This window comes from Paenibacillus oceani, assembly GCF_014705615.1.
GTDB lineage: Bacteria > Bacillota > Bacilli > Paenibacillales > NBRC-103111 > Paenibacillus_AB > Paenibacillus_AB oceani.
In genome coordinates this window covers 1-57,671 of record NZ_JACXJA010000035.1, presented here as the reverse complement: position 1 = coordinate 57,671, position 57,671 = coordinate 1, and the positions used below count along the sequence as shown (strand labels likewise).

Sequence of the window (57,671 nt, the reverse complement as noted above, 5' to 3'; positions counted from 1 at the left end):
AAGGATAAGGCGAAGGCAAAAATCAAATTTATGCATATGTATGATAAAAATTCGGCACAGCCGAGCCATCAGGCCGACTTGATTGAGCAGTTCAAGAAGGATCATCCCGATGTAACGTTCGACGAAGAAGTTCAGTCCCATGACAGCTACGAAACGAAAATTAAAACATTGGCAGCGGCGAATGAGCTGCCGGATGTGTTCCTCGTCAAGCCGTCCATGGTATCGACTTTCGTAGAGAACGGACTGCTTCGGCCGCTTAACGATCAATTGGATAAAAATGCGGCATGGAAAGACGGCTTTACCGAGGGCGTTCTGGATCCTTACACGATTGACGGAAAAACGTACGGCATCCAAATGACCGGCGGACCTACTCATGTCATCTATTACAACAAGGACTTGGTGGCCAAAGCCGGATTCCCGGAATTTCCAAAAACATGGAGCGACTTCGAAACGCTGATCAAAGAATTGAAAAATCAGAACATTACCCCGATCGCCCTCGGCAATAAAGCGAAATGGGTCGTGAACTCCTCCTACATGAGCACGCTGGGGACTCGCTATACCGGAACGCAATGGTTTAACGACCTGGTTGAAGGTAAAGGCGCGAAGTTTACGGATCCCGAATTTGTACAAGCATTGACCGCATTGAAAGGTCTGGTGGATATAGGGGCGTTCAATAAGGATATGAACAGCATCGATAACAATCAGCAACGTACGTTGTATTACAACGGCAGTGCGGCTATGTTCATCGAAGGCAACTGGGCGGCCAACGCGGTCGAAACGGGCGGACCGAAAGAGATTGTCGAGAAGACGGAGCTTGCGGTTTTCCCGGCGATCGAAGGAGCCAAAGGCGAGCAAAACACCGTATCCGGCGGAGGCGGATGGGCTTACGCGGTCAATGCGAAGATAGATCCGGCTAAATTGGACGATATTCAACAGCTGATTCAAAGCCTGACCGATTCCAAGGCCGCGAAGCTGATCCTGAAATACGGAGATATCCCATCCAGTAAGGTGGATAACATCGAAAGCATCGAAATGCCGTCGCTGAGCAAAAAGCTCGTGAAGCTCGTCGAAACAACCAAATTTTCGCCGATTTATGATACTCGCTTGTCTCCGGGTTTGACCGAATCGATGAATACGAAGATGCAGGAGCTGATGATCGGTAAATATACGCCGCAGCAGGCAGCGGAAGCAATGCAGAAAGAGTATGAAAGCGAAATGAAGCAATGATTCGAATCTGTAATTCAGCGTTCTGCCGGGTGTTATGCCCGGCAGAATATGATGTTTCAAGCTTGAAGGAGGGAGCCTGATGAATGGTTCGACAGCCATCCGCCCGAAACGGACTACGTTCCTCATTTATTTGCTGCCGAGTGTAATCCTTTTTGCCTTCATGGTGCTTGTTCCTGTCGTTTTGGCTGTACGGTACAGCTTCTTCAAATGGTCGGGCGGCCCCAAGATGGATTTTATCGGGCTGGATAATTACCGGAACCTGCTGGTGGACAGCAATTTCTGGCATGCGTTTTTGAACAATCTGCTGATCGTCGCATTCAGTGTGGTCGGTCAGATTGGCATCGCGTTTATCATCAGTATTTTCCTCATGTCGAAGCTGGCGAAGTGGAAAGGATTCCACCGTACGGTTATTTTCATTCCCGTCGTGTTGTCCTCCGTCGTCATCGGATTTTTATGGGGAATGATCTATAACCAGGATGCAGGAATGCTGAACTGGCTGCTGCGGAACATCGGATTGGAGTCGTGGATCAAGCCGTGGCTGGACGATCCGGATATCGTCATGTACTCCGTAACCGTACCGATCGTGTGGCAGTATATCGGCTTTTACTTGATCATCTTTTTGGCGGCGATGCAGAGCATCAACAGCGAAGTGTACGAGATGGCCGAGCTGGACGGGGCGACGGGGTTCAAAAAAATGCTGCACATAACGCTTCCCCTGTTGAATCCGACGATCAAAATCGCGGTTATGCTCTGTATTGCCGGGAATATGAAAGCGTTCGACAGCATATTCGTCATGACGGGCGGCGGACCGGGCAGCAGCTCGACCGTTATGGCCCAGTATGCATACGATACGTCGTTTAAAGCGTACAAGCTTGGTTACGGAAGCGCGATTTCTGTAGGGATTATGATTTTGAGCGTCGCTTTGATCATGATCAGCCGTCTGATTGGAGGGAAAAACCGTGACTAAAACCATCGGCAAGATCGCGATTAACATCTTTTTGATCGCCATTTCGCTGTCGTGTATTTTCCCTTTGATATGGATGATCTACTCCTCGTTGAAGACGTCGCAAGAATTCAACATGAACATCATGTCTTTGCCTACCAGCCCGCAATTTCAAAACTATATCGATGCCTTTCGGATCGGCAAGATGGGCACTTATTTTTGGAACAGCGCGTTTGTTAGTGTGTTTACTGTAATTTTTACGATATTATTCGGTTTTTTTACCGCTTATATATTGGCACGATTCAAGTTCCCGTTTCGCAATACGATTTATTTCATGTTTTTGACGGGCATGCTGATTCCGATCCATGGCTTGCTGATTCCGATTTTCGTCGAATTTAAGGCGCTCGGCTTGCTGGATAAGCGGATCACGCTTATTTTTCCGTACGTAGCCTTTAATTTGTCGATGGCCGTGTTCCTGTTCGAAAACTTCATCAAGTCAGTGCCGCTCGATATCGAAGAGGCCGCTTGCATCGACGGAAGCAGCTCGACTAGCACCGTATTGCGCATCGTGATGCCGTTATGTATGCCGGTTATTTCGACCTCGGTCATCTTGTTTTTCCTGGGCGCCTGGAACGAGTTTCCGTTCGCACTCGTCCTGCTCAAAAGCCCGGCTCTGCATACGCTGCCGATCGGGCTGACCAATTTCAACGGGCAGTATACAGCAAACTATACGCAGATGATGGCCGCTATGGTGATCGTGATCATGCCGGTGCTGCTCGTTTATCTGGCATTCTCCAAAAAAGTAATGCAAGGGATGACGGCCGGAGCCGTCAAAGGATAAGGAGGAGGACTCGGGATGGAACAATTCAGGCTGCCGAAAATCGATTTGGGTTCGTTTGCCGTTCCGCCAAGCGTGAAGCGGGTGCTGCAGACAGCGGAGAGCAAGCTGGCGCATCGGCCGAAGCTGCTGGCGCTGTTCAACAATTGTTTTCCCAATACGCTCGAAACGACCACGAAGCGGATGGAGGACGGCACGACCTTTGTCATTACCGGTGATATTCCGGCCATGTGGCTGCGCGATTCGGTGGAGCAGGTGCGCCATTATGTACCGCTGGCCAAAGAAGATGCGGAATTGCGGAGCATCATCGGCGGCTTGATCCGGCGCCAGATGTTTTATATTTTGAAGGACCCGTACGCCAATGCGTTTAATGAAGGGCCGAACGACTGGCATTGGGATGCGAATGACGAAACGGACATGTCGCCTTGGGTATGGGAGCGGAAATTCGAGCTCGATTCGATCTGTTTTTCGATGCAGCTTTCTTATCTGTATTGGCAGGAAACCGGGCATACCGATATCTTCGACGAGAATTTCAGCAAAGCGATGCGTACGGCGGTCGATCTCTGGAAGGTAGAGCAGCTTCATGGCGAGCTTTCATCCTATACGTTCATGCGCCGGGATTGTCCGGCGATCGATACGCTTCGCAACGAAGGCAAGGGCATGCCGGTCAACTATACCGGGATGATCTGGTCCGGATTCCGCGCCAGCGACGATGCCTGCGACTTTCATTACAACATTCCTTCGAATATGTTCGTCGTCGCCGTATTGCGGCAAATGCAGAAGATTGCCCGCTATGTGTTCCGCGACGTTCGTTTTGCCGAGGAGATGGAGAAGCTCGAGGAAGAAATCGAACACGGCATCCGGCTGTACGGGATTTATCATCATGCGAAGTATGGGCCGATTTATGCTTTCGAAACGGACGGCTTCGGCAATTATTGCCTGATGGACGATGCGGGCACGCCGTCGCTGATGTCGATTCCGTATATCGGCTATGCTTCCGCAGATGATCCGATTTATCGCAACACGCGGTCGTTCATTCTTAGCAAGGACAATCCTTATTATTTCGAAGGCCAAGCGGCCAAAGGCATCGGCAGCCCACATACGCCTCCGGACTATGTGTGGCATTTGGCGCTGTCGATGCAGGGGCTGACCGCTACCGGCGAAGAAGAAATGATGGAGATGATCGATCTGCTGGAAGTGACGGATGCGGATACCGGCTTTATGCACGAAGGGTTTCACGCCGATGATCCGGCGACCTTTACGCGACCTTGGTTTGCCTGGTCCAACAGCATGTTCGCGATGCTGGTGTATCGAGCGATGGAACGCGGATTGTTCGAGCGGGACGGGAAGTAGATGGTCTGTATCTTGCGGGAAAAAAGAGCGATCCTTGTTGCGAATGCTGCGGAACGGCTCCTGTCGTTCATAGTCCTGCTCACGAGCAGGTTATTCGTTGGAGGAGCAGAAGGATTAGATGGCATTCCTGCCGCTGTGCAGGAATTTATTCAAGAGGCTAGAAAAACGTTTTGCAGTAAGGAAATGGATTCCAGTTATTTCGCGCACACTTCTTAAGAAGTGTGCGTATTTTTGTGCTTAGAGGAGGGAGAGTGAATAATATATATAAATTTCGCAACTTTCCAAGCCCTGGTAGTGTTAATCAAATGGGGGTGGAGGTAGTATTATTTTACTACCTATAGGGTTGATCTTCACATTGATCCCGATTACCCGGTGAGGCTGGAACTTTGCAATTGGCGAACAAGCACTTCGGGGGTGGGCATGGCGATGCGTTCAATCAAAGTTATGTTGTTAGGAATTTCTTTTATGTTAGCCGGTTTATATACCAGGGCGAACCAGGGATTAATCTGTATGGTTTCGAATTCTTCATCGTTTTATCAGGTTTAGTATTAATTGTATCGGGTTTTTTGGCGAAGAAGTAGCAAATTTGTTGTTGTTTTGGATTACTCCACTACATATCAAAAAGGGAAGGAACCACTGTAGGATGAAAAATCCAGTACGGTGGTTCTATATTTCTTTTGTTTCCTATGCGATCATTAAGTATGGGGGCGATGAAAGGATGTTCCAGGATTTCAAGCAAGCTGGCGACCGTCCGGTCGTCATCCAAGTAAAAGAATATATGAAACGTCTAATTATAAAAGGGGCGCTTCAAGCGGACCAGAAGCTGCCCTCCACGCGAGAATTAAGCGTCCTGCTCAAGGTGAGCCGCAATACGGTCATCGCTGCCTATGAAGGTCTGGAGGATGACGGTTTTACTTATGCGATTCCCGGCAAAGGCAGCTACGTGGCCATGGTGGGCCATCCGGATGCGGAGCAGGGAGGAGCCGACAGCTCCGCCGCCTGGCACCTCGACTGGAAGGCCAAAATGAACGAGTATGCGCAATCGGCTGTAGAGCTAGATCTGATGAAGCAGGGTATCCGCGCAGGCAAAGGAACGATCTCATTCACAAGCATCGCTCCGGATGAGCGGCTGTTCGATCTGGGAGATGTGCGTCGTGCTTTTATGGATCGGATGGCTATCGAGGGACAGGTACTGCTCAACTACGGCTATGCGAAGGGCTACAAGCCGCTGATTGATTACCTGATGCGTTATATGGAGAATAAGGGCGTCGATCCAAGCGGCAAAGAGATGCTGATCACGAGCGGGTTTACCGAAGGCTTCGACCTGGTGCTGTCGGCACTGCGTCCTTTAACGCGCCGCGGATCGGCCCTTTGCGAAAATCCGACCCATCATACGGCGATCAAAAATTTGAAGCTGCACCGATTTGAGATTACCGGCATTCCGATGGAACGTGACGGGATTAACGTGGAACAGCTGGAGGCGGTATTGCAGAAGTCAAACCGCTTCGATCTGGCCTATTTGACTCCTTCGTATCACAACCCGACAGGCATCGTCATGTCGCCGGCGAAGCGCAGCGCCGTTATCCAATTAATGAGGCACTATCAGATTCCCGTGATCGAGGATGGATTCAACGAGGAGCTGCGCTACTCGGGAGCGCATGTATCGCCTTTAATCGCGACTGCAGGACGTGGGAACGGAGTCATTTATATCGGTAGCTTCTCCAAGGTGCTGTTCCCCGGCCTGCGAGTGGGCTGGGTGCTTGGAGACCGGGCGCTAATCGACCATCTGGAGAGCATGAAACGGGCGCGCACCATCCATACGTCGACGATCGATCAATCGATCCTGTATCAATATTTGATCAATGGAAATTTCGATAAATATGTAAAAAAAGCACGTTTGGAATACAAACGCAAATATGAACTGACGAAGGCATGCTGTGAAGCCCATCTCCCGGAGGCTCAGCTATCCGGTGACGGGGGCTTGCATTTGTTTCTTACCTTCCCGTCAGTCGTAGATACGCAACGGCTGCTGGAAGCTTGCACGGACCAGGGTGTTATATTTACTCCGGGAGACAAGTTTTTTGTGCAAGAAGGCGAAGGGACGAATACGTTGCGGCTTGGCTTTTCACGTGTGACGGATGAGAATATCGAGCGGGGGATTCAAATCATCAGCGAGCAGGTGCGGAGCGTGTTTCAGGCCGGACCATTAGGAATGGGGGAAGATGAAATATGATTAGTAGAGAGAGGACAGGTTCGTTTTTATCCTCGCGTGTACGGGATATTCGGCCGTCGGGAATACGCGCTTTTTTTGATCTGAATACAGCAGGCGGAGATACGATCTCCCTTGGAGTCGGCGAGCCGGATTTCGTTACACCGGTGAAGGTGCGCGAAGCTTGCATCCAGGCACTGCGGGAAGGGCAGACGAAATACACCTCCAACGCCGGCTTGATGGAGTTGCGGGAAGAGATTTCGGCTTATTTGGCCGGCAGCTTCGCGATGTCTTACGACCCGACACAGGAAATCATCGTGACGATGGGGAGCAGTGAAGCCGTCGACCTGGCCCTGCGGACCGTAATCGATCCGGGCGATGAGGTGCTGATTCCGGCGCCAAGCTATATTGCCTATGAACCGATTACCCATCTGCAAGGCGGCTCCATCGTGGAAGTGGCAGCAACGGCAGAGGAACAGTTCAAGCTGACCCCGCAAGCGCTGCAAGCGGCGATTACACCCCGTTCCAAGGTGCTCATGATCAATTATCCGTGTAATCCGACCGGAACGGTGATGACGGAGCAGGATTGGCTGCCACTAGTCAAGCTCATTATCCAACATAACTTGGTTGTCATTTCGGACGAAGTATATGCCGAGCTGACTTATGGAAGAAAACATGTCAGTATCGCATCCATGCCGGGTATGAAGGAGCGCACGATCGTCATCAGCGGCTTCTCCAAAGCGTTCGCGATGACAGGCTGGCGGGTAGGCTATGCTTGCGGCCCGCGGGAGTTGATCGTCGGCATGCTGAAAATTCACCAGTATACGGCCATGTGCGCTCCTACTCTGGCACAGATCGCCGCGCTGGAATCGCTGCGCCATGGAATGGCGGCCAAGGATGAGATGATGGCGAGCTATAATAAACGACGCAAGCTGTTTGTAGAGGGCCTGAATGCAATCGGGCTGCGCTGTCACGAGCCTGAAGGAGCTTTTTATGCATTCCCTTCCATAACTTCTACCGGCATGACATCCGAGCAGTTCGCTCTTCGGCTGCTGGAGGAAGCGAACGTGGCGGTCGTGCCGGGACATGTATTCGGAACGGGAGGAGAAGGCTTTGTTCGCTGCTCCTATGCAACCTCGCTAGTCGATTTGGAGAAAGCGCTGGAGCGGATCGGGAAATTTATGCGGGTGATGATGCCGGTTGGCTGAAAGGGATACCGATACTCCGAAAATAAAAAGCACCTGAGAAGGTGCTTTTTCTATGCCACTATTTGCTTTTACGGGACCGATGCTTCGGTAATTTGGGCCATCGATGCGGCTGGACGTGCCGGATCATCGCCAGAAATAACTCGCCCCACTGCTGCTCGCTCAAGCAACAGACCGGCTGACTTCGGTCGATCTTCAGCGTTCTCGTCAATCGTGCCAACTGTGGAGGAGTGAACACACCGGCCATCGATTCGTCAAACGGTAACTTCAGATAGCGGAGACTGTATACGGCGAAGGCGAGAAACCTTTCCTGGTAGTGAGGAGGAACGACAGGCTCCATTTTTCTGCTAATGATTACAACGGCGGAATCCACGCGAGGCGGCGGGGAAAAGTGGCTGGGGGATACCGACCGTATAAGCCGGATCTCGTACCACATTCTCCAGGCGAGAGTACGCGGATCTATAATGGGAGTAGCTGTGAACCGTTTGGCCGCCCCTTTTTCGATAAGAAGCACAGCCCGCTTCAGTTTCACCGTCTTAGGCTCGCCGAGCAGCTTGGCCAGGATCGGAGTGGTGATCGAATAGGGGATATTGGCGACTACGCAAAACGGCTCTTTAGGGAGCGACATTTGCAAAAAATCGATTTGTTTGATCCGGATATTGGAATAATACTGAAGCTTGCTTGCCAGCTTGCGCGCATACTCCGGATCATTTTCGATGGCTAGTACGTGTGACGCTTTGGCAGCCAGCGGCAAGGTGATCGCTCCTTGTCCCGCACCAATCTCCAGGACGGTATCGTTTGGAGTCATGTTCGCGAGATCGATCATTTGTTGGATAAGAGGTTTATTGATCAGCAAATGCTGAGCGGAAAAATTGGACACAAAAAACACCCCGTTCATTCGTATTGGTGAATGAAAAAGGCACAGTTCAAATAAGCCCGATCCGTTACTTCAAAAAGTAAGGAAAGGGTTTACTCGGGCTGTACCTTTTATTTCCATATACGAATGAATGCGATGCAAAACACGTGCCAAAACCTCCTTGGATTCAATCGAGGACCTACCAGTCACACTGCAATTATATCAGTCGCCACAATTCAAGGCTAACCAATCTTGATTAAAATTAATCTTTCCACAGAAGCGGACGCGGCCGGGAGCGGGTTTCTACAAATCATGCATCATGAATCCTCATTATCAGTAGAGTTGTAAATCATACAGAAGACATTCCATTAACCTCTGTCTAAGTATTCGGATTAAACTTGGACGGAGGTTTTGTTATGCTGTGCTGTTATTAACGTATCTAGTCCGATTCGATCCAGCAGAAGTAGTCCGGAAGAATCATATTCATAGGACGAAGTCCATCCTCAATGTCATAATATGGTACAATGAGCTCGTTAAATTTTCGTTGTGTGATTTGAATATCTACCACCCGCTTATTTGGAATGAATGGAGGAGAGTGAAGATGCCCTATATCAATCTGCAAATCACAAAGGGTGCTACCCGTGAGCAAAAAGCTCAAATCGTAAAGGAATTTACGGAGACCCTTGTCACGGTGCTCGGCAAAAAGCCTGAGCATACCCATATCGTTATCCAAGAAATTGATGAGGAGAACTGGGGGTTTGCTAGTGTTCTGACCGACGAATATCGGAAGAGTCAAGGTTAGCTGAATTAAAGTAATCGGTGCGAGAATCATGAATTGCAGATGGATCTAGGAGGAATCGTGTTGCAGCAGATCTTTAACGACTTGATCAAACAGGACGTAAAGCCGTTCCTTTCCAAGCACGGCTTCGCCAAAAAAAGCTTGAATTTCTATAAGGCATCAGAAAGTCTTGTTTATATGTTTAATTTTCAAAAATCAGGCGGCAACTCGGCGAGCCATGTGATGTTTTATGTGAACTGCGGCATATTCTCGGACGAACTGGCGCGGATTCAATCGAAACAGTTTGTAACGGCGCCCCATGAAGCGGAGTGTCATTTCAGAGCAAGGCTTGGGGAACTAACGGAATCCGTTCCGGACCGATTTGCCGTCACTCCCGATACGAATATGAAGGAATTAACGAATACGCTGCTGGATGGATTGGAAGAAGCTATTCAGTTTTATGATACGATGACCAGTGCCAGATCGATTGTCGATTATTATACTTCAGGTCCCTATTTACATCTGGGCGAAGAGAGCTTTCATTTATTATTGCAATGCAAGGATAGTGCCGCGGCTTACCAGTATTTGAGAGCTTTGCAGGAAAAGCACGGAGCGGAAAATCGATGGACGATCTTCGAAACGAAATACGAGGCGATCTTTAATCAATACGGAGTGGAATTTCATAGGTTATAAGTTTTGAAGCCGCTGGGGGAGCCGGTCGCGGTCAGGGAACGGGGAACAAAGCTGTCAAGTAAAACGACTTGAGAAATTCGACTCTCGCTTCGAGAACGGATGCGGCCAGTTCGGATCGCGGATTCGTACCCACGGCGTACAAAAGAAAAGCGCCTGCCGCTGTTATCCTGCGGGACGCTTTTCTTTGTTTCTATGCCTATATTATACCATAGAATGGGTGGGGAAAACAGACTGTACTTTTGTCAACGTATCGGGTAGATTAGACGGTATTCCAAGGAATACCAATACCTGTGATGGAGGGATGAGTTTGGAAAAGACCGTGCTGAGCAACGGGTTGACCGTCATTACCGACCATAACGAGAAGGCTGTATCTACATTAATATGTTACTGGGTGAAGGCCGGCGGGCACTATGAGAGCGGTTATCCGTACGGAATCGCCCACTTTCTGGAGCATATGCTGTTCAAAGGAACGACGACGCGCACGAAGGAACGAATGAATGAGCTGGTAGAGGAATGCGGCGGACGCCGGAGCGCCGCTACTAGCAACGACCGTACGAAGTATTTTATCTATACGCCATACGATGAGTGGAAGCAGGGCGTGGAGTTGCTGACCGATATGGTGTTTCACTCTACTTTTCCCGAAGACGAGATCGGCAAGGAGAAAAACGTAGTTATTGAAGAAATCAAGCGCGCGGAAGATTATCCCCGGGAATATGGCAGAAGAGAATTGCTGCGGATGCTTAGCGGCATGCATCCGGAGCGGGCCAGCCGATTAGGGACGGAAGCTACCGTATCCTCGATTACCCGCAGCGACTTGCTGCGTTTTCACAATCAATTTTATCAGCCTGGCAATATTGTACTTGTGGTTACGGGCCATATTGATCATGCCGCGTTAGTGCAAGTATTGGAATCGCTGTCGATTCCAAAGCCTTCTGAGCCGATTCGGCCAGTTGTCTTGGAGAAGCTTAGACTCTGTCCGCTTGACGGCCGTACAATTTACATCGCAAAGGATATTAGACAGACGCAGCTGCATTGGGGAATGTACGGACCGGATATCGAATCCAGAGACAAATACGCAGGTTTTATCGCCTTGCATGTGCTGGGCGGAGGCAGCGCTTCGAGATTGCGTAAGCGAATCCGGGGTGATCGAGGACTGGCCTACGATGTAGGCGCAAGTTTAAGTCCATGGATCAGCGAAGGATTTATTACCGGATATGTCGGTACGGACCCGCAACGTACCGCTGAGGCGCGCAATATCATTATGGAGGAATTGAACCGCCTGAAAGTGGAGCCGTTGCAGGATGACGAGTTGTTCCGGGCCAAAAAATCGATCACAGGACGTTACCTGATCGCGGAGGACTACCCGGAAGCCGTCAACTCGCGGCTGGCGATCAAGCATCTGTATCAGGAAGAAGTAGATCCGGACAGCTTTGTCACCCGGATTCGCGGGGTTCAGGCAGACGACGTGCTGCACTTTGCCAAAACCTACTTGAATACAGATAAAATGCTTTTTGTTCAAATTAACCGCGAGGATCAGGCAGCCCCGGCAGCAGACGCCGACAAAGAGGGGCGCTCGGCTTAAGAGGTTACTTTCCACGGGATGCCGGTTTGAGAGCCTGACTGACTGTTTTTTTGTCGAGATACGATAATATACAAGGTGCAGAACCGCGATAATCAAGAACCTCTCGAACTGGGGGTTCTTTTTGTTTTAGAGAGGAAGGAACCGGATAAGAGCGATTCATAGCTTCTATTTTGTCCAAAATCCGCCTGGACGGGTTTGGGGCTGTAAAAATCAGCGAATGAGGTGCAGTCCGACCAAATTGTTGAAATTAAGGGTGCAAACCGCTTTTATCCGTTTCTATCATCCCGATATGCCAAAAATAGAGTGCCGGAGACCCTTATTTTGTGATTTAGCGCGCGCAGAGAAAGATTGACAGCCGCGATCAGGAGAATATATACTCGAATTAACGTATTAAGAAACAATGTAACGTAATAAGAGACATTAGTCCATCTCATACTTTCATCAAAGAATCGTTCCCCAAACCAGTAACGCAAAGTGGCGGGCAGCATTGGCTTTGCGCTGTCTCCAGGAAGGATGGAGCAGTAATGATCCGATTTACGAAAGAAGGTGTGCCTCTTGGCTGAACGAATGGGGAGCCGCATATTGGGGATTGCCGTTCACGAAAATGCGATCTCGCGTCCCGGCTATGCTCTGCTTAACGCCGTTACCGTCTACGCCGGCAATCCGTCCCGTCCCGGGTACGGGAACTTGCTGCAATTCGTCAATCTATTCGGCAAATCTGACAGCGGCGAGGGCGTCCTGTACCGGGCATCCCGGGACAACGGCAAGACGTGGCGGGAGATAGATGTGTTCGACTTGCCTTATCGGGTAGGTCACGGCCGCGATATGATGCGTAAAATAGCCGGAGACTGCATGTATGACGAGGATAGCAGGGCGTTGATCCGGATCGTCACGGAGATGCTGTGGCAGAACGGGGAGATTCACTCGTTATTCAGAAAAAGACGGATGTACTACTGCTTGTCCTTCGACAACGGAGCTACCTGGACGGATGCCATCTATATGCACCAGAACGAAGAGGGCTACGACCGCGACCGGATGTTTCCCGGCATTACCTACGGTGTGAACATGGTGACCTCCTTATTCAAAATGCACAAAATTCGCGGCGACGGCCCCAACAAGGGCAAGCTGGCTGTTAGCATACAAGTGCAAATCGCCGGGGCTGACGGGGACATTTACAATCCGACGGGAATGGGCTTTTTCAAATCCGGCTGTTTACTCGGCAGTTGGAACGAGGAGAAGCTGCAATACGATTGGGAAGCGTGCGACATGTATGCGGAGGTGACCCCCGAGGAGTCCACCCGGGGCGTATACGAACCCGTCATTCAAGAGCTGGACGACGGGACGTTAATCATGGTGCTGCGCGGCAGCAATATGAAGCGGCCCGACATACCTGGGACGAAATTCATCAGCGTCTCCCGCGATCAGGGGCGGACATGGAACCGGCCGGTACGTCTGACTTATGAAGACGGGCAGCCGATGTATTCCTCCTCCTCCAGTCCCGATCTCGTACAGGACAAGCAAGGCCGGATCTATTTCGTCGGCATTATTACGGACGGCAATCCGAACGGCAATATGCCGCGTTATCCGCTATGCATCGCGGAGCTTAACAAGGACACGCTGAGCATCGTCAGGGACAGCGTCACGGTTATCGATTCGAGGCGCCCTTGGCATACCGCCCAGCGGGAGGTTGAAGCAGCTCGGTACGATGTCGACTATTCCAACCATCATGCGTATCTCGATGCCGCCGAATCCAGCATCGTCGTGCACGCGCCGTACCGTGCCGATCTGCACAGCATCGAAAGCGTGATCAACCGGTACGAGCTACAATTGCCGGACTGACGGATTCGTGCAAAAGGACCTCAGTTTCCACTATACCGTGGAATATGAGGTCTTTTCATTTGAAAACGAGGACGTCCCTAATTCATTTCCATTGCTAAGTCCATTCATGTTATGCGGCGATAGGCGTTTATTTCGCTCCGCTTTGCGCCTCGGCTACCCGCTTGTCGGCCCTCTCGGACGCTTCTCTAAGCGCCGAGTTCGCATCTTTGCCGGCCAAATAATCATTGAGCGCATTCGACATCTCCGAGGCGGCGATTCCATAAAACCGGTGTGTGTTTTGAATGGCGGCCGTTTTCGGGAACAGCAGCGCTTTGACATTTTTGTTGGCGAAGTTGGGAATGTTTTTGCCGAACGATCCGATCAGCTTCTCCGCGTTGTTTAATGCCGGCAGCAGTCCCAGATGCTCCGCCGCCTTACAAGCATATCTCCTTCCGTGAGGCGTCAGAGCGCACTTCTCCATTTCTGGAACAACTGGGTTATCGTCTCGAGGCGCTGCTGCGCGTTCATGTGCCCGAGTCTGTGATGCATCTGGAATCCGTGCAGCGGCGAAAACGGTTTTGGCTGGAACAATTGCCGCTGCACGGCAGGCTTGCGCTGCAGGCTTATGTGACGCTCGCGATCTCGGAAATCGTTGCACAGCAGCCGGTTGCGGCGCCCGGCAGCGAATCGGCTTCGGGCACATACAGCTCGGCGGCGGAAGTCGATACGGCCCATGCGATCGAGCGTATGCTCGATGAGCAGGTGTACACTGATGTGACGATTACAGAGCTGGCCGAACGGCAGGGCTTAAGCCGCACGCAGTTTACGAAGATTTTCACGAAGGTGTATGGCATCTCTCCCCGGCAATATATCAGCAGACAGAAGATGAATACCGATGTTGACGAATACGGACGAGTCGATCGGCGAAATTGCCGGTCGTCTCGGATTTGCGAGTCTCAATCATTTCTCCCGTCAGTTTCGCCGCTGGTCCGGTCAGCCGCCCAGCTACTACCGGCCCAAATACAAGCTGGACAAGCCGGAACTTGATTGAACCTGGGAAAGGGCTCCGAATTCCGGGCAGACGCGACACGGTTTGTCCGGAGCTTCCTCCGCAAGAGAGGCAGCTTGCATAAACGGGTTGCTCTGGTTCTCATAGAAGAGTTTAACTCTTAGATAATAGGATGGATTGTTGCCTGGGGACTCCTTCGGAACGGGCTGCTCTATATGACGGGGGAACCGTTGGCGGTTAGCCGAATATTGTTTATCGTCGCTAGGAGGGAGGGAGTTCGACTGAAAAGGTTGCCTCCAAAGCCGGTTAGACGTTCCGGGGATTTTCTTGTTTACATTTAAAGAATACGTATAATATAATAAGCCCATAGGTGTTAATTTTATTCTGTTATAACGCCAATTAGTATGAAAGAAATCGTATTCTTAATTAACTATATAGAAATCGATTTCCATGCTATGGTGGCGTTAACGGGATCAGTAAAGGAGGTGAAGCGCGAAAGGACCAGCCGAATTAACAAGGATGCCGCGAATAGGCGGCCGATTTTTCCAATTAAGATGTAAGCGATTACAATTGGCTGATTCTGAAAGATGAAGAGAATTCGGTCACCATACGCAGTCCGGAGCTACATACTGATCGGGCCATACGCATCAGAGTCGGCGAAGCTGGAAAGGAGTTGACAAAATGAAGCTTTACACGGGAGCGAAGTAGCCGGCCATAACCGGTCACTGGACAAATTCAAGGCGAATTCGGCCTAATCCGCGGGAGGCGAAATGGATGAATCGGGAAATCGGAGAGACGGAGCAAGAAAAGAGGGAGAACGCAAAGACAGAGGCGGCACGGACCGGGCTCAGCCGGAGGCAAGCGTTGGCGTCAATCGGGTTGACGGGTGCGGCGGCGGTAGCGGGATTCGTGCTGCCTGGTCAGCTGTCCGGAACTGCATACGGTCAAGGGAACCCCGGTAATTCGGTGCAGCATTCCGTATACGGAGGGCCGCCGGACAAACACAAGCTGAAGGAACTGCTGGATGTATCTTATGTCGTTCCGACTACGATGGCGGAACTGCGAGCCGATGCTTCGCCTCATACGGATTTCGTTTACTTGGTGACGGACCCGGGGCAAGAAGGTCACTTCATCTACGATCCGCTGGACACGACGTCTTCGGATAACACAGGCACGCTGCTCGTTACGGTCGGAGGAATGAGATTTAAACGAATTATGGAAACCGATTACTACAACGTGCGATGGTTCGGAGCGAAAGGGGATAGTGTAACGGACGACAGCTCCGCGATCCAACTGGCCGATAATGAGGCGGCGGCAGCATCCAAACGATTGTATTTCCCCGAAGGCACGTACAAAGCTTACGGCCTGCTTATAACGACTTCCTGGTTTGCCTATGGCAAGGCCGTCGTGGAGAACGTTACACCGACCGCCAACAAATACAATTTTGTAAGGATGGTCGGCAGAACCGGACTTTCCTTGGAAGGCATGATATTTGACGGAGGAGTCAGCGCCGATCCGCCCGTTTGGAATAGCTCGAATTACAATTCATTCACCGGCGGTCTTGCCTGCTACCTGTACAACTCTACCGATATCCGGCTCGTCAACTGTACGTTTCGCAACAGTGTCATGTCGCCGCTGAGGATCGAGAGATGCAGCCGGGTTATCGTCGAGAACTGCTTGATGAAGCGCGGGCGGGGCAATTACGGCGACGCCGTCTACCTTTCGGGAAGCGATGATGTCCGGTTCGACCGGTGCACGGCGCATGATTACACGCGGATCGGATTCGTCTGCGAGCAAGGGAGCTGGAACGTTTCTTTCTCCCAATGCCATGCTTATGACGGCCATGACCAGTCCAGACTGTACGGCGGCGCGGAATTTAACGCGGGCTTCTGGTCGGAAAACTCGGAAAACGTCACCTACTCCCAGTGCGTAGCCGAGAACAACACTCATTGCGGATTTACAGTCGCTCCCGGCGTGAACAGACCGTACCATACGTCGACGGCGCCGTATTTGCTGGATTCGTGCGTCGCAATCGGCAACGGCCTGTACGGGATTATCGCAAGTGACAGCAAGGGGGACCGTTTCTCGGTAGCCTGCACCGGCTGCTTCGTATTCGGTTCGCGGATCGGAATGGCGATTAACGCTTATCATGCAAACGATACGGTCACGCTCAATCAATGTTATTTCCGGGTAGATGTAACCGCTTCCGGACAAAATGCGGTAGGCGTGTTGTGTGCAGGCAACGACAAGAAGGCGACGATCCGGATCAGCGATTGTTTGTATGATCATTCCGCGGCCGATCCCGCACTTCTGGCGTCGAAAACAGCCACCTCCGGCGATATTGTCTTATCCAACAATACGAAGCTGCAATTGTTCGTGAACGATTGCTCCTGCGTCGACGCCGATATCGCCCTAATTGTGAAAGCGCTTCAAGGAACGCCGACGCTCGAGATCCGGAATTGCTTGCTCCACGTGATCGTGCTCAAAGATTTTCAAGAGGCGAGCTTCGACAATTGCCGTTTTACCGGAAACGAACAATCGATCGGACAACTGACCACTGCCGGCAACCTGAATATGACCCGCTGCTCGGTAACCGGGGGGATGGAAGTAAGCACAACCGGGCGCATCCGTTTCGACTCGGTACAGGCGGTTCTGAGCGGATTGCAGAAAATCGGGATCGTCCGTAACGCGGACAATCGGGATATGATGACCGAATTCGTAAACTGCCGCTTCGAGAAAGATATCGCCGTATCCGACTACGCCATCCGCATCGAGGAGAACGGGACGACCAAACCGGCTACCTTATTCCGCGGCTGTATGTTCTACAATGCCGCCGATACGGCAACGGCGAGCCATACGTTCATTTGGAGCGTTCAGCCGGGATCGAATACGCTGTTCTCCGAATGTTATTCGGACGACACTGTGGCTAACCTTCTGAAGACCGCTGCTGTGCTGAGCGCGCCCGCAGGCAATACGTTACTCGACCTGCACTGAAGCAAAGACGTCTGGCGGCTGGACCGTCAGGCGTCTTTTTTCGGTTTCAGACAAGCGGCGTTTCCCCAAACCATCGAATCTGGTTTATATAATAGATCCATATAGCAATTAATCGGCCAATTTTGTATACTATATGCATACCAGAATCGGTGAGAATATTTTACAAAAACCAATCAAGCATATAGGAGCAAGACAGATGGCCAAACCTGACCGCAACACGTTTCAGAATCGATTGAACGACCTGATGCAATCCATCCGCCAGAACATCCTGAAGGGAGTTTACAAGCCCGGCGATTTTTTACCTGCGGAAACGGCATTAGCGGATCAATTCCAGCTAAGTAAAAACTCCGTGCGCCTCGTACTGGAGAAGCTGGTGGAGGACGGGCTCATTCACAAAATCCCCCGAGTCGGCACGCAAGTGGCGTCACGTCCACAACAAGCGACCGTCCGTTTCGGCGTATATCCTTCCCTGTACGAGGAAGCGAATATCGGACAGCTGATTGAACGGTTCCAGGAGCAGCATCCGCATATCCGTGTCGAGCCGCTGAAGCTGCCTTATTTCCAGGCGGAAAGCGTCAATCAGCTGCTGCAATCCGGAATCGTCGACGTCATTACGCTGAACCATACCGATTACCTGCATTTCCGCGAGAACAACAACCTGCATGCGCTCGAGTTGTACCCCAAGCCGCAAGAGACTTACCCGTTTTTGAACGAATTATTTGCGACCGGGGACGATCAGGTAGCGGTCAGGCCGTTTATTTTCTCACCCGTCATTCTCTGCTACAATAAAGAGCATTTTCGCCAGTGCCGCCTGTTCGAGCCGGACAGCAGCTGGGATTGGAACGATTTGCGCGAGGCGCTGGTCAAGGTTTCCTCGGCAAACCGGTTCGGCCTGTTTTTCCATTTGTCCTCCTACACCCGATGGCCGATTTTGTTTCTGCAGAACGGGGCGGAATTTCTTCGCGACGGAAACGGAAGGCTGTCGATCGGCGATCCGGAGATGATGGGCTTGCTGCGGTTCATCCGCGAGCTTATGCATGAGGACGGTTTGTTCCCGCTTGTGATGTCCTTCGGGGAGCATGATGCCGAGAAGCTGTTCAAGCAGCAGAAAGCTTCGGTGATCCTGACGACCTATTACCGGTTGAATCAATTGATCGGCGCCGATTTCCCGTTCGATATCGCTCAGCTTCCGAAGTCGCGCACCCGCGATACGTTGCTGCTCGCGACCGGCATCGCCGTAGGGGCGATGTCTGCGCGGAAGGAGGAGGCCCGCTGCTTCGCGGATTATTTGTTGTCCGAGCAAAGCCAGTCGTTCATCCGCCGCCAGTCGTTCAGTCTGCCTGCGAATAAATGGATAACGGAGTCGGAACAGCCCGAATTGCCGAACAAGCCGGCCCGTCTGGAGCTGCACAGGGAATTGATTCCCCATTATGCGTCGCTGGATCGGCTGAAGCTGTCATTCGACGAAATTCAAGTATTGGGCGGATGCCTGGGGCAATATTTCTCGCGATTGGTCGACGAGGAAGGGCTGATCCGGTTGTTTAATAAACAGCTGACTGTGTAAGAACCGCGTAAACGCGTAAATCTCATTGGACGAACAATACAAAGAAGCCCGGGTGAACGGTTACGTTTGCCTGGGTTATTTGTGGTTTCGTAGCCAACTGGACGGACAAACGTAATAAGGGTCTCTGGCAGCCTCTATTTTCGGTATATTCGGAGGACAAAGGCTAATAGAGGCGGTTTGTACCCTTTATTTCAGCCAACGGATAAGGGGTGTACCTGTTTCGCAGAAAATAGCAGCTCCAAACCGCTCTTATTTCCTCATCCAAGCGGGTATTGGGCAAAATAACGGGTACAAACCGCTCCTATTCGGATTTTTCCTGGCTATACGCAAGGCAGAAGGGCGAACGCGACCGCGAAAAACGACTTGCCCCTAGCGACCCAAGCGGGTTTTGCAAACCTAGCGACTTTTGCAAACCTAGCGACATTTGCAACTCTGGCGAACCTGGCTGCTCTGCTACCCTGGCAACCTTGGTGATTCTTGCCTCTTTCCCCCTTGCTCCTCAAGCGCCCCTTACAGACTCGACAAGACGCCAACCCCAACAGCCCCAACAGCACAATGCCAAGCGCTATGGCGAGCCGGAAGATCCGCCTAAGGGAAGCCCGGCCAAGGAGAATTACCGGTTAAGGGAATCCTCGCACGTCGCTTCTGCAACAGGGTTTTATTCCCATTTACCAGACTACAAAAAACCAATTGACCGTTTTAAAATAATTATGCTATTATTCACTCAGATTTAAAATACTACATATGCACCACAATACGCATTTAAAAATTTATATTGCACTCGTAGGACAAGGAGGAGAGACCGATGAAAACAGCCGTATTTTCGGCAGAACCGCTTCATTATAAACCGGCCGGGGAAATGAAAGCGTTCCCGCTCGAGAAGCTGGACAGCGAGCCGCTGGAGTCATACGGAGCCGTTCTGCTGATCGGCACGACAAAGCTTGAGGAGGAAACGGTTCTTTCGCACGAGAACGTCACCCGGCTGTGGAACTATGTGGAGTCTGGAGGAAAGCTATATGCGGAAGCGGTCAGCGCGTTCGATTTTCCCACCTCGCGCCTGTTTGGGTGGAAACTGGACTTCCCCAAAACCCGCAGGACGCTGGAGAAGCTGCGTCTGACCGAACCCAGGAACGGGCTGCCTGCAGGCTCGCTGCTGGAATGGGAAGGAAGCATGGCCGCCGGGTTCCCGATCTATACCGAGAGCTGGCTCGAATTCGGACCTTGCCTTTGACGGGTTCGCAGCTCGCGGCCATCGGGCGCGAACGCGCCTCGCGGGAGCTTCCGCCGAGCATGAATCCGCATTTCGAGAGTATCGCCCATGCCGCGTTTATTCAGGCTTACCTCTTTACGGGAGAGCGGGACTATCTGGACACTGCACTGAGGGGGGGGCGAGCTGATGAACAGTTGGGAAGCCTGGAAGGCGACCGACGAGAGCGGCTGGACGAATGCGGTCGCTTCGGCCGGACTGCTCCTGGGCCTGTTGAACGAAAGCTTGTTCGAGTAGTTGAACGGATCATACGATAATGAAGGAGTGCATTCCATGCTACCAAAAGCTATGCGAAAATTCCGCAAGGCCGCGGCCGGGCTGCTGATTGCTTCCGTCGCCGTCACAGCGACAGTGCCGCTGCTCCCGGCTGTGCCGGCGCAAGCCGCCACCGATGTTGTGCCGAGATCGTTCTCGCCGCCCGAGGATATCGGGACGATGGTGACAACGCCTGCCGTCGTGGACAGCTCTTACGGCTTCGAGGACGGGAAGCCGGTCATGTACACCACCGTAACGGGAAATCCGAACGTGGCGGACAACCCGGCCTATTTCAATGTGGTCGATCTGAGCAACTACGGCCTGATCCGTTCGCTTCCTCTGGCCGGTGGAGGGCAATCCTGGGGTCATGTCGTCGATGCGCAAGGTCAAGTCTACATCACCTCCGCCAAATATTTGTTCCGGTATTCGCCAGTTACGAAAACGGTCACGAATCTCGGGTCCCCCGCTGGATCGTCCACCTTGTACGGTCTGACGGTGGACGAGCAGGGAGTCGTATACGGCGGAACGTATCCGACAGGGGCGGTCTTCAAATACGATCCCCGGACGAACCAGCTATCGGACTACGGCAAGATGACGCCGGCCACGGAATATGTTCGCGCTATCGAATATTACAACGGGTTTCTGTATGCAGGCACCGGTGCGATCGGCGAGCTGTACAAGATGAATCCCGCCGACGGCAGCAAAACTCGTATCCCGTTCCCGGCCAACGGCGGCTTTACCCCGGGAAATGAGCCGACGGTGTATGCGATGAGCGTCGTTCGCGATTTTCTGTTCATCCATATGAGCTCCACTCCGAACAAGTTGCTCATTTACGATCTGACGGCGGAGGAGTGGCTGCCGGATGTGGCCGATAATTACCGCGGCATGTACGTCTCGCCGGAGTTGGACGGAAAAACGTATTATGTCGCAGACGGGAAATTTCACTCGTTCGACCTCGATACGCGCGTGTCCGCGCCGACCGGTGCGGTATTCGGCTCTTACTTTCGCAGAGGCGCCTGGGTGGACGTTCAAGGCGATCCGGAGCTTCCGGGAAAGTCGCTCGTGACCGTGTTGTTCAACGGAGCGGTAGCGCTGGCGAACTTTACGACGAACGTCGTCAAGTCCTGGATGCCGGTCGTCCCCGGCACGGCGGTCTCGATTCAGTCGCTGGAATTCGGTCCGGACGGACTGCTGTACAGTACGGGATATCAGGGCAGCTACGGGGCGCGTTATAATATCGTCACCGGAGAGAAAGAACTGTTCAGCATGGGCCAGGCCGAAGGGATGATCGCCTACGGCGACAAAATGATTTTTGGCGAATATCCGTCCGCCCATATGCATGAGCTGGATACGACGAAGCCGCTCGAACGCGGCGTCAATCCGCGTCAAATTCACGAGATCGGCTTCGAGCAGGACCGGCCGTTTGTTTTGACGACGGGGGACAATAAGCTGTTCGCAGGAACGATTCCGAAGCTCGGCAAGCTCGGCGGAGCCATCTCCGTCTATGACGGAACGGCTTGGGAGACGTTCCGCAACGTTGTAGACAATCAGAGCATTATGGGGCTGGCTTATCGCAACGGCAAACTGTACGGCTCCACGACGGTGTGGGGCGGACTCGGGATCGAGCCTGCCGCGCAAGAAGCGAAAATGTTCGTCTGGGACGTCGAGGCCAAGCAGAAGGTAGCCGAGTTTGTGCCCGAGATCCGGCAAGTCGGGGGGACGAAGCCCAAAGCGATCGGCGGCTTGGCGTTCGGTCCGGACGGTCTCCTTTGGGGCGCGGCGTACGGCACCATTTTCGCCATGAATCCCGATACGTACGAGATCGTCAAGCAAAAGGAAATTACGTCTACGGACTGGGTATTCGACCATTCCTGGGTGCCGGTAAAGCTGCGCTGGGATGCGGAGGGCATCTTGTATACGACACTCGGCAGCCAAATCGTAGCCGTTGACCCTTCCACCATGGCATTTGCGAAAATTCCCGGCACGAAAACGAATCTGATGGTGCTCAGTCCGGACGGCAACCTTTATTATAATGAAGCGTCCGTGCTGAAAAAAATTACAGTATCGAAGGAACGGCCGCCGGTGTATACAGATGTCGAGGTGCCTATCGTCAATGGCGGCTTCGAGCAGACGAATGCCGACGGAACGATTCCCGGCTGGGATCGATTCGGCTATCGGACCGGCGAAGCGGAATATTACGTCACGCAAGAGCAGGCAAACGGAGGACAAAACAGCCTGAAAATTGCCGATACGTCCGCGGCGGCCGAGACGGGCGTGATCTCGATTCCGTTTCCGGTAACTCCGGGTCTGGAGTACACGGGAAAAGCGGATATTTATTTGAGCAGCGGCCGAACGATCTTCTCGATGAAATATTACGATGCGGCAGGCAAGGAAATAAAAGTTACGCCGGCGCCGGCCAACTACTTCTCATCCCCAAGCCAGCGCTGGGCGAAGGCGGATTTCAGCTCGATCGCGCCGGAAGGCGCCGTGACCGGCAAGCTGGTGCTGTTTTGCTCGCTGGCCTGGGTAGGCACGTCTTATTTCGATAACGTGCAGCTGTTCAAAAAAGTCGCAACGGAAGCGCCGCCCCAAGGGCCGTCTGCCCAGGAGCTGGATGTTGCAAATCCCGGCTTCGAGCAACCGCTTGCCGCCGATGGTTCCATTCCGGGCTGGTCTGTCCGGAAACCCGAAACGCTTAACGGCAAGCAGGCCGCTGTCGAGATATCCGCCGAGCGGGCGAAGAGCGGCTTGAGCAGCCTGCGGTTATTCGATAACGAGACGGCGCTTGAGGTCGCGGTTGATTCCGCGCTTATTCCGGTGATCGGGGGGCGTACCTACACGGCGAGCCTGGATGTGTACAGGACGAGCAATCCTCCGGGCCGCAGCTCCAATCGTCCGATCCTTCAAGTGCGCTACCATGATGCTTCGGGCAAGGAGCTGGCTGTCGTTCCGGGAGTCGCGATGAGCAAGGAAATTACGTCTGCGATGAATCAGTGGGACACGGTAACGCTGGAGACACCGGCGCCCGCCGGAGCGAAATTCATCCGGCTGATACTGATCGGCGCGAGCTCGTATGTGGCTTCCGTATACGCGGATAACGCCAGCGTAACGACGGTCGTATTGCCCGAAGAGCGCACATCGTTGGCGGTAAGCCGCGATCCTGTGTCGCACGTTGTGCAAGGCGCCGCGATTTCGTTCGAAGTGACGGCGACGAACGGTTCGACGATTCTCGTGAAGGAAGGGGATGCGATCGTTGCTCAGGCGGCCGGGGCAGGAGAAGCGAACCCCGTTACGGTGACGATACCGGCACCCGTTCCAGGTACTCATCTTTATAAAACTTACAGCGTGGTGGACGGAATCGGCAAAAGCGGCACCGTCGACTTGCCGGCGGTTACCATACATCCGTTGACGGCCCTTGCTTTCGATACCTTGCATCTGGATATGAAGCCGGGCGGCAAGCAGTCCGTTCGAGTCCGCGGAACGTACGGTCCGCTAGCCTATGACGTTTCTCCGCTGGCCCAATTCAATGCCGCGCCGGCCGGAATCGTCTCGATTTCCGGTACGGAACTGACGGCTCATGCTGCCGGAAGCGCAGTCGTACAAGCGGTGTACGGTGGGAGTATCGCCCACATGACTGTCACGGTAAGCGAAGAGGAGCCGCAGACGCCCGTTCTGAATTCGATTGAGCTCGAACTGGCCAAGACGCACATCGAGGTCGGCGAAACGGTGATGACATTCGTGTACGGTCAGTTTGACAGCGGTCATCGCTTCCTTGTAACCGATGGAGTGACGTTATCTTCCGATCCCGGCGGGATTGTGTCCGTTGACGGGTGGAACGTTACAGGCATGCAGGCCGGTTCGACGGTTGTGACGGCGGTGTACGGGGGCAAAAGCGCTGCTGTGCCGGTCACGGTAGCTTCGATAACGCCGGAGCCGGGCGAGCCCGAAACGGACGACACCAGTCCAGGCCCGGGCGCTCCGTCAGAACCGGTACCTCAACCTTCGCCTGTGAGCGAAGGGCGGCAGCAGGTTAAGGAAAGCGAATTGCAGCCAAAGGATGGTAAAACAAGTTTGACTCTGCAGGCGGACAACAAAGAATTGATTCTTCCGGCCCACGCGCTTGAGCTATTGAAAGATTCCGAATTGGAAGTATCCAAAAATAACGTGGTGGTCCGGATTCCCGCCAAGCTGCTGGAGGAACTCTCCAAAGCGCTGGGCGTCACGGCCGACAGCGGCGCGCAGATCGCCTTGACGATCGACGTCTTGAGCGAAAGTGAGATCGGCGGAGCCTTGTCGGCAGGAGCCGGAGCTTCGGACCACGTCACGATTCGTCCGGCCGGCGAAGCGGTTCGTCTGGAACTGTCGGCTGTTCGCCCGGACGGTTCGAAATCCGCTTATACCCGCTTCAACCAGCCCATACAGCTTTCGTTGAAATTCGACGACAGCCGGGATGCGGAGCTGCTCGGCATTTACTATATCGATGACGGGACGGTACACTACGCGGGCGGCCAACGTAACGGAGATAAGCTGGATGTGGAGCTTACGCACTTCAGTATGTATGCGGTGCTGGAGTACAATCGTACGTATGCGGACGTTCCGGTTACACATTGGGCGTATCCGGCGATCCGTTCGTTAAGCGCCAGGCAGGTCGTACAAGGGGTAACCGAACAAAACTTCGCCCCGGGCGATACCGTCACCCGAGCCCAATTTGTTGCGATGCTCGTAAGGACATTCGGTCTAACGAACAGGGCGGATACGGCGATGAACCGATTCCGCGACGTCCGTAAAGACGACTGGCACTATCCGGTCATCAGCGCGGCGGTCGCAGAAGGAATCGTGGACGGGGTGGATCTGGACCGCTTCGATCCGGACAGCCCGATTACCCGTGAACAGATGGCGTTGATGCTGACCAGAGCTTGGACGAAGAAGTACGGTTCTGTCGAAGGCGAGCATGATCTGGCGATGTTCCGCGATGCTTCGGCGATCAGCGAATGGGCACTCGAAGCGATTCGGGTATCCGTCGTCCGCGGCTGGATGCAAGGCAGATCCGCCGGGGAGCTTGAGCCCGCTGCAACGGCTACACGTGCAGAGAGTGCCCAGTTGTTGGTTAACGTTCTGGGAGATAAGTAAGACTGTAAGCTTCGCAATCGCGTTATCTCGATTGCGGAGCTTTTTTTCCGTGTTGGTGGGCAAAACCAAGGAATAATCGGATTCTCCCGTACCCATGCATCTCATCTGCATCCGGTAAAACTTCAATATAATAAAAAAATCACAACGAAAGTTTCGGGTTATCCGTTTTCCAATGCCCAATGAATGGTACAATGCGAATATAAAAAGACATGAATCTAATCGGAAGGATGTTATCATGAGCGAATCCAATCAGGAGTTTATCGTAATCTCAGGTGCGAGGGAGAACAATCTCAAAAGCGTATCCTTGCGCATTCCGAAACGGAAGATTACGATCTTCACCGGAGTATCCGGCTCCGGCAAGTCATCGATCGTCTTCGATACGATCGCCGCGGAATCCACGCGATTGCTGAATGAGAACTTCAGCATGTTCGTGCGCAATTTTCTGCCCCGTGTTCCTCAGCCGGACACGGACGGAATCGAGAACTTGAGCATGGCAGTTATCGTGGATCAGAAGCGGCTGGGCGGCGGTTCCCATTCCACGATGGGCACGATTACCGATATTTCGCCCATTCTGCGCCTTCTCTTCTCGCGGGTGGGTCAACCCCATATCGGACAAGCTCACATGTTCTCGTTTAACGATCCGCAAGGCATGTGTCCCGAATGCAACGGGATCGGCCGGAAGCTGGGCGTCGATATGAAGAAGGCGCTGGATATGTCGAAGTCGTTGAACGAAGGAGCGATTATGCTGCCGGACTACTCGGTGAACAGCTGGGAGTGGAACATGATCGTGCAGGCAGGCCCCTTCGATCCCGATAAGAAGCTAAGCGATTATCCGGAAGAGGATCTGGAGCAGCTGTTATTCGGCAAGGCCAAAAAAGTGCAGGTGGATTTCGCCGGCAAAGCGATGAATATTACCGTAGAAGGCGTCATCGAGAAGTTCACCAACAAGTACATCAAGCAGGATGTAAAGGCGAAGTCCGAGCGCACACAGCGGGCTGTGGCGCCGTACATCTCCGAAGGACCCTGCTCCAGCTGCCGCGGCGCAAGACTCAGTCAGGCTGCGCTCAGCTGCAGAATTCATGAACATAACATTGCGGAGCTGTCCTCCATGGAAGTCGGACAGCTTATTCGCGTCATTCGGGAGATAGACGATGCGGTCGCCGCGCCGATGGTCAAATCGCTGACAGAGCGGCTCCAGCATCTGGTCGATATCGGGCTTGACTATTTGACGCTGGACCGGGAGACGGATACGTTGTCCGGCGGCGAGTCGCAGCGCGTCAAGATGGTGAAGCACCTGAGCGGCAGTCTGGTGGATGTCACTTACATTTTCGACGAGCCCAGTGTCGGCTTGCATCCCCGCGATGTGCACCGGTTGAATGAATTGCTCCAGAAGCTGCGCGACAAGGGCAACACGGTGATCGTCGTCGAGCATGATCCCGACGTGATCAAAATTGCGGATCATATCGTCGACGTCGGGCCTCACGCGGGCAGCAGGGGCGGTACCATCATGTACGAAGGAAGCTTCCAGGGCTTGCTGGAGTCGGGAACATTAACCGGGACCCATATGAAGCGGCCGCTCCAGCTGAAGCAGGCGTGCAGGCAGCCGTCCGGCAAACTGTCCATACAGGATGCGACGCTTCACAATCTGCGGGACGTAAGCGTAGATATTCCAACCGGAGTGCTGACCTTAGTTACGGGCGTTGCCGGATCGGGCAAGAGTACGCTGATTAACGATATTTTTCTCAGCCAGCATCCGGATGCGATCGTCATCGACCAATCGGCGGTAGGCGTGTCCACACGCTCGAATCCCGCGACCTACACGGGCATTATGGATGACGTGCGCAAGGCGTTCGCTTCTGCAAATAAGGTGAATCAAGGCTTGTTCAGCTTCAACTCCAAAGGGGCTTGCGAGAACTGTCAGGGTCTGGGCGTGGTATATACGGATCTGGCTTTCCTCGAAAGCGTGAAGCTGCCCTGCGAAGTATGCGGAGGCAAACGGTTCAAGGAAGAGGTGCTTGAGTACAAGCTGAACGGCAAATCCATTGCGGATGTGCTGCAGATGACTGTGGAGCAGGCGCTGGACTTTTTCGAGCTGAAGGAGGTTGTCCGCAAGCTCCAGGCGATCAGTGACGTGGGACTAAACTATATTACGCTCGGCCAGCCGCTCAGCACGCTTTCGGGCGGAGAATGCCAGCGTATCAAGCTGGCAAGCGAGCTGCATAAGAAGGGCAGCATCTACGTGATGGACGAGCCGACGACCGGTCTGCATATGTCGGATATCGGGCAGCTTCTCGGGATTATGAACCGCCTGGTGGATGCCGGCAATACGGTGATCGTCATCGAGCACAATCTCGATGTGATCAGCCATGCGGACTGGATCATCGATATGGGACCGGACGGAGGCAGCAAGGGCGGTCAGGTCGTCTTCGAGGGCACCCCTTCGCAGATCCTCCATGCGGAGCAGTCGATCACGGGAAAATACTTGAGAGCCTGATGGATGCTTAAGAAGCGCAATCGGGCGTATACTTGATTCAACGGTCTGTCATCTCTGCATGAGATGGCAGGCTTTTTGCACATTTGCGGCAGGGGTCATTACTTCATTCCTAAGTCGGAAAAATCCAAACATATCTCCAAGATGACCAAATCATTTTGATCCACGATTCGTTACAATACATGTAACAAATCGAATAGTCAGTAATGTCTTGCACCGAAACGGTGCGGAGCGTCTGGTGGGGAAGGGAGTGAGGTCTGCAATCAGGCTGATTTTGAAAGCGTTTTATCAACATTGTTTGACGATTTGGAGATGCATTTCATTAGTTCTTATTCAGGGGGTAACGACATGTTCAAAAAGATGCTCGTTTCGATTTCAATCGGAATGCTGACAGTCAGTCTGGCTGCTTGCAGCGGGAACAAGCAGGATGAGGCAGGGAATGGGCAAGGACAAAGCCCGGAGCCGGCCCCACGCGCGGTGGAAACGGAAAAGAAACCAGAGCCTGTCACATTAAGCGTATTTGCTGGACCAGGTTCGTTCAGTGTTGATGAATTCAAGTCGTATTTTGTTCCTGCAATCGAGAAAAAATTTCCGCACATCACCTTGGAGTATGTGACAGGAAATCCAGCCCAGATGCTTGCCGCCGGAAGCTTCCCGGACATTGGGATGGGTGGCATAGGAGGATTGATCGGCTGGAAAGAGCTGGCTCTCCCGCTGGATCTGAACGAACCTGCGAAAAAACGTCAGGCGGACCTGAATGTGTACCACAAAGAAGGTCTAAATGCGATTCGAACATACAGCGACCGCGGCGAGCTGTTTGCCTTGCCGATGTGGATTAACGTGTATGCAACACTGTACAACAAAGACATTTTCGATAAGTTCGGAGCAGCGTACTTGACGGATGGGATGACATGGGAACAAATGAAGGAGATCGCAGTCAAATTGACGCGGAATGTCGATGGAGAGCAGTACAGAGGCCTCTCGATCGGCGGCATCGACCTGCTCGGTGAACAGAAGCGACTGAAAATTGTCGATGAAAAGACGAATAAAGCGGTGTTTCATACGGATGAATGGAACAAAATCTTTCAGCTTGGTAAAGACATCGTCTCGATTCCAGGCAATGGCGTAGCGAATCCGACACAGATCTGGAGAGATTCGCCTGCCTTTTTTGATACCGGGAAATTGGCAATCGTCCCCTACTTCGGGTCGATGGTTACGAAGGCAGCCACATTGACGCAGGAAAATAAAATGACCTTTCAATGGGATATCGTCTCGTATCCCGTTCACAAGGACTATCCGGGAATGGGGCCGCAATTTGATGCACAAGTGTATTTTGTATCCAGAACGAGCAAACATCAGGAGCAAGCATTTGATGTCATTTATCATATGACCAGTAATCCTGAGGTACAGACGAGAATTGCCAATATCGCCAAAGCAAGACCTTCCATTCAGCTGGCCACTCCTGTGGAGCAACTTTATGGCACACAGTTCCCTGTGCTCAAAGACAAAAACGTCAAAGGGATCTTCAAAACGATTCCGACCGAACGAAATACTACGACTCCTTACAATGCGTTGTCGAGCGCAGCGCTTCTGCGAGGCTTCGCAGCGTACGTGACAGGAACGGAGGATGTCAATACCGTGCTGCGAAAAGCGCAAGATGAGGCGAATGCGGAAATTGAAGTAAAGAAATCGCAAAAGAAAGAATGACACACGCAGCTGGACCATTCGGATCGTTCCGATTCTCCTATTAGATAAATCGCGTAATGCAGAAAGGATGTAAGGCATGGCATTGCAGCATGATGTATTGACCCCTCTTTATCCGGTACCGGATTGGTGGCAGTCCAGCGTGGAGGAGGTGGACCAGTTGTTATCCAAAGACGTAGCTCTGGGGGAAGTGAGAACAATCTCGGTTTCTCCGGGCGGTCGCTCTGTTCGCGCCGTATGTTACGGGGATGCAGAACCAAAATTACGAGGTTTGGCCAACTTCAATTCCGCGATGGGCGCAGGGGATCCTGACGCATATTTCAAGCGCCGTGAACGCAAGCGTCCTGTTCTATTCGTTGTGGCAGGCGTACATGGGCATGAGGTGGAAGGGGTTGCAAGCGCATTGTCCCTCATTCAGCTGATGGAAACAGGTAAGGATGCGAGAGGAAAAGAACAACAGGCACTCAGGAAAAAGATGCAGCAGTGCCGGGTCATCATCATTCCGCTTGCCAACCCGGACGGGCGCATTCGTGTACCGTATCGCGGATGGGTAGGACTGACGTCAGAGGAAATGACATTGCGGGGTCAAGGCTGCCGCAAAAATGGAGAGCTGTATCGGTGGAGAGGCAGCAAATCCGTACATCCGATGGTCGGTAATGTTGGATTGTTAGGGGCTTATTTTGACGATAACGGTGTTAATATGATGCATGACGATTGGGCGAATCCGATGAGCGAAACAACGAAGGCACTGCTGCAGCTTGTAGCGAACGAAGGGCCGGATTGCGTACTCAATTTACACAGCTATGCGCATTATCCTGCACTGCTGCAATCCGCATACGTCCCGCAAGCGTACCAGCAGCGCGTCTATGACGTCGCTCAAATGCTGTACGCCCGATTGCATCAAGCGGGTTTCCGGCACGCGTCTTTGTCCAGCAATGCACTGCGTGTCGGAGTGGAGGAAGACGTTCATTTGGGGATGAACTTGCAAAGCATGTTCTTTCATGTTGGCGCGGCCTTCGGCTTGTTGTTTGAAAGCCCGCATGGAGTAGGGGAACTGGCGGAACAGTTTGATTATGATGATATATTGGAAGTCCATCTTCATTTATTTGAAGCAGCAGTGGATGATGTGCTGCTGCGCCACAATTAGAGAAGGGAAGGCAGCGCTGAAACCGCCAGGTGAACAGTCTTGGCGGTTCTTTTTGTTTAGGAAACACGAATCTGGTATATTTTTCTTGATGCAGCCTCCATAGAGGGAGCGCTATCAATTACTTGGAAAAAGGAGAAATGAGATGGCTTCTTTTGCAATGATGGTTGACTCGATGCCAAGATCGGCCTTTCACTCCATGGCGCCTAACATACACTGGGCGAAACGAATCCATTCCGCGATCTATCAAATCGACAAGAGAAGAATCTATGACTTCGAATTGCTGTATGTACTGAAAGGGGAAATACAGGCGCGAGTAGGGGAGCATGCCTTCCTTGTCCCTGCAGGAAAATTGCTTTATCTCCCAGCCAACGTGTATCATTCCATTCATTTCCATACCGACTTGTCCTTCATCGGGATTCATTTCGACTACTTTGGCGAGATGACCTTGACTGACGGTGATGAAATTGTAGTCAATGAGGCTGCTTGCAACGACAACCTGTTTTGCACAGAGCCTTCTCTTCCGTTCGGACCGCTGTTTCGTCAGCATCTCCTCAATGCCCCTGCCGAAACAGCCAGCATGATGGACAGAATTGTAGACGAATTTACAGCCAAAAAAGCAGGTTATGGTCTCGTTTGTAGAGGACTGCTTCTGCAAATTCTCGTGATGCTGCTGCGCGATCAGGATGAAGCCGAGAGACAAGTGCATCCGGTCTATGGAAAGACGATTGTCCAGCTTGCGGACCGGATGGAAGCGAACTGTGCGGCAGACTGGTCGAGTCACGCAATTTCGAACGAGTTGAAACTGAGCCCAGACTATGCCGCCAAAGTATTTAAGGAAACGATCGGAGTGCCGCCGGGGAGATACATCCAACAAATTCGTCACCAGGCAGCCAAAAAAATGCTCCGGGAAACAGACGCGACCATTGAAACGATTGGCAAACAAGTCGGTTACGACGACCTGCATTATTTCAATCGCATTTTCCATAAGCTAGAAGGAATTCCCCCGGGGAATTATCGCAAAATGATGGCGATTGTTTGATTGCCGCTGATGGACCAACAGAGCGGAAAATTCCAAATCATGGACCAGGTTCTCCAAATCCTTTTAGTCCCCGATCGATTACAATGACGGTATCGGCTCTGATAAAGAATTGGATTCGAAAGGGTGATTGGCAATGGAGGAGAAGATACGTTTCGTGCAGCAAGGCATGAAAGCGGTTACCAGAAGGCGGTTTCTGTATGGATTGACTGGGTTGGGAGCTGTTATGGCTGCTAAGCCGGTGATGTCGTTTGTGGGTCAAGGAAATACAGTAACTGGTGCGACATACGGCGGGGAAGTCGAGCACCATTCCCATGATCATGCGATTTGTCACCGGTACGCCTCAATCGCTGCGATGAAACAGGATATGCACCTGTCTGCGGGGATGCTGGTTTGCACAGTCGGTTACTATGAGGCGGGTGACGGCGGTTGTGCTGAATATATCATTCAAGCAAGCTCTTTGCCCGATGATGGGGGGAGCGTTATCCATTTGCAGAACGGCTTGCAGGCAATCCTGATCGCGTGTGAACAGATCAATTGCAAACAGTTCGGCGCTGTCGGCGATGGCGCTGCAGACGATACGGCCGCGCTGCAAGCTGCGATTGATGTCGCAATCGTCCGATCTAAACCGCTGCGGGCAATTCAGGGAGAGACGTACAAGATCAGCAGTCCACTCGTCATTAACGGCTCGCTGGATGCGGATTTTGTTGGGGTTGTCATTGATGCGACAGAGCTTCCAGCTGCGACGTCTCTCAATCAGATTCGAGCCATTTATGTGACAGGGTCCATCGGGGCGAGCACGTCCGTTACGACTAATATTCCGAGTGGATCAAGTCAAGTTGCGCTCACCTCTACAGCCGGATTAAGCGCGGGGGATCTCCTATTACTCTCATCGGATCAGCCGATGATGGATGGTTACGGAAGGGTCGGCTCCAAGCGGGGGGAACTACAGCGTATTTTCGCTGTGGACAGTGCGACGCAGCTGACATTGGCGGGTCAAACGTCCTTTTCATACGCGGCCGCTTCCAATACGATCGTTCGCCGCATCGTCCCGGTAGTCCAGCCGAGGCTGCGCAACTTGAACATCATATGCGGCGGAGTGAGGTCTGGTCATAGTGGTATTCGAATCGACTATGCGGTTCAGTTTGAGCTGGACAATGTCAGTATCGATGGAGGGGAAGATTCGGGGATCCAGACGTTTTATTGTGACGGCGGTACGATTCGCAATGGCACGGTCCGCAACTCTACGTCTCCGGCAGCAATACCGAATGTGACGACAGGCTATGGGGTTGTGCTGTACAATGCGACGCGTTATGTCATCATTGACGGTGTCACCTTCCGCAATTGTCGGCGCGGAGTCACAGGGGGCAACTTGTACCCGGCAATCCACTGCACGATCAAACATTGCCGCGTCGAAGGCGGGAAAAACGGTCTGGGCAATCATGAACCGTGTTTCTGGTGGCTCATTCACGACAATACGGTCACCAATGTGGATGAAGTCGGCTTCTTGATACGAGGGCAGTACACCAAGGTTTACCGCAATCAAGTGTTCGGCGCTCGGGGACACGGCATCCGGATCCGCACTTACTACCCAAATCCGCAGGGAGTGGAAGGGACCGAATTGATCGATAATGTAGTAACCAACGTGGGGTATTATGGCATTTATTTGGATGGTGATGCCACAGATGGACGAGTAGGTCATGTGCAAATTCGCGGCGGCCGGTTGCACAACTGCGGCGCAGGAAGCATATACGGTCGACGCTGTTCAGACGTGCTCATTGACGGAGTGGAATGCAAGGGGCAGACGACGTTGTTCGCGACTGATGGCAACGGCATTTACTTCAACGGTTCGGCAGCGGAGGGGGATCGCTGCAAGGGCATCACGATCAGCAATGTGTATGTTCCTGCACCACTGAGGAATGGTTTGCAATTTCGATACTGCGACAATATCGAAATTGCAAACAGCAGGGTCACAGATGCTGCAAGCTACGGCATCAACGTGCTGCACGCCACTCAAATTGGGATCACCGGCGGTTTTTATGAGGCAAATGGCAACAATTATTGCTGTGGCATCTATGTGAAAAACAGCAGCGGCATCCGGGTAAGCGGCGTTTCATTAGCAGGGGCGCTGTCGAATACAGGAAGCCATGCGATCGTCTGCACAGCGGCCTCCCCAGAAACAAGCACCGACCATGAAATTACCGGATGCCGGATGAGCAATTTCAACAAAGCAGTCTATATATTCGATACAGGAGCAAACCACAGCGTAGTAACCGGAAATAACGCCCGGGCTTGCAGCAGTGGAACAAAATTCGATATCGCCAGCAGCAGCCAGGTCATGGCGAATAATTTAATCTGAGTTGCTAGCGCTTTGTAGACTGATCGCGAAATGTGATGAATGCGGTGCATCTTTGTTCCTGTTCACTCGTTCTGTACTCTTTTCTGGGATGGATTCGCATTGAAGTAACAGAGAACGAGAGTTTAATGAAACACAAAGGCAGCCGGACAGAACACGTTCGGCTGCCTTTGCTCAACAGTAGGGTATTTAGAAGCTTTTTTGTAAGAAATCATAACCTTGCTCGAGAGCTTCGATCGGCGGACGATGCCCGCTAGCGTGATTGATAAAGAGATACTGCGACGGATTGGAATAACCCGCCCGTATAATACCGTCCAGCGCATCTTCATTGTCGTACAGCCCTGCGATCAGAACAAACGGCTTCATCCCGCCTAGGCGCATAAGCTCTGCATGATCCATATCCGCGGCTTTCAGTGCATCAAGCTTGTCTCCCCAATACCACGGTTCATTCCAATTCGAGCGATCCCATTCAAGCCCGAAATCACTGCATAGCATGGCTTTGATCCGGTGGTCCAGACACCCTGTATATAAAGCCATCTTCCCGCCAAGCGAATGCCCCGCTATCCCGATCCGATCGTGATCGACCCGAGAGTCCGCGCACAGAAGGTCCACCAGAAGCTGGGTATCCGCTATCAGCTTGCCGATGCCTGTCCACTCCGGGTGGTCCTGAAGCAGACTGTCGGCGGCGTGCCGCCAACGGGAGAAATCCCGGCGTTCCAGTTCGAACTCCCGGTAGGTCAGGTGATAAGCATCCGCGGAGACAACCGCATATCCGCGGCGTACCAGTTGCAGAGCCATCGCAATGTCAGGCTCGTCGGTTGGCTCGAGCGTGTCGAGATCGTACCCGGCCATACGGTCGGGATAGTAAAACGGAACGACTACCGCCGGCAATTTGCCGTTGATCGTTTTCGGCAGCATCAATAGTGTCCGTTGCACGGTACCCGGACCGTTTGCCTGCTCATACAGCTCACCAACAAACTCGGCCGTCTCTATTTTGCGAATAAGACGCAGACGACGTTCGTAGTCATAATGATCCGGCTTGCCGATCATATCGAGCCACTTTTGAGCAAGGTTTATTAATTCAGTCATCTCGGTTCTCCTTGTATTGGAATCTATTGTATCGATCTGATCCTCTCGAAACTGAATTCTCCATAAGAACCGAATTCCCTCTTTTCTGTAAAAGGAGTTGCAGCTGTCGATGATTAGGGAGGCGAGTATAGGCCGCTCTAAGGTAGGAATCGTAGGCGATGCGAACGAACCGATTACAACTTTATGTTAATGTCATTAATATTAAATGAGATTAATCAAATAAATCTATGATTTGCAAAACTGCAGAAACGCCCGGTTCGGCAAGATCTATGGGAATAACCCGTCCGGGACATGATTATCATCAATGGGGCTAACACAGATGGCCAGACGAGAACATCCCCATTGCGCCGGACCGCAATACCGTATCCATATGCGAAGGGAAGTAAATGACGTTTCAAGCTGTAGAGTCAATCGGAGTCGGTCATTTATGTAACTATAGATCGGAAGGTTGGATATCGAGCCGAACTGGTGCGAGCAAGTTTCCGATGTCAGAGGTCAAGTCGACTATAGTGCTTTTTACAAATTGAACAGGTGGTTTGAATCTCCGCGCGAGAAAACAACCCCCATTTTCCTAGATACGTTTATTCAATTGGCGGAACAGGAGTTGATAGACGTAATCGAACAGGATAAGTCGATCGATCAGGCTTTGAACGATTTACAGGAAAGCGCCAAAGATGCTATGTGACCGTATTAAAGAAGCAGGTTCCGAATCATGACGATTGCGGTTCCTGCTTCGACTATTAATGTGTGTGTGGAAGGAAAGCCAGACCCGTGTGACGAGGATCAAGATCCCCTCACTTCGAAGTACTGAACGTCCGGAGGCAGCTAGGGAGCCGCGACTAGCGGGAAACGATGTGTTCGGTTTTTCAATATTTCTTGACGGCTATTTGAAGTTCCATATATAATGTACATAATACGAGATCGCGTCTCGCAATAAGAGAAACTAAAACGTGGGCTTTGACTTTGAATAGCAAAGTCTACATTTTTTAGTGTTAATTCGAGACGTTTTCTCGTATTAAGAGAAATTCACAAGGAGGATTTAACAAACAATTCAGAGAAAATAGTTGAGAGCAAGACGAAAATGGAAGCGGAAAGCTAGTGGGGGATGAGAGCAGAAGTTATTTAGCTTTTGAATGGAAGCGTTGTCATCGAATCGCGGCAATATAGCAAATGAAGTCAAGCCACTCAAGCAAGCTTCAGGGAGGTATACACTGTGAAGGGACTTACGGTGCGGGAACATATCGTTTTGTACAAAGATGCTCAATATAACACGTTCCCAAGTGCAATCCAAAAAAACGAGGGCGGTTACTTGGTCGGTTTTCGCCAAGCGCCGGATCGGCGGTCGGTGTATGGACGTTACGATCATATTGACCCGTCGTCCAAGGCCGTCACGATTTCTTCGGCGGATGGGTGCAACTGGAGTGCGGAAGCAGAGGTGTTATTCGATCATTTCTTTTATGGGGTGCAGGACCCTTGTTTGAATGTGTTGCAAGACGGCACCATTGTGGGCACTTTTTTTATGTGGAAAGTGTTCGAGAGCGGAGACTTGCCCGAACAGCCCCGCGATCGTGCCGTGTATGATCAATGGCGGGCGCGTAAAGCAGGGGCGTACACGATTCGTTCGAACGATGGCGGCAAGACGTGGGATCAGCCTGTCTCGATTTCGATCCCGGCCGTTGCGATACGGGGAACGGGCGTTCAGTCGAAGGACGGAAGTTTGCTCATTCCGATGTACCGGCTTGGTTCGGACGGGTTTGAGGTAGTGATCGCACGGACAGCAGATTGCGGTCATACTTGGACAATTCAAGGCACGATCCGCCCCATCGATGGCTGCGATTTTCAGGAACCGCTGCTGTATCGCGCGCCGTCAGGCAAGCTGGTCGTCTTGATGCGGACGCGTCAGCAAGGAAGCCGGCCGGAAGTGAACCGCTGTCCGCTGTATACGTCGGAGTCGACCGATGACGGGGTTACCTGGAGCCGTCCGTCGGCACAGCCGTTTTATTCGCCAAGTCCGTTTCACGGTTTGTTATTGAAGGACGGACGTCTGCTGTTGACGTACGGTCACCGGTATGAGCAGTATGGAATCCGCGCCGCTCTTCTCGACCCTGAGTGCGAGCGCTGGGACGCATCGGAGGAGATCGTGCTGCGGGAAGATGCGAGCGGGAGAGACATCGGCTACACAAGCTCCGTTCAACTGGATGACCATACCGTGCTGGTGACGTATTACTATTACGATACGGATGGATACCGGTATATTGCCGGAACGTTGTGCGAGTTGCACGGGTAGTTTCGCATTTCAAAACACAAAACCAAGGGGGATTAACGGCATGTATCCATTAAAGGCAACCGGAAAAACGGGTATCGCCTCAACGGCTTGTATAGCGGCAAGCCTGCTGTTCGCGGCGGGATGCACGGGCGGTGGTGACAAAGGAAATGAACAAGCTGGAGGCAAGACGGAAACGCCGCCGGCCGTCACACAGCCGGAACCGGTACAACTGACGATGCTGGGTAGCGTGACCAAGGAAAAGTTTATGGAAGAGGACGGCCCGGCGCTGAAGAAAAAGTTTCCGCATATCACGATCGACTACTACTTGCTGGGTACGAAAGACGACACCGGCGGGGGACAAGTGACCTTGGAAAGCGCGCTTGCCACCCGAATGCAGGTGGATCTGATGGCCGTCGGGCTGTCGAACATCGGCAAGCAATTGGTCGATACGAAACTGGCCTACGACATTAGCGAGCTGATCAAAAAGCACGGCTATAATCTCAATATCTTATACCAGCAATCCATTACCGCGCAAAAATCCGTCACAGGGGGAGCGCTGTACGGACTACCGGTCAATCGGAGCGCACACAAAATTTACTACAACAAAGATTTGTTCGACAAGTTCGGAGAAAAGTATCCGAAAGACGGATTAACGTGGGACGAGACGTATGAGATCGCGAAAAAGATGACGAGAAATGAAGGCGGCGTGCAATATTTGGGCGCGGTGATCGATTACCGTCATATGATGCTGGTTAATCAGCTGAGCATCGGCATGGTCGATCCGGTCAGCCATCAATCATTATTCGTCAAGGAGCCGAAATGGCAGCGGTTCGTTTCCAACCTGGTGCGTTTTCAGCAAATTCCGGGCAACGAGGCGAACGTCGCAACAGCCTTTACGAAGGAAGGTCGGGCCGCCATGTATATCGCTTCGACGGATTTGAACGGAACGTGGACCGGAATTAATTGGGACATCGCCAAAGCGCCTACGTTCGCCGATCTGCCGGGGGTAGGCAGCTCCATCCATGGAACGATTACGGCCGTCACCAGCACGAGCAAACATAAAGACGAAGCTTTTCAGGTGGTAGCCTATCTGGCTTCTGAGGAAAACATGCTGAATATGGCGCGGCGAGGCACGTTGTCGGTACTGAACGATCCGAAGGCGAAATCCGAATTCGGTAAGAACATTCCATGGCTGAACGGGAAAACGATTCATGCCGAGGCGATGTTCCCGGACAAACTGGCGGAGCCGTATACGCCGACACCGTACGATGCGGTCGCGCAGGCGGCGCTTGTGAAGGAGATGACGAATCTGGCAACGGGCAAAACGGCCGATGTGAACACCGCTTTACGGGTTGCGGCAGAAGAAGCGGACAAAGCAATCGCAGCACAGAAAGGAAAATGAACAGCAGGACGGTAAACGTATCCATCAAACGACGGAGAGGACGAGGTTCATTTGAATGACTACCCCCATCCATCCAGAACAAGTCGGATTACTTTGTTGCTTCTTGTTGTATCGACTACCCTGCTGCTGCTAGTGTTAAGCTCGCTGCGTATAGAAGCCCAGCAATCGCAGGCGTCGCCATTGGCGCAGCATATCAATCAGCTGGAAGCTTCCGGGGACATGGCGGCAGGAGTCTCGGCAGAAATGCGCTACCGCGAGCAAATCATCCAAATCCTCATCGCACAAAACAACAGCGAGCAGGCGGTCGCGTACTTGAACGATATGCGCAGTTTTATTCATGCACCGGCACTTGAGCAGATCGGACTGATTACCTCCGCCGCGATTGTCTCCATGGATGAGGCGATCGACACGCTGATTCTCGAACTGCAGGGGGGCAATCCGTCGCCGAATCAAGAGACGGAGACTCTGCCCATCGTCGTAAACGGCGAAGCCAAAGCCGTCGTCGTTGTCGCCGACCAGGCGGAGGAACAGACAAGGCGAAGTGCGAACCAACTTGTCGACTATGTGCACAAGTCTACAGGCGTGCTCCTCTCGGTTTATGGGGCAAGCGAACTGGGTTGCGGTACGGGGACGATGACGCGGATTGAGGTGGGGCTGGACGCTTTCGCACCCGATTCCCATGTCGACGCTGCCCTGGACGGTGTGAAGGAGGACGGTTTCCTGATCCATATGCACGGTTCGGCGATTCGTATTGCCGGCCCGTCCGTATGGGGGACTCATAATGGCGTCCTGGAATTTCTGGAACGGTATGTCGGCGTCAGATGGCTGTTCCCCGGTCCGGATGGGGAGGACGTGCCGCAGCACGCGAGTTTGTCGATAGAGAGGGAAGATGTGAGGCAGGAGCCAGCGTTTGCGTTTCGCATGATGAGTCCGTACGGCGGGTCCCCGGCGGTGCAAAGCGCCAGACAGCCTTATTTCGAATGGGCGCAGAACAACCGGCTGCAGGGCAACTACAACAAGTGGAAGGGCATGGTCTTCATGCACAACCTCTTCTCGCTGTTCCCGGTTGAGGAGTACGGGACGACCCACCCGGAGTATTACCCCGGCCATAAGGCGCCGGACCGGCCGATGCACGGCTGGCAGCCCTGCTTCACCGAGCCCGGTACCGTTACTACTGCGGTGGATCGCATCCTGGCCTACTTTGCGGCGAATCCGAACCAGACGTTTTTTTCGCTTGGGGTTAACGATTCCGTAGACTACTGCGAGACGAATCCGACCCATCCCGCTTATCCGGGACAATTGAATTCGATCGGGCTCGTTAATATGTCGGACATTTATTATGCATGGGTCAACGAGGTGGCCGAGCAGGTTTTGCAAGTATATCCGGACAAATGGTTCGGGGTGCTTGCTTATAAAAACGTGATGGACCCGCCATCGTTTCCGCTTCACGAGAGGGTCGTGCCCGTGCTGACGAAAGACCGGATGGCCTGGGCGGACGAGAACGTCCGCGATGACGGGGAGGCGCAGAATGTCCAGTGGTCGGCCGCCGCCAGCCAGCTTGCCTGGTACGACTACTTGTACGGCATCTACTATACGCTTCCGCGCGTCTATCCGCACCTGATGGCCGAACAGTACGAGTATGCGAAGGAACACGAAGTGATCGCCCATTATACGGAAATATACGATCAGTTGGGGGATGGGCCGAAAGCATGGCTTGCTGCGAAGCTGCAGTGGGACCCGGATCAGGACGTCGATGCGTTATTGATGGAATGGTATGAACGGATGGTGGGTCCTGCCGCCGCCCCGGATATCCAGGCGTATTTTGATGTGTGGGAGAAGTTCTGGACGGACCGGGTGTTGGGGTCCCCTTGGTTCGAGGACCGGAAGAACAGCACCTATTTGTCCATCAGCGACGCCTCGTATCTGAATCTGGTGACGGAATCCGATCTGACGACGAGCAGGCAGCTTCTTGCGTCTGCCGTAGCCAAGGCCGGAACGGTGCAGCAGCACAAACGGGCGCTTCTGTTGGAGCAGTCGTTCGATTATTACGAAGCATCGGCGCGCAGCTATCCGAAGTTGTATGAAAGGCCGCAGCAGGAGCAGGATGCCCTGGATCTGCTGACGGAAGTGACCGGAACGCTTGAATCTCGTCTCGCCTATGCGGCGGAGCGGCATGACCATCTGGAGGCGTACAACGATGAGATCGCGCTTGCATTCCCTCCGTCCTCGCTTCCGCTGGTGGACTGGACGGGATGGAACGCGTCGGCGTTTTGGTATCTGGCGGCTTATATGAAAGAAGAGGAACCGCTGGGCGGAGCGGTCACCCAGCAGGTACAGCTTCTGGCGAATACGTCGCAATCCGCGCCTGTACGCGACTTTGCCCGCCTGCTGCTGCGGACCGGTTCCAGCATGCTGTCCTTATCGGCAAACGCTTCGTTCGAGGAAGGCGGAGCGCAAGCGGCGGCGTGGCAGAGCTGGATACCGACATTCGGCACGATCCAGCGTACCGAGCAGGTGTCGCACCGGGGGACGGCGAGCTTGAAGGTGGAAGGGATGGTTCGCGGCGGACCTTACCAAACGTTCGCAGTGAAGCCCGGACTGACTGCCGCTCAGGTGTATTATTATACGCCGCCTCAATCCGGAACGGCCGGCACGATTCAGCTCAATCTCCATTTGAAAGATGCGCAAGGGAAAACGCTCAAGTCGATCGTGACGAGTGTAACTCCGCTTGCGCGTACAGCCGGGGAGTGGTCGTCCGTCCGCATACTGGAGAATGTCCCTGCTGCCGTCCAAGGGAGCGAGGTCAAGCAGATTCAGGTCGTTATAACCCTGGATGGCATGGAGCAGGACGCGCTCGTTTACCTCGACGATGCGGAGGTTTTCCAGTATGAGGAAGAATGGGTGACAGCCCAAACGTTATGGCCGCTGGTTGAGGAGATCCGGACGAATGAGCCGAACGGGGGACCGCTTACGCAGCAGGTGAGCGCACTCGCCCAGCAAACCGGGCCGTCCGATCAGCGGGAATTCGCGCGATTGCTGCTTGCGATTACGAGCGGCTCCGCTGCGTCGATTACGCAAAACGATTCCTTTGAAATGGGGACGACGGCCGCTCCTCCATGGGGGAATTGGCTTCCTTCAACCGGGACGATCGCTCGAAGCGGCGATGAAGCGCGAACCGGGCAGTACAGCTTGGCTGCCAACGGGCTGCAGCTCGGCGGACCGTACCAGTACGTCGTGCCCCAGGCGGGACCTTTCGCGGCCCAAGCCTATGTCAAGCTGCCTCCCGGTCAAACGAGTTCGGGTACGATGCGTTTATATATCAACCTGACCGATGCGCAGAAAAAAATTATCGGGACGTATACGTCGTACTCTTATCCGGTGGATACAAGCGGGCAGTGGAAGGCGATCCGCTATGCGGGGTGGATTCCGGATGACGTCAATCAAGTGGATGTAAGTTACGTACAGGTCCACCTGCGTTTAAGCGGGATCGAAGCAGGAACAACGCTATATATCGACGATGCGGTGTTGTATCAATAACGTGCCCGGCAGAAAGGGAAAGGTTCGATGCGGCTGCTTCTTCCGGGAAGTAGTCGCTTTACATGCAAGGACCGACGGCAGAACGGTTGACAACAAAGAGGCCGATCCTATATGATTCTTATATAGAATCTGGAGAAACGTTCTCGCATTATGAGACCTAAGGGGAGGCGCAGCTATGAAGAAAGAAAATACGCCGTATTATATCGTGCAATCCGTCGATCGGGCCTTCTCGGTATTCGAGCTGTTCATCCGTGAGCGCAGACCGCTTGGCATTACAGACGTCGCCGAGCATCTGAAGCTGCATAAAAGCGTCGTACACCGGCTGCTCGCCACGGCGGAAGCGCACCAGCTGCTCGAACAGAACCCGGAGACAGGCAAGTACCAGGTCGGGCCGAAATGCTTCGAACTCGGTTCGGTTTACGCCAACAATGCGCTCATTACCGAAGGGAAACGTTTCTTGCCGGAATTGGCCGAGAAATTAGGGGAAAAGGCGCATCTGGGAATATTGCACGAGGGTACCGTACTGTACTTGCTAAACCAGGAATCGCCGAAATCGACGCGAGTGAACGCCCCTGTCGGCGTACGCAATCCGGTGAGCGCGACAGCGCTCGGCAAAGTGCTGATGGCTTGGCTGGACGAAGCGCAAGCTCTGGACATCCTGAACAAGCACGGTCTGTCGGTTCATACGCCCAAGTCGATCCGGACGGTCGAAGCGTATATGGAAGAACTCAAGCAGGTGCAGTCTCGCGGATATGCGATCGACGATGAAGAACTGTCGATAGCATTTCGCTGCGTCGCGTTTCCGATCCGGGACCATACGAGCCAGGTTGTAGCGGCGATCAGCGTGGGCGGGCGTTCGTTCGGGAACGGCAGTCTGGAGCCGGTCGCCGAAGTTGTCCGCGACTATGCCGTACTAATATCCGAGCGGCTTGGCTACGTTCCGAGAGGTGTAGTGGAGTAAGATAAGGGATACCGGCTTTCTGCAAAGAAAGCCCATTCTTTTGTTCATTAAACGAGATTATGTCTCGCAATAAGAGAAATGTTGCAAAGCAAAAATGGGAAAAGGATGAACACCGTGGCGAATATAATGGAAGCATTCTCTTTATTGGGCAAGGTGGCAGTCGTAACGGGCGGGGCCGGCAAGTACGGCCGGCAAATCGTGAAGGCGCTAGCGGAGGCGGGAGCGAGCACCTGGCTGACGTCCAGCCGCCAAGACCAGCTTGAGCTGCTGGAGCGGGAGTTTCATGAGACCGGACATGCGGTGAAAGCGGTCTATATGGATTTGAGCGACGAGTCTTCGATCCACGCTGCGAAAGACCGGATCGTTCAGGAAGAAGGACAAGTTGACGTGCTCGTCAATAACGCCGTCGCCCGCCCGATGAAAAACGGCTGGGAGGAAGAGTCGTTCAAATTCGCTGAGAGCATGAAGGTCAATGCAACGGGGCTTTTTATCGCTACCCGCGCATTCGGCAACAGGATGGCCGAACGGCAATCCGGGTCGATCATCAATATTGGCTCGATGTACGGGATGGTCGGGCCGGACACGACGCTTTATGAAGGACTCGGCACAAAGGTCAATCCGGATTATTTCTTTCATAAGGCGGGCATGATCAATTTCACCCGATACGTTGCGAGCCATTACGGACCCGAGGGGGTTCGCTGCAACTGCGTTAGTCCGGGCGGGTACTGGACGAAGATGACTCCGGACATCTTTACCGAACGATACAAGAAACGGACACTGCTCGGCCGGATGGCGGGCGATACGGATCTGATGGGCGCCATCGTATTTCTCGCCTCGGAAGCGTCGAGTTATATAACGGGTGCGAACCTGCCAGTCGATGGAGGATATACGGCGAAATAACGATAAGGCCGGACCGGAAGGCGGCACATCACGGAAGAGGTGAAAGACATTGCGGTACGATTATTTGATCGCAGGAGCCGGAATCATCGGGCTGTCGATCGCCAGGGAACTGATCCGCCGGGAGCCCCAGGCGCGCATTGCGATCATCGAGAAGGAGTCGGACGTTGCCAAGCATGCCAGCGGACGCAACAGCGGTGTTCTGCATGCCGGATTTTATTATACGGCGGACAGCCTGAAAGCAAGATTTACGCGCGACGGCAATCGTGCGATGAAGAAATACTGCGAGCAGAACGGGTTGTTCATCAATCCGTGCGGCAAACTGGTCGTAGCCTCGGACGAGTCGGAGCTGCAGGGGCTCGAGGAGCTGAAGCGGCGGGCGGCACGCAACGGCGTTCGACTGGAATGGCTGAGCGAGGAGGAAGCGGCCCGGATTGAACCGAACGTCAGGACCTACAGGAAGGCGTTGTACTCGCCGGATACCGCCTCGGTAGATCCGGTGGAAGTGTGCCAGTGTCTGAAGAGAGAGCTTGTGTCTAGCGGCGTAGATTTCTTTTTCAATACCAAGTATACCGGCAGGTCGCACCAGACGATCCGGACCAACAAGCCGGTATTCACATGCGGCTATTTCATTAACGCTGCCGGTCTGTTTGCCGATCGGATTGCCCGCGATTTCGGCTTCGGACTGCAGTATACGATCATTCCGTTCAAAGGCATCTATATGAAATATGCGAAAAACAAGTCCGACGTAACAACGAACATATACCCGGTTCCGAACTTGAACAATCCTTTTCTCGGCGTCCACTTTACCAAGACGGTTGACGGGAGCATCAAAATCGGACCGACCGCGATTCCCGCCTTCTGGCGTGAAAATTACAAAGGGTTTCATCGGTTTAACCTGGGGGAGTTTATTCAAATTCTGTATTACGAAGCGAAGCTGTTTCTGACCAATTCGTTTCATTTCCGCCAGCTTGCTTTCGAAGAAATGAAGAAATATGACAAAGCGAACTTCATCGGCTTGTCGCTCCGAATGGTCAAAGCAATGGACCGGAACGGATTCGGCGATTTTTTGCAGCCGGGTATTCGCGCACAGTTGCTGAACAAAAAGACGCTGGAACTCGTGCAGGATTTTGTGGTAGAGGGGGACGCCGGTTCCATTCACGTGCTGAATGCCGTGTCGCCGGCTTTTACTTGCTCGTTCCCGTTCGCAGAATATGTGGCGGAGCTTATCGGAGAAAAACGGTCGGCCGTGAAATCGTCCCTTGCCTCGAAACCGGAGGAGGACCTTGTATGTCAGGTTACTTGAAAATCGGATGGGCGGAAGCCGATATTACACCTGAGCGGCCTGCGCTTCTGTCGGGCATGTTCCACGCCCGGTTATCCGAAGGCGTGCTCGATCCGCTGAGCGCAACGGCCTGCGTGCTGGAATCGGCCGAAGCGAAGTCGGTTATCGTCAGCTGCGATCTGCTGGCTATATCGGAGGAACTGCGTGATCGGGTTCGCGACAAGCTTGGAAGTGCAGTCGGCGACGAGCTGGACCCGGCGGTTGTTCTGATTCACGCTACCCATACGCATACCGGTCCGGAAACGAGATTTCCGTCCCCCCTGGCCGCTCATACGGCGCTCGGAGTCGGCGTTGAACTTGACTATTTGCCGGTGGAGACGTACGTGGAATTTGCGGCCGCGCGGATCGCGGAGGCGATAGCCGAAGCCTGGCAGAAGCGGAAGCAGGCGGGTATCGCTTACGGGATCGGCGATGCGGTGCTCGGACGAAACCGCCGTTGGGTCAATCAGGAGGGCGTCAGCGCCAAGTACGGGCTCGTACCGCCGGCATCCGAAGGTTTTAGCCATGTGGAAGGATATGAGGACCACAGTCTCCAAGTGCTGGCGACGTATGAACCGAACGGGGAATTGGCCGGACTGATCGTTAATGTGCCATGTCCCTCGCAGCTTAGCGAAAGCGAGTTCTCGGTCAGCGCGGATTATTGGTGCGAAACGAGGCGGGAGCTGCGCCATCGTTTCGGAGAACACTTATATATTCTCGCCCAATGCAGCGCCGCCGGCGAGTTGTGCCCGTTTCCGCTGTTCGAAAGCGCGGCCTATGAGCGGATGCGGATGCTGAAAGGACAAACGGCAAGACAAGAGATCGCTATGCGTATCGCGGATGAAGTATGCGCGCTGCTGCCGCCAATAAGTCAAGTCATCGATTATGCGCCCATTCTGCGTCACCGGGTTGTGAAGCTCGATCTCCCCGTGAACCCTCTGACCGCAGCGGATGCCGCAAGCGCCGGACAAGAAGCAGAGCATCTGCGGGCCGTGTATGAAAAGGAGCTAGGTCAGCTGGAACAAGACCCAATGCGGAGACAGAAACGATGGTACGTTGCGGCAAGCGCAGCTTATCGTCAGATGCATTGGAATCAAAATGTGGTGAATCGCCTCGAGCATCAGAAGCGGAACCGATCGCTGCCTGTCGAAATTCATCTGCTCCGTCTCGGCGATATCGCCCTTGCTTCCAATCCGTTCGAGTTATATGTCGATTACGGCATCCGGATCAAAGTTCGAAGTCCTGCCGTCCAGACGTTTCTCGTACAGCTTGCAGGAGGAGGCACTTACTTGCCAAGTCCCCAATCGCTGCAGGGTGGCGGTTACGGCTCGATTCCGGCCAACAATCCGGCAGGCACGGAGGCGGGGAAGCAGCTCGTTGACAAGACGGTGCAAGGCTTGCGAGAATTATGGGATGAGTGATGGATACACGGAAGGGAGCGGCATTATGTTGAATCGGGAACTGCGATTGGCCATGCTGGGTATGGTGGAAGGGAACGGGCACCCGTACTCCTGGAGCGCCATTGTGAACGGATACCGGGAGGAGGAAATGAAGACATGTCCTTATCCGGCGATCTTCCCATACTTGAGCCGGCAGCCAGCGGAACAGTTCGGGATACCCGGAGCGCGAGTGACGCATATATGGACGGATCGTCCGGAGGAGGGGGAGCAAGTCGCCCGGGCCTCCCGGATCGGTCAGGTGGTGGCGCGGCCGGAGGACGTGATCGGCCATGTGGATGCGGTATTGATCACGACCGATATCGGGAGTGAGCATGTGGAGCGGTGCCGGCCGTTTGTCGAAGCGGGGCTGCCGGTATTCGTGGATAAGCCGCTGACCGATAACGAAGCGGATTTATGGCAATTTTGCCGGTGGGTGGAGGAAGGCAAGGCGATACTGTCGTCGAGCAGCTCGCGGTACAGCAAGGAGTTTCTGCCTTACCGCCTGTCGACGCACAATCTGGGGCAGCTGCGATTCGTCTCCGCGACGATGCTCAAAAGCTGGGAACGGTACGGCATCCATTCGTTGGAGGCGGTGTATACGATTGTCGGGCCGGGATTCCTTTCGGTGCGCCATACCGGTACGAAGGAGCGCAGTATCGTCCATTTGAAGCACCACAGTGGAGTGGACATCGTCGTGGCGGTCATTGAGGACCTGTATGGCTCTTACGGGATTTTGCAGCTGTGCGGAACCGATGATTACGCCGTTGTGCGCACAAGGGACACCTTCTATTCCTTCAAGGCCCAGCTCCAAAGCTTTGTCGGCTATGTCCGCACCGGAGAGCGGCCTTATCCGTTCACGGAGACCGTCGAGCTGTGCAAGTTGATTATTGCCGGTATCCGCAGCCGGGAACAGGGAGGACGCGAAGTGTTTCTGGATGAAATGGAACTGTAACTGTAACTGTCCAGGGACACCAAGCCGTCTACATAAATGGTTACGGGAAAGCTTGAGAAATCAAGCTTTCTTTTTCTGTTTGCAGCGACTATTTTCGCCCGCCCTATTGATTTAACTTATTTCTATCGAACATAGAAGAGATGACGATTGTTATAGTATGATGGAGAATAGAACAGCTGCCTCAGGTAGGCAGTAATTCATATCGAACAAGGAGTAGTACATGTCCTGGAGCAAATTGAAACAAAATCTGGAGAGTTTTCTCTGTCCTGCCTTGCAGGGAAGGGTCGAATACCTTGCGACGAGCTACCGTTATTTGCCCGATAAAGCAGGGCTTTGCAATCTTGCAGTAGATAAAAACAATGTACTGAATATGAGTGACCCAACTCATCGAATCAGATGGTATCAGTCGGAGCTGGAGATTAAGAATGATTCGGACATCCAAATTCCCGTTTACGATGAAGATCTTGAAGCCGTCCGAAAAGAGTTCAAGGGGAACGTTCCGGAGGATCGTTTGCTAGTAATTGCAACAAGCAGAAAAAAATCGGAATATGCCAAGGCGCTTCTGTCGGCGCAGTCAACCTTATGTAAATCCAATTTTATCGTTATCGCTACTAAGTTTCTGTCTGCTTCTATCGAGGAAAGCTTAGAGAGCGACGATATCCTGTTGAACGTTCTGGCATTGATCGACAGACGAGTTGGAAAAAAACGGATATTAAATATGAGTGAAAAGATGAAGCTCAAGCATCCGATTGTGCAGTATTTTTATGAACTGCGGCTAAGCACGTTATAAAAAACGACGCGAAGCATGAATGGGGGCACGACCCTGAGTAAAAAGCAAGCGGCAATCGCAAAATTCATCTGGATTTCCACACGCCGCATTGGGTGAAACGAGGGATATTTCGGCAGTCTGAACAACCCGTGCAGTTGAAATTCGAATGCGCCACGATTATGGCTACGCTCGGCGATTGCTGCGTCGGGGATCAACTTACGCCGTCCGGCAAGCCGGAGGAAGGCGTCAACGAGTTGATCGGCGAAGCGTTCCGCTTCGTGAAGGAGCGGGAATCCTGGACGTCCGGCGCTCAGTCCGTGCCCTATATCGCGCTGGCCGCCAACCGTCAGCGCAAAGCCTCTTCGAGCGGCAACGCGAGCAATGCCGGGAGGCAGACGAGGGCGGCGCTGTATGGCGCGGGCCTGGCGCTGCTTGAAGGCAGCCGGTACTACGACATCATCGATCAGGAAAGCGATTTCTCCAAATGTTAGTGCATATGGCTCGCAGAGAACCGTACATTCGTTCCGGCTCTGGCGCAAGCGGTCCGGGATTTTGTCGAAAGCGGCGGAAAGCTGCTTTTGACCGGCGCGGGCCTCTGGGAGCAGGACGAATGGAGGGGGGGCTGGAGGAAATGGCGGATGTCCGGTATGACGGACCCGGCCGGTTCGCCGGCACGTTTATCCGGCCGCTGCCAAGGCTGGCTGCTACTGTCGCCCCGGTCCCTTACTTCGTCAAGGGCGACTTCGTCCGCCTGACGCCCGGACCGCGAGCCGAGACGATCGCGATCCCGCTCACAACCGTTTCCGAAACGATATGGCCGACACCCCGGCGTGCTTGCGGAATAAGCGGGAAAAGTAAGCCGGATCGTCAAAACCAAGCTTGAATGCGATTTCATTTACCGGTATTTCCGTACTTTGAAGCAGACGTTTGGCCTCCGTGATCTTTACGAGGTTGACATACTCCCCGAGCGAGAAGCCGGTCTGCTGCTTCACCAGCGCCCGCAGGGTAGAGACGGCCATATGATGACTGAGGGCGAGGGCGTTCGCGTCAAACCGCTGGAACACGCGGCCGGAAATATCGTCCAATATGGCGGAGATCCGCTCGTTCACTTGGCCTGGCTTCGGACTCTGACCGTCAAGCGTCTCGGTAATCTCGTACAGGAGAGACTCCAGCAGTAGCGCGGCGCGGTCGAGGAGTAACTTACCGAATTGTTAGAAGGGTGGCTAGGAAAAGGCTGTTTTCGTTCTTGAGCGGATAGAGTGTGCTGCTGCTCAAACGAAACAGCCTTTTTAAGTGAAGGAAGCCGTGGAGAAGTGGCTGTGCTATCCCTATATAGAGTGGGGTGCCTAAATCCTATTCTTTTGCACAAAATAGAGAGGAGGCATAGCAAATTACAACGGATCTAATGGCAACACCGGCCGGAATAACACTCGCAGCCTTAGAGGCATCCGACGAGTGACTTATTTTCGCTGTATAGAAGGAAGAACATTATCCTTATCATTCAGTATAATATTAAATTGTAGGAGGTTATATGGGCAACGATTCTCTTTCTAGCACATTCCTGTTACCTGTAAAAAAATACAACACGGATCCGAATTTAAGGATTCCTATTGTTCCAGAGAACACCGCTTTAATACTAGTTGATTGCGACGAGTCTTCGGCCGACAATAAAATTGTAGAAAACCAGATTCATCAGGCACTAAAAATTGCAAGAGAAGTTGGAACGAAAGTTGTTTATTTATACAATGCAATTCACGGAGTTGGCGGCCCTAATGATGTTACAACACGAATCCACGGATTAGATTATCTAGAAAACAGCTGGAAACCAATAACACCTGTATTCAATCGCTACATCCAGCCGTTAGAATCCGAAGCCGTTATTCCAAAATCACATAAAGATGGGTTTAACGGGACGATGCTGGATTACTATCTAAAAACATGGAGGATCGATACACTCCTTGTAGCAGGATTCCATCTCAAATCCTGTCTGTTTCATACCTGCGTTGGTGCTCGCCATCACAATTATCGAGTGATTATGTTGAGGGACTGTACGAATTCTTTTGAATTTCCCGATACATTGGATTCGGACAATCCCGAAGGGGGATGGCTTAGGTTTGTCTTCCTGAGAATCTACGAAACCGATATCGGGTACACTTCAACTTCGGAGGATTTATCGAAAACTTATACTCGCTGAATTTTAACCAAGAAGCGATCATCTCTACATCGCTCAGTTCGAGGTGTATTCATACAAAAAATGAAAATCCCAAAGGCAGCCCTTCCCAGGCTGCCTTCTTTCGGTTGAGAAAAGGAGGGATCACAATAGTCGGGCATCCCCCACCCGTTCGCTGTAAAATAAAAAAAGGTTACCCCAAAAAGTCACCAACCAAGCGGGGTTTCATGTACCATGTTTCTCAAAAAAAGCCGGTTTACCAAAAATGGAAACCTATATGAATACTACAAAATTGTCGAAACCTACAAAGACGAGTCAGGCCGCAGCAACACCGGGTAGTGAAGCATCTCGGCAGACTTACCGAGGAGGAAGCGTCCGAAGTCCGGCAAGTATTGAAGGAGCAAGGCACGCGGACTGCAGGAAGGAAAGCGGGAACGAACGCAAATATGGCGCAGGAAGCCGTAAAAAAGCCGGGTACTCCGCCACCGCAGCAGGTGTATCAACGACGGCACAACCGAAGAGCAGATGAAGGCGGTGCTGGAAAGCCCGATCTGGAAAACGCTGCCGGCCGTGAAAAACAACAAGGTGCATATGCTCGACTATAAAACCTATCTGCATTACGATCCGATCTCTATTCTCGGGCAGGCCGACCTGATCGCCGATATGCTCGTGAAAAACGCTAAATAATCGAACAGGCAAAACTAAAAGGCATCGTCCATTACTTACGGACATGCCTTTTTTGTGTCGAGAGATTGCCCCCCTCGCCATTTATTGAACGATCGTATGTATGAACGGGTTCATCGCAGCCGAATCGCAATCGAATGTTTGGACGATTACATGGGGGACGCTATCCATTGTGGAACTTGGTTCGGCTTACTGGATTGAACGAAAGTATATGGAAAACGATTGCGACGTGTATGTTTTGGGCTGTTTCCCGTGATAGCGGCATACTCGTTCTTAAACAAAAAGAACGCCTCAGATGGTAAAAAAACCAAACTACTCAAAAGTAATCTTCCGCCCCACACCAGTCGGCGTCGCCTGGCCGGCGCCTTGCACAGATTCCTGTACCGCACTTCCGCCTGCCCGATTTGCCGACATAATCGTAACCAGCTCCTTATAGCGTTTTTCGGTGGCATACTGCAGCGGCGATTTTTGATAGACATCCTGTTGATGAGGATTTGCTCCTAATCTCAGCAAGAGCGAAGCGATCGTTGGGTTGTTTTCGCCCACGGCGTAATGCAGGGGGGTTCTTCCCATGAAATCACCCTGATTGATATCGACGCCTTCCTGTGAAAGAAGCGTGATCATAGCAAGACGTTCCTGCTCGACGTAGGTTTCCAAGGAAGTGACGTCTTCCAGCATAATATCGTTATAGGTGATGGCCAGGCTGATCAGATTCCGTCCCGTGCCGTCCAGATAAGTTTTCTCTGCTCCCTGTTTGATCAGCAGATGATAGACGGCGTTTTTGGGGTGCCATTTGAGAAGCTCTTCCATTAGACTGCCGAGTTCCGGGGGACGGCCTTTGCTTCGTAAACAAGAAATGTAGGTATCCAGAATCGCAAGCTTGCCCATGTTGACAGCTTGTATGATGGGAGACGGAATCCATATTTTGTGCGAATAAGGATCGGCTCCCGCTTCGACAATTTTGCGGACCAAAGCCGGGTCGGCATCATTCCGGTTGCAGGCGTACAGCGCGATGTCTAGCGAACGGACGCCGGATTTCGGCAGAATCAGCCCGATCAGTTTCTCATTGCGGTTGATGATTGCATAACTTAGCGCCGTTTGATGATCCGAGTCTTCCGCGTTGACATCAGCGCCCGCATCAATTAAATATTCGAAAAGAGCGGTTTTATTTTCAGAGGCAGCCACCAAAAGGGCGGTTTTTTGCTGGCGATGCCTGGTTTCCAAATCATAGCCCTGCTGCACGAAGGCGGCGAGCGTTTCGACCTTGCCCTGCTTGGCCGCCTCGAAAGCGGCCCGTTTCTCGTCCTTGGAAAATTCCCGCTTCGGGGTGACGATTTGGGGAGCCGCAGCTTTGGTAATCTCGGGCTGCGCCGCTGCCGGAGAAGACTCGTAGCCGATCCCTAAATAATGAAGCATCAGAACAAGAAAAGCTTCGCCTTGCGCTCCGCTGCATTGGAGCTGCCTCGTAAACGCCTCGCTGAGCTGCTGAAAGTCGCTGTGGGTTAAATGGCTGTTTTGACGCACAAAAATCTTTTGGAACGTTTCGCTCCGGGTAATTCGTAGCAGGTCCCGGGCCACTTGACGATTGAAATCATCCACCGAAAGTATCGCCATGATGCTCCTCCTCAAACATGAACTTGCGAAAACAAGGAATGGCTGGAATGCCCAGCCGAATGTATAATTATTATAGCTTCACATGGAAGGATTGAACATACATAATTCGACAAGCGGAAGGAAGGACATCCATGTTCCACATCACCAGCTACCTTCAGGCCGGATATCCGACGTTATGGATTCGGACATGGGAAGAAGATCGTGCGTTAACGCAATTGACGAAAGTAGCCGGCGATCTGTCTCTGAAACTGAAAGTATGGTCCATTACAGAAGGTTGGGTAAGCAAAGACACGGGAAAACGGCTGGAAGTGAGCGACCCCGTGGAAGCGCTGAATGCGGTGCGCGATGGCGAGGATTCGAGCCTTTATGTGCTGCTCAATTTCCATTTTTACCTGGGCAGTCCCGAGGTGTTGCAGAAGATTAAAGACCTGATCCCGATCGCCAAAAGCCGCGGCCGCCATCTTGTGTTTTTGTCCTGCCGCGTCGATCTTCCGCCTGAGATTGAAAAAGAAATAACACTGATCGATATTCCCCTCCCGAAGATCGAAGAGTTGTCCGCTGTGCTGGACAGTGTTCTGGAATCCGTCCCGCATTTGATCCAGGTGGATGACCGGAAGGCGCTGCTGGAAAATGCGCTGGGACTCACTTGCGCGGAGGCGGAAAATGCGTTCGCCCTGTCGCTGGTCCGTCACAAAAGTTTTTCGATCGAGTCGATCCGGGACGTCCAGCTGGAAAAGTCCAATATTATTCGAAAATCGGGCTTGCTCGAGTTTATCCCTGCCGATCATACGACCGAAGAAATCGGCGGGCTGGATTTGCTGAAAGCATGGCTGTCCGAGCGAAAGCGGGCATTTTCCGAGAAAGCGCAAGTGTTCGGTTTGCCGAACCCGAAGGGAGTGCTGGTCGTCGGAGTGCCGGGCAGCGGTAAATCCCTGTCGGCCAAAGCGATCTCGAGCGCTTGGAACTTGCCCTTGCTTCGATTCGATATCGGGAAAGTGTTCGGCAGTCTTGTCGGACAATCCGAGGAGCAGATGAGACGGGCGCTGCAGTTGGCCGAGACGATATCGCCTTGCATTTTGTGGATCGATGAACTGGAAAAGGGGGTGGCCGGACTTCAAGGTTCGGGCTCGTCCGATTCAGGCGTAACGGCGCGAGTGCTTGGAACGTTCCTCACATGGATGCAGGAGAAGACGCGGCCCGTCTTTGTATTTGCAACGGCTAATAATGTGAACGCGCTGCCTCCGGAACTGTTGCGGAAGGGAAGATTCGATGAATTGTTTTATGTCGATCTGCCTAGCGAGGTAGAGCGAAAAGATATTCTCCGCATACATCTGACGAAACGTAGACGCAATCCGGAGTCGTTCGATCTGGGTCAGCTTGCCCGGGAGAGCGACGGTTTTGGAGGAGCCGAGATCGAGCAGGCGATCGTGTCCGGACTGTACCGGGCCTTCAGTCTCAATCGGGATTTGCAGACATCCGATATTGTGGAAGCTTGCCGCGCGACCAAGCCGCTCTCGCAAATCATGAAGGCACATATCGAGCGGATTCGGGAATGGGGGGCGACGAACGCCCGTCCGGCTTCCTCGGGCATGGTTGAGACGGTCGGTGACGATAATAAAAGGCGCTTGTTTTTTTGAGGCAGGAGGCAGGAGAACCGATGTCGCATTTCACAACGTTACAGACGACGATCAAAAACATCGAGGCGGTGCAGATCGCGTGCAAGGAACTCGGACTTGAACTTGTGCAGGAAGGGCAGGCGCGGGGTTATCAGGGACGTACTATAATCGGAGACTATGTGATCAAATGCAAAGGACCGTATGACGTTGTGCTGAATAAGCAGCCGGACGGTCAATATACGCTTATCACCGATTGGTACCAGGGGTATGTGGCTAAAGAGATTGGAGACGGCGGCGGTCGCCTGCTGCAAACGTACGGCGTCGCTCTTGCCACGATGGAGGCTCGCAAGCTGGGCTATTCCGTCTCCCGCCAATCGATGCCGGACGGCTCGGTGAAGGTGGTTCTGACTCAAGCGGCATCAAGCGGCGGATGGGGGCAGTAAGATGAAGCGGATTGTAATAACGGTCGGGACCGACGGCTCTATTTCGATTGAAGCCCAAAACTATAGCGGCACAGAATGCGACGAAGCGACCCGGCCTTTTGAGACGGCATTGGGACAAGTAACGAGGAAACGGCGAAAACCGGAATTTTATGCAGCAAAGCAGGAACATGTGAGCAAACATGAAAAGTTTTATGAGTGATGAGACTCCACGCGGTCTGAATTCGCCGATTATGAACCGTGATATCTGCCTCATGCTTCATACGGAGGTCACCCCTTACTCAATGGTTAACGGTCCCGGGCTGCGTGCGGTCATCCACGTTCAGGGCTGCTCCCTCGGCTGCAAAGGGTGCTTTAATCCAGCATCTCACCAAGCGGGAACCGGGAAAAAAGTGAGCGTTGGCGAGATCTGCACAAGCATTCCTGCTGAAGTGGAAGGGGTCACCATTAGCGGTGGGGAGCCTTTTCAACAACCGGAAGGTTTGCTGGCGCTAGTTCAGGCGCTTCGGAAATTAGGTTATTCCATTCTCGTATTCAGCGGCTACACGATGGAGGAAATCGTTCAGCTTCCGAATGGGCGGGGCGCATTAGCTTGCATCGACGTGTTAATTGACGGGCGCTATGAAGCGGACAAGTCGGCTGTAGCAGGTCTTCGCGGAAGCACGAACCAGGTCATCCACATCTTGACGGATCGTTACCAGCCAGACGATCTGCTCACCCGGCAGACGGAGCTAACTTTCCGGCAGGATGGAACGGTTTCGGTCACCGGTTTTCCAAATGCGAGGCTGCGAAGGTTTTTCCGTCAGGAAGGATAGGTACCGGGGAGATGAGCTCGTCTCGGAGCTTTTCATATATTTTACCGGGATGCTAAACTCGTCTGGCAGAAGGTCATGGAAGGTGAAGATCAGCTTACAAGGAAGGGGCGCCTGAGTGAGAGTCATCGATCTGTCGTTGCCGATAACGGACGGCATGCCCGTCTATCCCGGCGATCCGGAGGTAAAAGTCAAGATCGCGCACACTTACGAGCGCCATAACTGGGAGCTTCGGCAGCTTTCGATGGGCAGCCATACCGGCACGCATGTGGACGCGCCTTCCCATATGCACCCCGGTGCCGCGACATTGGACGAACTGCCGCTGGAGCGATTTTTCGGGACATCGCGTGTAGTGCGGATTGAAGACCCTGCTTGGCCGAAAGGCCGGGGATTGTTTTTTGCCGAAGCAGTCGGACTGGAATGCTTGGACCGGCTCGCTGCGCTGCAACCGCCGTTCGTCGGCGGCGAATTGTCTGAAGAGCTGGAGCGGGCGCTGCTCGCTATCGGCATCGTGACCTATACGGGGCTGCAAGGTTTGGAGCGTCTTCCCGTCGGAACCGACTTTATGTTCTACGGGTTTCCTTTGCGTATCGCCGGTGGCGACGGGTCCCCGGTTCGGGCCGTTGCGGTGGTGGAGGCACATATGGGGAAATGACGTGCGGTCTATTTCGTTCATAGCAGTCCGTGTGCCGGACTTACGATATGATTGTATAGCTATAATCTAAAACGCTCTTTTATTGTGGAATATTCCAAAAAGGGAGTTGCGGATTAATGAGGATTAGAAGGTATCAACCATAAGATAAGTCTAATTGGTTACGGTGCCACGTGTTATCTTTTTTAGATACAGCTTATTACGATCATGTTCTTCGGGAAAAGGAAACGTATGATTCGTATTCCATTGAGCTTGTTGCAGAAAAACATGGAATGATCGTTGGTCTAATAGATGTTGAACTTGAAAAAGAAGTGGGAGAAAAAGCTGAAGAGGAAGCTATGCGATATACGGAATTAAACGATTTGAAGTTTGGACGCGAGATGATGTATGGGTTAAGAAGTGGTACGAAGCGCAAGAATTTATAGCGAAAGATTCCTATTTACATGTATTTATGGAAGGGAGTAAAGAGATTAGGGATGCCTTGGATATAAAGATATCTAAACCTAAATTTCGAAAGTACGACTCTCTAAAAACGTGAAAAGGGCTCCAAATCTTTGGTAGAATGGTGTTTGTCTAGAACACATCACCCAAA

At 52.8% G+C, this 57,671-nt stretch carries 43 protein-coding genes and 1 pseudogene (1 of these 44 running past the window's edge); 39 read left to right on the top strand and 5 right to left on the bottom strand.

Annotation, left to right across the window (positions count from 1 at the left end; all coding sequences use genetic code 11):
• From IDH45_RS23345 to IDH45_RS23320, 6 genes are all read left to right on the top strand, one after another.
• Positions 1-1,227 carry the 3' portion of an extracellular solute-binding protein gene (locus IDH45_RS23345; RefSeq protein ID WP_190930543.1) on the top strand. Its footprint begins 108 nt before the window's first position, so only the last 1,227 of its 1,335 coding nucleotides appear in the window; the start codon falls outside the window, past its left edge; the stop codon is at positions 1,225-1,227.
• A 79-nt stretch (positions 1,228-1,306) separates the two neighbouring features.
• Positions 1,307-2,194: a carbohydrate ABC transporter permease gene (locus tag IDH45_RS23340; protein WP_190930542.1), complete on the top strand. Its 888-nt coding sequence runs from the start codon at positions 1,307-1,309 to the stop codon at positions 2,192-2,194.
• Positions 2,187-3,011 carry a carbohydrate ABC transporter permease gene (locus tag IDH45_RS23335; RefSeq protein ID WP_317891272.1) on the top strand — a complete coding sequence of 275 codons (825 nt, stop codon included), beginning with the start codon at positions 2,187-2,189 and terminating at the stop codon, positions 3,009-3,011. The genes IDH45_RS23340 and IDH45_RS23335 overlap by 8 nt, the downstream gene beginning before the upstream one ends.
• A gap of 15 nt (positions 3,012-3,026) precedes the next feature.
• Positions 3,027-4,361 (top strand): glycoside hydrolase family 125 protein, encoded by a 1,335-nt coding sequence (locus tag IDH45_RS23330; protein WP_190930541.1) that lies wholly within the window; start codon positions 3,027-3,029, stop codon positions 4,359-4,361.
• Between the two features lie 718 nt (positions 4,362-5,079).
• Entirely contained in the window at positions 5,080-6,594 is a 1,515-nt protein-coding gene (locus tag IDH45_RS23325) for an aminotransferase-like domain-containing protein (RefSeq protein WP_190930540.1), read from the top strand.
• Positions 6,591-7,778: an aminotransferase class I/II-fold pyridoxal phosphate-dependent enzyme gene (locus IDH45_RS23320; RefSeq protein WP_190930539.1), complete on the top strand. Its 1,188-nt coding sequence runs from the start codon at positions 6,591-6,593 to the stop codon at positions 7,776-7,778. Before IDH45_RS23325 ends, IDH45_RS23320 begins: the two co-directional genes overlap by 4 nt.
• A gap of 58 nt (positions 7,779-7,836) precedes the next feature.
• Here IDH45_RS23320 and erm read toward each other — a convergent pair whose 3' ends face one another.
• Positions 7,837-8,655 carry a 23S ribosomal RNA methyltransferase Erm gene (gene erm / locus IDH45_RS23315; protein ID WP_317891271.1) on the bottom strand — a complete coding sequence of 273 codons (819 nt, stop codon included), beginning with the start codon at positions 8,653-8,655 and terminating at the stop codon, positions 7,837-7,839.
• 577 nt (positions 8,656-9,232) lie between these two features.
• Here erm and IDH45_RS23310 point away from each other — a divergent pair.
• The 4 genes from IDH45_RS23310 to IDH45_RS23295 all read left to right on the top strand — a co-directional run bounded on the left by IDH45_RS23310 (position 9,233) and on the right by IDH45_RS23295 (position 13,523).
• Entirely contained in the window at positions 9,233-9,433 is a 201-nt protein-coding gene (locus tag IDH45_RS23310) for a tautomerase family protein (protein ID WP_190930537.1), read from the top strand.
• A 57-nt stretch (positions 9,434-9,490) separates the two neighbouring features.
• The gene (locus tag IDH45_RS23305; protein ID WP_190930536.1) at positions 9,491-10,102 is read left to right on the top strand and encodes a DUF4304 domain-containing protein; all 612 of its coding nucleotides are present in this window, start codon (positions 9,491-9,493) and stop codon (positions 10,100-10,102) included.
• Positions 10,103-10,409: 307 nt separating this feature from the next.
• Complete coding sequence (locus tag IDH45_RS23300) at positions 10,410-11,684, top strand: M16 family metallopeptidase (protein WP_190930535.1); 1,275 nt, start codon at positions 10,410-10,412, stop codon at positions 11,682-11,684.
• 555 nt (positions 11,685-12,239) lie between these two features.
• Complete coding sequence (locus IDH45_RS23295) at positions 12,240-13,523, top strand: sialidase family protein (protein WP_190930534.1); 1,284 nt, start codon at positions 12,240-12,242, stop codon at positions 13,521-13,523.
• 127 nt (positions 13,524-13,650) lie between these two features.
• On the opposite strand, the gene IDH45_RS23290 is transcribed toward IDH45_RS23295, so the two are convergent.
• Positions 13,651-13,983 carry a hypothetical protein gene (locus IDH45_RS23290; protein ID WP_190930533.1) on the bottom strand — a complete coding sequence of 111 codons (333 nt, stop codon included), beginning with the start codon at positions 13,981-13,983 and terminating at the stop codon, positions 13,651-13,653.
• Here IDH45_RS23290 and IDH45_RS35330 point away from each other — a divergent pair.
• From IDH45_RS35330 to IDH45_RS23240, 11 genes and pseudogenes are all read left to right on the top strand, one after another.
• A pseudogene (locus IDH45_RS35330) lies at positions 13,905-14,363 on the top strand (hypothetical protein); the annotation flags it as partial. The gene IDH45_RS23290 and the pseudogene IDH45_RS35330 overlap by 79 nt on opposite strands.
• Positions 14,364-14,397: 34 nt before the next feature.
• A complete protein-coding gene (locus IDH45_RS35325) occupies positions 14,398-14,553 on the top strand; it encodes a helix-turn-helix domain-containing protein (protein ID WP_223836903.1) in 156 nt (51 codons plus the stop codon).
• A 732-nt stretch (positions 14,554-15,285) separates the two neighbouring features.
• Positions 15,286-17,505, top strand: a complete 2,220-nt coding sequence (locus IDH45_RS23280; protein WP_190930531.1) for a right-handed parallel beta-helix repeat-containing protein — start codon at positions 15,286-15,288, stop codon at positions 17,503-17,505.
• 196 nt (positions 17,506-17,701) lie between these two features.
• The gene (locus IDH45_RS23275; RefSeq protein WP_190930530.1) at positions 17,702-19,069 is read left to right on the top strand and encodes an extracellular solute-binding protein; all 1,368 of its coding nucleotides are present in this window, start codon (positions 17,702-17,704) and stop codon (positions 19,067-19,069) included.
• A gap of 805 nt (positions 19,070-19,874) precedes the next feature.
• Positions 19,875-20,300, top strand: a complete 426-nt coding sequence (locus tag IDH45_RS23270; protein ID WP_190930529.1) for a hypothetical protein — start codon at positions 19,875-19,877, stop codon at positions 20,298-20,300.
• 309 nt (positions 20,301-20,609) lie between these two features.
• Positions 20,610-25,721 carry an S-layer homology domain-containing protein gene (locus tag IDH45_RS23265; RefSeq protein WP_190930528.1) on the top strand — a complete coding sequence of 1,704 codons (5,112 nt, stop codon included), beginning with the start codon at positions 20,610-20,612 and terminating at the stop codon, positions 25,719-25,721.
• A gap of 235 nt (positions 25,722-25,956) precedes the next feature.
• Positions 25,957-28,215, top strand: a complete 2,259-nt coding sequence (locus tag IDH45_RS23260; RefSeq protein ID WP_190930527.1) for an ATP-binding cassette domain-containing protein — start codon at positions 25,957-25,959, stop codon at positions 28,213-28,215.
• A 345-nt stretch (positions 28,216-28,560) separates the two neighbouring features.
• On the top strand, positions 28,561-29,919 hold the full coding sequence (locus IDH45_RS23255) for an ABC transporter substrate-binding protein (protein ID WP_190930526.1): 1,359 nt from the start codon (positions 28,561-28,563) through the stop codon (positions 29,917-29,919).
• Between the two features lie 76 nt (positions 29,920-29,995).
• Positions 29,996-31,063: a M14 family zinc carboxypeptidase gene (locus IDH45_RS23250; RefSeq protein WP_190930525.1), complete on the top strand. Its 1,068-nt coding sequence runs from the start codon at positions 29,996-29,998 to the stop codon at positions 31,061-31,063.
• Positions 31,064-31,205: 142 nt separating this feature from the next.
• Positions 31,206-32,102 (top strand): helix-turn-helix transcriptional regulator, encoded by an 897-nt coding sequence (locus IDH45_RS23245; protein ID WP_190930524.1) that lies wholly within the window; start codon positions 31,206-31,208, stop codon positions 32,100-32,102.
• Positions 32,103-32,235: 133 nt separating this feature from the next.
• A complete protein-coding gene (locus tag IDH45_RS23240; RefSeq protein ID WP_190930523.1) occupies positions 32,236-34,458 on the top strand; it encodes a right-handed parallel beta-helix repeat-containing protein in 2,223 nt (740 codons plus the stop codon).
• 186 nt (positions 34,459-34,644) lie between these two features.
• On the opposite strand, the gene IDH45_RS23235 is transcribed toward IDH45_RS23240, so the two are convergent.
• On the bottom strand, positions 34,645-35,544 hold the full coding sequence (locus tag IDH45_RS23235; RefSeq protein ID WP_190930522.1) for an alpha/beta hydrolase family protein: 900 nt from the start codon (positions 35,542-35,544) through the stop codon (positions 34,645-34,647).
• A gap of 1,213 nt (positions 35,545-36,757) precedes the next feature.
• On the opposite strand from IDH45_RS23235, the gene IDH45_RS23230 reads away from it, so the two are divergent.
• The 10 genes from IDH45_RS23230 to IDH45_RS23185 all read left to right on the top strand — a co-directional run bounded on the left by IDH45_RS23230 (position 36,758) and on the right by IDH45_RS23185 (position 49,582).
• Complete coding sequence (locus IDH45_RS23230; RefSeq protein ID WP_190930521.1) at positions 36,758-37,831, top strand: sialidase family protein; 1,074 nt, start codon at positions 36,758-36,760, stop codon at positions 37,829-37,831.
• A gap of 40 nt (positions 37,832-37,871) precedes the next feature.
• Complete coding sequence (locus tag IDH45_RS23225) at positions 37,872-39,212, top strand: ABC transporter substrate-binding protein (protein WP_190930520.1); 1,341 nt, start codon at positions 37,872-37,874, stop codon at positions 39,210-39,212.
• A gap of 96 nt (positions 39,213-39,308) precedes the next feature.
• The gene (locus tag IDH45_RS23220) at positions 39,309-42,749 is read left to right on the top strand and encodes a DUF4838 domain-containing protein (RefSeq protein WP_190930519.1); all 3,441 of its coding nucleotides are present in this window, start codon (positions 39,309-39,311) and stop codon (positions 42,747-42,749) included.
• 175 nt (positions 42,750-42,924) lie between these two features.
• Entirely contained in the window at positions 42,925-43,710 is a 786-nt protein-coding gene (locus IDH45_RS23215) for an IclR family transcriptional regulator (RefSeq protein ID WP_190930518.1), read from the top strand.
• Positions 43,711-43,824: 114 nt separating this feature from the next.
• Entirely contained in the window at positions 43,825-44,610 is a 786-nt protein-coding gene (locus tag IDH45_RS23210) for an SDR family oxidoreductase (protein WP_317891270.1), read from the top strand.
• A 49-nt stretch (positions 44,611-44,659) separates the two neighbouring features.
• Entirely contained in the window at positions 44,660-45,913 is a 1,254-nt protein-coding gene (lhgO, locus tag IDH45_RS23205; RefSeq protein ID WP_190930516.1) for an L-2-hydroxyglutarate oxidase, read from the top strand.
• Complete coding sequence (locus tag IDH45_RS23200) at positions 45,898-47,352, top strand: neutral/alkaline non-lysosomal ceramidase N-terminal domain-containing protein (protein WP_190930515.1); 1,455 nt, start codon at positions 45,898-45,900, stop codon at positions 47,350-47,352. Before lhgO ends, IDH45_RS23200 begins: the two co-directional genes overlap by 16 nt.
• Complete coding sequence (locus IDH45_RS23195) at positions 47,345-48,322, top strand: Gfo/Idh/MocA family oxidoreductase (RefSeq protein WP_223836902.1); 978 nt, start codon at positions 47,345-47,347, stop codon at positions 48,320-48,322. The genes IDH45_RS23200 and IDH45_RS23195 overlap by 8 nt, the downstream gene beginning before the upstream one ends.
• 220 nt (positions 48,323-48,542) lie before the next feature.
• On the top strand, positions 48,543-49,112 hold the full coding sequence (locus IDH45_RS23190; protein WP_190930514.1) for an SF0329 family protein: 570 nt from the start codon (positions 48,543-48,545) through the stop codon (positions 49,110-49,112).
• 128 nt (positions 49,113-49,240) lie between these two features.
• Positions 49,241-49,582: a hypothetical protein gene (locus IDH45_RS23185; RefSeq protein ID WP_190930513.1), complete on the top strand. Its 342-nt coding sequence runs from the start codon at positions 49,241-49,243 to the stop codon at positions 49,580-49,582.
• Positions 49,583-49,882: 300 nt separating this feature from the next.
• Here the strand turns inward: IDH45_RS23185 and IDH45_RS23180 are convergent, their stop codons facing one another.
• Complete coding sequence (locus IDH45_RS23180) at positions 49,883-50,200, bottom strand: helix-turn-helix transcriptional regulator (protein WP_190930512.1); 318 nt, start codon at positions 50,198-50,200, stop codon at positions 49,883-49,885.
• A gap of 422 nt (positions 50,201-50,622) precedes the next feature.
• On the opposite strand from IDH45_RS23180, the gene IDH45_RS23175 reads away from it, so the two are divergent.
• Both IDH45_RS23175 and IDH45_RS23170 read left to right on the top strand, forming a co-directional pair.
• Positions 50,623-51,285 (top strand): isochorismatase family protein, encoded by a 663-nt coding sequence (locus IDH45_RS23175; RefSeq protein ID WP_190930511.1) that lies wholly within the window; start codon positions 50,623-50,625, stop codon positions 51,283-51,285.
• Positions 51,286-51,786: 501 nt separating this feature from the next.
• The gene (locus IDH45_RS23170; protein WP_190930510.1) at positions 51,787-51,948 is read left to right on the top strand and encodes an ABC transporter substrate-binding protein; all 162 of its coding nucleotides are present in this window, start codon (positions 51,787-51,789) and stop codon (positions 51,946-51,948) included.
• 309 nt (positions 51,949-52,257) lie between these two features.
• Here IDH45_RS23170 and IDH45_RS23165 read toward each other — a convergent pair whose 3' ends face one another.
• Positions 52,258-53,559 (bottom strand): ankyrin repeat domain-containing protein, encoded by a 1,302-nt coding sequence (locus IDH45_RS23165; RefSeq protein WP_190930509.1) that lies wholly within the window; start codon positions 53,557-53,559, stop codon positions 52,258-52,260.
• A gap of 131 nt (positions 53,560-53,690) precedes the next feature.
• Between IDH45_RS23165 and IDH45_RS23160 the strand changes: the two genes are divergently transcribed.
• From IDH45_RS23160 to IDH45_RS23135, 6 genes are all read left to right on the top strand, one after another.
• Entirely contained in the window at positions 53,691-55,196 is a 1,506-nt protein-coding gene (locus tag IDH45_RS23160; protein WP_190930508.1) for an AAA family ATPase, read from the top strand.
• Between the two features lie 20 nt (positions 55,197-55,216).
• A complete protein-coding gene (locus IDH45_RS23155; protein WP_190930507.1) occupies positions 55,217-55,618 on the top strand; it encodes a DUF1257 domain-containing protein in 402 nt (133 codons plus the stop codon).
• Between the two features lies 1 nt (position 55,619).
• Complete coding sequence (locus IDH45_RS23150) at positions 55,620-55,817, top strand: DUF2997 domain-containing protein (protein ID WP_190930506.1); 198 nt, start codon at positions 55,620-55,622, stop codon at positions 55,815-55,817.
• Between the two features lie 82 nt (positions 55,818-55,899).
• Positions 55,900-56,430, top strand: coding sequence for a 4Fe-4S single cluster domain-containing protein (locus tag IDH45_RS23145; protein WP_223836901.1), 531 nt, complete (start codon positions 55,900-55,902; stop codon positions 56,428-56,430).
• A gap of 115 nt (positions 56,431-56,545) precedes the next feature.
• Positions 56,546-57,082 carry a cyclase family protein gene (locus IDH45_RS23140; protein WP_190930505.1) on the top strand — a complete coding sequence of 179 codons (537 nt, stop codon included), beginning with the start codon at positions 56,546-56,548 and terminating at the stop codon, positions 57,080-57,082.
• Between the two features lie 170 nt (positions 57,083-57,252).
• The gene (locus tag IDH45_RS23135; protein ID WP_190930504.1) at positions 57,253-57,504 is read left to right on the top strand and encodes a hypothetical protein; all 252 of its coding nucleotides are present in this window, start codon (positions 57,253-57,255) and stop codon (positions 57,502-57,504) included.
• Positions 57,505-57,671: the final 167 nt, after the last annotated feature.

What these genes read in the sequence shown, in the direction of transcription:
- IDH45_RS23340 (WP_190930542.1), top strand. Translation starts at nt 1,307, where the DNA reads ATGAATGGTTCGACAGCCATCCGCCCGAAACGGACTACGTTCCTCATT.
- IDH45_RS23330 (WP_190930541.1), top strand. Translation starts at nt 3,027, where the DNA reads ATGGAACAATTCAGGCTGCCGAAAATCGATTTGGGTTCGTTTGCCGTT.
- IDH45_RS23325 (WP_190930540.1), top strand. Translation starts at nt 5,080, where the DNA reads ATGTTCCAGGATTTCAAGCAAGCTGGCGACCGTCCGGTCGTCATCCAA.
- IDH45_RS23320 (WP_190930539.1), top strand. Translation starts at nt 6,591, where the DNA reads ATGATTAGTAGAGAGAGGACAGGTTCGTTTTTATCCTCGCGTGTACGG.
- IDH45_RS23310 (WP_190930537.1), top strand. Translation starts at nt 9,233, where the DNA reads ATGCCCTATATCAATCTGCAAATCACAAAGGGTGCTACCCGTGAGCAA.
- IDH45_RS23290 (WP_190930533.1), bottom strand. Translation starts at nt 13,983, where the DNA reads ATGGAGAAGTGCGCTCTGACGCCTCACGGAAGGAGATATGCTTGTAAG.
- IDH45_RS35325 (WP_223836903.1), top strand. Translation starts at nt 14,398, where the DNA reads ATGTTGACGAATACGGACGAGTCGATCGGCGAAATTGCCGGTCGTCTC.
- IDH45_RS23280 (WP_190930531.1), top strand. Translation starts at nt 15,286, where the DNA reads ATGAATCGGGAAATCGGAGAGACGGAGCAAGAAAAGAGGGAGAACGCA.
- IDH45_RS23275 (WP_190930530.1), top strand. Translation starts at nt 17,702, where the DNA reads ATGGCCAAACCTGACCGCAACACGTTTCAGAATCGATTGAACGACCTG.
- IDH45_RS23270 (WP_190930529.1), top strand. Translation starts at nt 19,875, where the DNA reads ATGAAAACAGCCGTATTTTCGGCAGAACCGCTTCATTATAAACCGGCC.
- IDH45_RS23265 (WP_190930528.1), top strand. Translation starts at nt 20,610, where the DNA reads ATGCTACCAAAAGCTATGCGAAAATTCCGCAAGGCCGCGGCCGGGCTG.
- IDH45_RS23260 (WP_190930527.1), top strand. Translation starts at nt 25,957, where the DNA reads ATGAGCGAATCCAATCAGGAGTTTATCGTAATCTCAGGTGCGAGGGAG.
- IDH45_RS23255 (WP_190930526.1), top strand. Translation starts at nt 28,561, where the DNA reads ATGTTCAAAAAGATGCTCGTTTCGATTTCAATCGGAATGCTGACAGTC.
- IDH45_RS23250 (WP_190930525.1), top strand. Translation starts at nt 29,996, where the DNA reads ATGGCATTGCAGCATGATGTATTGACCCCTCTTTATCCGGTACCGGAT.
- IDH45_RS23245 (WP_190930524.1), top strand. Translation starts at nt 31,206, where the DNA reads ATGGCTTCTTTTGCAATGATGGTTGACTCGATGCCAAGATCGGCCTTT.
- IDH45_RS23240 (WP_190930523.1), top strand. Translation starts at nt 32,236, where the DNA reads ATGGAGGAGAAGATACGTTTCGTGCAGCAAGGCATGAAAGCGGTTACC.
- IDH45_RS23235 (WP_190930522.1), bottom strand. Translation starts at nt 35,544, where the DNA reads ATGACTGAATTAATAAACCTTGCTCAAAAGTGGCTCGATATGATCGGC.
- IDH45_RS23225 (WP_190930520.1), top strand. Translation starts at nt 37,872, where the DNA reads ATGTATCCATTAAAGGCAACCGGAAAAACGGGTATCGCCTCAACGGCT.
- IDH45_RS23215 (WP_190930518.1), top strand. Translation starts at nt 42,925, where the DNA reads ATGAAGAAAGAAAATACGCCGTATTATATCGTGCAATCCGTCGATCGG.
- IDH45_RS23200 (WP_190930515.1), top strand. Translation starts at nt 45,898, where the DNA reads ATGTCAGGTTACTTGAAAATCGGATGGGCGGAAGCCGATATTACACCT.
- IDH45_RS23195 (WP_223836902.1), top strand. Translation starts at nt 47,345, where the DNA reads ATGAGTGATGGATACACGGAAGGGAGCGGCATTATGTTGAATCGGGAA.
- IDH45_RS23190 (WP_190930514.1), top strand. Translation starts at nt 48,543, where the DNA reads ATGTCCTGGAGCAAATTGAAACAAAATCTGGAGAGTTTTCTCTGTCCT.
- IDH45_RS23175 (WP_190930511.1), top strand. Translation starts at nt 50,623, where the DNA reads ATGGGCAACGATTCTCTTTCTAGCACATTCCTGTTACCTGTAAAAAAA.
- IDH45_RS23170 (WP_190930510.1), top strand. Translation starts at nt 51,787, where the DNA reads ATGAAGGCGGTGCTGGAAAGCCCGATCTGGAAAACGCTGCCGGCCGTG.
- IDH45_RS23165 (WP_190930509.1), bottom strand. Translation starts at nt 53,559, where the DNA reads ATGGCGATACTTTCGGTGGATGATTTCAATCGTCAAGTGGCCCGGGAC.
- IDH45_RS23160 (WP_190930508.1), top strand. Translation starts at nt 53,691, where the DNA reads ATGTTCCACATCACCAGCTACCTTCAGGCCGGATATCCGACGTTATGG.
- IDH45_RS23155 (WP_190930507.1), top strand. Translation starts at nt 55,217, where the DNA reads ATGTCGCATTTCACAACGTTACAGACGACGATCAAAAACATCGAGGCG.
- IDH45_RS23150 (WP_190930506.1), top strand. Translation starts at nt 55,620, where the DNA reads ATGAAGCGGATTGTAATAACGGTCGGGACCGACGGCTCTATTTCGATT.
- IDH45_RS23145 (WP_223836901.1), top strand. Translation starts at nt 55,900, where the DNA reads ATGGTTAACGGTCCCGGGCTGCGTGCGGTCATCCACGTTCAGGGCTGC.